This is a genomic window from Streptomyces sp. NPDC021224 (assembly GCF_044332905.1).
GTDB lineage: Bacteria > Actinomycetota > Actinomycetes > Streptomycetales > Streptomycetaceae > Actinacidiphila.
Map to the genome: position 1 here is coordinate 332466 of NZ_JBIRPW010000008.1, position 55753 is coordinate 388218.

A 55753-nucleotide genomic window follows, 5' to 3' on the forward strand; every position below is an offset into this window, starting at 1 on the left:
CGCGGGCGACGTGTCCGACGGCTGGGGTCCGGCGCCGGGCCCGCCGTGCAGCGGGGGTTCGGCGAGGGCGGTGAGCCGGTCGATGTCGGAGCTGCCGCGGTGCCGGAAGACCAGCAGCACGATGGCCAGGCCCAGGCCGATCTCGGCGGCGGCGATGGTGATGGTGAAGAGGGTGAGCGCCTGGCCGGAGTGCAGGGTGTCGCCGAGCCAGGCGTCGAAGGCGACGAGGTTGAGGTTGACGGCGTTGAGCATGAGCTCGACGGACATCAGGACGAGGATCGCGTTGCGCCGGGCGAGCACCCCGTACAGGCCGACGCAGAAGAGGAGGACGGCGAGGACGGCGGGGTAGGCGACGTGCATCAGCGCTGCTCCTCGGGCTGGGGCGCGGCCTCGCGGGCGGGCGGGTCGGTCCTGCCGCGGCGGGAGAGCACGATCGCGCCGACCAGCGCGGCCAGCAGCAGCACCGACAGCGCCTCGAAGGGCAGCACCCAGGAGCGGAAGAGGCTCTCGCCGGTCAGGCGGGTGGAGCCCTTGGTGACCGTGACGGTGACGGGCTCGCCCTCGCTGTCCGTGCCCTGCTGGGTGTGCGGGGTGATCCAGCTGCTGCGGAAGCCGTCCAGCACGACCCACACCAGGGTGGCGGCGGAGGCGAGCGCGACGCCGAGGGCGACGAGCCGGTTCTCGGAGTCGGCGTCGGGCGAGCGGCCGATCGGCGCCTTGGTGAGCATCAGGCCGAAGAGCAGCAGGACGACGACGGAGCCGACGTAGATGAGGACCTGCACCCAGGCGATGAACTCCGCGGTGAGCAGCAGGTACTCGACGGCCGTGCCGCCGAGCGCGACGACCAGCCACAGCGCGGCGTGCACGAGCTGCCGGGTGGTGACGGTCAGCACGGCCGCGCCCAGGGTGGCCAGGCCGACCAGGACGAAGGTGATCTCGACGCCGGTCGGGGAGAGGAAGCCGGGGTGGGAGGCGGCGACCGCGAAGGAGGGGTACGAGTGGTTCACGCGGTGCCGCCTCCGGGGGCGGTGCCGTCGCCGGGGCCGGCGGCGTCACGCGCCGCCGCGGCCTTGTCCGCGGCCTTGCGGGCGGCGGCGATCTCCTTGGGCTCCTCGGCGGCCGGGTCGAGCGCGGGCGGCTCGGGCACCGTCCACATCCACGCGCGCAGCTTGTCGCGTTCGTGGGTGAGGTCCCGGATGTCGGTTTCCGCGTACTCGAACTCCGGTGACCAGAACAGCGCGTCGAAGGGGCACACCTCGATACAGATACCGCAGTACATGCACAGAGAGAAGTCGATCGCGAAACGGTCCAGGACGTTCCGGCTGCGCTCGCGCCCGCCGGGGGCCGCGGGCGGGGCGGTCTCCTTGTGCGAGTCGATGTAGATGCACCAGTCCGGGCACTCGCGCGCGCACAGCATGCACACCGTGCAGTTCTCCTCGAACAGCGCGATGACACCGCGGCTGCGCGGCGGCAGGTCGGGCAGCGCGTCGGGGTACTGGTCGGTGACGGTGCGCCGGGTCAGGGTGCGCAGGGTGACGGCCAGGCCCTTGGCGAGGCCGGATCCGGGGATACGGGACGCGGGCGCCATGGCTTACGCGGTCACCACCTTCACGACGCCGGTGAGGGCGATCTGGGCGAGGGCCAGCGGGATGAGCACGGTCCACGCGAGCTTCTGCAGCTGGTCCTCGCGCAGCCGCGGGTAGCTCACCCGCAGCCAGATGACGACGAAGGACAGCAGCGCGGTCTTGAGCAGCGTCCACAGCCAGCCGATGCCGTCCGGGCCCGGCCCGTGCCAGCCGCCGAGGAAGAGCACCGTGGTCAGGGCGCACAGCACCACGATCCCGGCGTACTCGGCGAGCAGGAACAGCGCGAAGCGCAGCCCGGTGTACTCGGTGTAGGCGCCGAAGATGATCTCGGAGTCCGCGACCGGCATGTCGAACGGCGGGCGCTGCAGCTCGGCGAGGCCCGCGGTGAAGAAGACGACGGCGCCGACGAGCTGCCAGGGCGTCCACCACCAGTGGTAGCCGTCCAGGATCGCGGGCAGCGACAGGGTGCCGGCCGCCATCGCCACGGAGGCCGCGGCCAGCAGCATCGGCAGCTCGTACGCCAGCAGCTGGGCCGCCGTGCGCAGGCCGCCGAGCAGCGAGAACTTGTTGGCCGACGCCCAGCCCGCCATGAGCGAGCCGAGCACGCCGACGCCCATGACGGCCAGGACGAAGATCAGCCCGGCGTCCACGGCCTCGCCGACGAAGCCGTCCGGGCCCACCGGGATGGCGATCAGGACCAGCAGGTAGGGCAGCAGCGCGACCGCGGGCGCGAGCTGGAAGACCCGGCGGTCGGCATCGGCCGGGACGATGTCCTCCTTCTGGGCGAACTTCACGCCGTCCGCGACGAGCTGCGCCCAGCCGTGGAAGCCGCCCGCGTACATCGGACCGAGCCGGCCCTGCATGTGCGCCATGACCTTGTGCTCGGTCTGCCCGACCAGCAGCGGGAAGACCAGGAAGACGACGAGGACGGCGACGAGCCGCAGGACGACGTCGAGCGGGTCGCTCATGCGCTGTCGCCTCCTTCGGCGGGCGGCTCGTTCGGGGCGGGTCGTTCGTTCGGGGCGGATGCCGGTCCGGCGGGCGGTTCACCCGGGCCGGGCCCGGGCTTCTCCGGGGCGGCTTCGGGCTTTTCCGGAGCCGGGCGGGCCGGGCGTTCCGGGCGGGCGGGGCGCTGCCAGGGGGCGTCCGGGGTCGGGGCCGCGGGTGTGGCCGGGGACGCGGGGGCGGCCGGGGGCTGCGGGCGGGTCTGGCTCGCGGAACCGTCGCTCGCACTGCGGTTGCGCCGCGGCGGACGCTCGGCCGCGCCCGTAGTACCCGCCCCGGTGCCCGCACCCGTACCGCCGGGTCCCGCCGCTCCGGTGCGCGGGGTGCGGGCGGTGCGGGCCGGGCGCGCCGGGGCGTCGGGCAACTGGCCCTTGAGCGGGCCCCACTCGTTCGGGTCCGGCACGCCCGGCGGCTGCATCTGCCGCCGCCTGGGCCCGCCGTCGTGCGACTCCCCCGGCTCCTTCGCGCCCGGCCACGCCTTGGCGACGCGGGCGGCGAGCACGAAGTCCTTGCGCAGCGGGTGCCCCTCGAACTCCTCGGGCAGCAGCAGCGGGGCGAGCCCCGGGTGGCCGGTGAAGGCGACCCCGAACATCTCGTGCGTCTCCCGCTCGTGCCAGTCCGCGCCCGCATAGACGCCGGTCGCGCTGGCGAGCGCGGGCGCCTCGTGCCCGACCGCCGTGCGCAGCAGCAGCCGCCGTACGGGGCCGGGTCCGTCGCTCAGCGCGGCGACGTGCGCGCACACCAGGAAGCCGGTGCCCGGCTCGTCCACCGCGCTCAGCCAGTCGAAGAAGGTGCAGCCCAGCTCGTCGCGGGCGGCGGTCAGCGCCGCGACCCAGCCGGCCGCGGGCACGTCCACCGTGAGCAGGTCGTACGCCTCCTCGGCGACGGCGTCCGGCCCGAAGATCTCCGCGGCCTCCCGCGGCAGCCACCCCGTCACGCCGGGCCCCCGCTCTGCCCGGGGGCGGGCGCGGGCGGCGGGGTGACCAGGCCGGAGGACAGTGCGGCCGCGGAGGGGCGGGGGGCGGCGTAGCGCTCGCCCGTCGACTCGCGGGCGATCTTCTCCTGGAGCTTGAGGATGCCCTGGAGCAGCGCCTCGGGCCGCGGCGGGCAGCCGGGCACGTAGACGTCCACGGGGATGATCTGGTCGACGCCCTTGGTCACGGAGTACGAGTCCCAGTAGGGCCCGCCGCAGTTGGAGCAGGCGCCGAAGGAGATGACGTACTTCGGCTCGGGCATCTGCTCGTACAGCCGCTTGACGGCCGGGGCCATCTTGTCGGTCACGGTGCCGGACACGACCATCAGGTCGGCCTGCCGGGGACCGGGCGCGAACGGGATGACACCGAGCCGGATGAAGTCGTGCTTGGCCATCGAGGCCGCGATGAACTCGATCGCGCAGCAGGCCAGGCCGAAGTTGAAGACCCACAGGCTGTAGCGGCGGCCCCAGTTCAGGACCACCTTGAGCGGTTCGGGTGCGAGCCGGGCGAGCGGGCCCAGCCGGCGCGGCTCGGGCAGCAGCTCGGGTTCGGGCGCGGGCACGGGGTGCGCGCCTCCGGCCGGGGTGCTCTCCGCCGGGGTCAGGTCCATTCCAGCACGCCCTTCTTCCACGCGTAGAGCAGCCCGACCGCCAGGAAGCCCAGGAAGACGAACATCTCCGCCAGCGTCGCCGTGCCGAAGCCGGGCGCGGCGAAGACCGTCGCCCACGGGAAGAGGAAGATGGCGTCGACCGCGAAGATCACGTAGAGGTAGGCGTAGACGTAGTAGCGGACCTGGGTGTGGGCCCAGTCGCCGCCGACCGGATCGACCCCGCACTCGTACGTGAGCATCTTCTCCGGCGTCGGCACGACCGGCCGCAGCAGGCGGCCGGACGCGAAGGCGACGGACACGAAGAGCACACCGACGACCGCGACCAGGCCGACGACCGCGTAGCCGTGGAAGTAGTCCACGTCCGTCCGCCCCTCGTTGACTCGTACGCTCGTTCACCGATCGGCCGCGACGCCGCCGCGACCGCAGTCGCCGCCACCGCCGCTGTCCAGCATTCCGCTGGGATCTTTAGCCGATCTATACGGAGGGAGTCTAGGCCCTGGCCTCCGCGCCGCTCCCCGCCGCGTCCCGGCCCGCGTCCCGGCCCGCGGCGCCGCCCGGCGCGGCGAACTGGGGATAACCCCACCCCGGCCCACCCACCCACCCCATGGCGCGACACCGCCTCCGCCCGGCAGGCTGGGGTCATGAACGCCTCGCCACCCACCGCGACCGGCGCGAGCAGAGCCGGCCGCACCGACCCGCACGGCCGCCCCGCCGCGGCCGACACCCCCCTTCCGCCGCCGCGCTTCGCCTTCGACGCGGTGACGTGGAAGGAGATCCTCAGCCTGCTGCTCAACCTCCCCATGGGGATCATCAGCTTCGTCTACGTCGTGACGACGCTGTCGATCGGCGCGGGCCTGTCCGTCACGGTCGTCGGCCTGCCGCTGCTCGCCTTCGGGCTGGTCGGCTGCCGCTTCCTGGGCTCCGTCGAACGGGCACTCGCCCGCTCGCTGCTGGGCGTGCACGTCGAATCGCCGCGCCCGCTGCGGCCCAGCACCTTCGGCTTCCTCCAGTGGCTGTGGATGGTACTCAAGGACCCGGTGGCCTGGCGCACCGCGATCTACCTGGCGATCCGGCTGCCGTGGGGCATCTTCACCTTCTGCGTGACGCTGACCTCGCTGTTCGTGGCGTGGCCGATCCTGCCCTTCCTCGCCCGCGGCATGGCCTCGGTCGACCGGGCCCTCGTCCGCGGGCTGCTCCAGCCCTCCGACGAGCTGGAGCGGCGCATCGCCGAACTGGAGTCCGACCGCGGGGTCGTCGTCGACACCGCGGCGGCGGACCTGCGGCGTATCGAACGCGACCTGCACGACGGGGCGCAGGCCCGGCTCGTCGCCCTCGCGATGGACCTCGGCCTGGCCCGGGAGAAGCTGCTCGAAGACCCCGAGGCGGCGGCGCGCATGGTGGGCGAGGCGCACGGCGAGGTCAAGGTCGCGCTCCAGGAGCTGCGCGACCTCGCCCGCGGCATCCACCCCGCGATCCTCACCGACCGCGGGCTCGACGCGGCGCTCTCGTCGGTCGCCGGACGCTGCACGGTGCCCGTCGCGGTGACGGTGGACCTGGCGGCGCGGCCCGCCGAGGCGATCGAGGGCATCGCCTACTTCACGGTGTCGGAGCTGCTGCAGAACGTCAGCAAGCACAGCGGCGCCGCGCGCGCTTCGGTGGACGTGTGGCGGGCGGACGACCGGCTCATGATCCAGGTCCGCGACGACGGCCACGGCGGGGCGGATCTCGCGGGGGGCTCGGGGCTCGCCGGGTTGACGGAGCGGCTCGACTCCGTCGACGGGCTGTTCGTGGTCGACTCCCCCGTCGGCGGGCCCACCGTCGTGACGGCGGAACTCCCCTGGCGGGGCCGCCCGGTGTGACGGCTGCCGTCTGCCCGGCGCGGCGGCCTCCGCGACCGTCCACCGGTGGTGGGCCGGTCGCGGAGGCCGCCGCATTCGGCTGCCCGGGGCGCGGCCCGGGTGGGGGGGATAGCCCCACCCCGGAGAGGGCGGGCCGCCGCATGGGCGGGGGGCCGCGGAAAGGCCAAGGTGGAGGTATGAGCATGAGCCCCGAGAGGACGGTACCGATCATGGCGTACGGCCAGCCGCCGCAGTCGTCATCCCCCGAAGGGGAACCGCACCGCCTCCCCCTCGCCCTGCGCGCACCGTTCGAGGCGCGCACCTGGCGCGAGTTCGGGTACGCGCTGCTGAACCTCCCGATCGGGATCGTCGGCTTCGTGTGGACGGTCACGATGCTCGCGGTGAGCGCGGGCCTGCTGGTGACGTTCGTGGGACTGCCGCTGCTCGTGGTGTCGCTGCTGGGGTGCCGGGCGATCGGGCGGATGGAGCGGGCGCGGGCGCGGAACCTGCTGTGGCTGGAGGTGGACGAGCCGGGCCCGGTCCGTACCAAGGACAAGGGCTTCCTCGCCCGGGTGGGCGCCCAGCTCGGCAGCGGCGTGAACTGGCGGCACGTGGTCTACACGCTGCTCCACTTCCCGTGGGGCATCGTCACCTTCGTCGCGTCGGTCACCTTCATGACGTACGGCTGGGGCCTGCTGACGTACCCGCTGTGGCAGTGGGTCTTCCCGACCTACACCGACCAGCAGGGGCTGGAGATCTACGACAACGGCTCGCACGGCTGGTGGCTGCACACCCCGGCGGACCTCGCGCTGTGCGTGGTGGTCGGCGCTCTGCTGGTGCTGGCCACGCCGTGGGTGATCCGTGGGATGGCGCACGTGGACCGGCTGCTGGTGCACGGGCTGCTGGGGCCGTCGCGGCTGGACGACCGGGTCACGGAGCTGGAGGCGGACCGCGGGACGGTCGTGGACACCGCGTCGGCGGACCTGCGGCGTATCGAGCGCGATCTGCACGACGGCGCGCAGGCGCGGCTCGTGGCGCTCGCGATGGAGCTGGGCCTGGCGAAGGAGAAGCTGCTGGAGGACCCGGAGGCGGGCGCGGTGATGGTCGAGGAGGCGCACGGCGAGGTCAAGATCGCCCTTCAGGAGCTGCGGGACCTGGCGCGCGGCATCCACCCGGCGATCCTCACCGACCGCGGCCTGGGCCCGGCGCTGTCCGCGGTGGCGACGCGCTGCACGGTGCCGGTGGCGGTGACGGTGGACCTGCCGGCGCGGCCGGTGCCGGCGATCGAGGGCATCGCGTACTTCACGGTGTCGGAGCTGCTGCAGAACGTCAGCAAGCACAGCGGGGCGTCGCGGGCGACGGTCGACGTGTGGCAGGTCGAGGACCGGCTGATGGTGAACGTCACGGACAACGGGCGCGGCGGCGTCGATCTGTCGGCCGGTTCGGGCCTGGCGGGGCTGGCCGAGCGGCTGGACTCGGTGGACGGCGTCCTCGCGGTCGACTCCCCCGCGGGCGGCCCGACCCGGATCAGCGCCGAGCTTCCCTGGCGCGCCTGACCCGGGCCCCGCGTCCGCACGGACCGCGCCGCACAGACCGCACCCTCCGCCCATCCCCCTGGGCGGAGGGTGCTCCGCGTCGCGGCCGGGGTCAGCCCAGCCGCGGGTTCACCGCGAGCAGGGTCTTGCCGACGTTGCGGCCCGCGCGCATCGCCTCGTGCGCCTCGGCGGCGCGGTCCAGCGGCAGCTCGGCGGAGATGTCGAGCCGGATCGTGCCGGCCGCGAGCAGCGCGAACGCGGACAGCGCGTGGCCGCGGACGGTGCGCGGGGCGCGGCGGGCGAGGTCGCCGATGTTGTAGCCGGTCAGCGAGCGGTTGCTCTTCCAGAACGGCAGCACCGGCAGCGTCAGGTCGGGTTCGCGAGCGGCCTCCCCGTAGACGGTCAGGCGGCCGAAGGGGGCGAGCAGGGCGAGGCTGCGCAGCCGGGTCGGGCCGCCGACGGGGTCGAGGACGACGTCGAGGTCGCGCAGCCGGTCGGCGAACTCGGAGCGCAGGTGGATCGCGTCGTAGCCGAAGCGCTTGGCGTACTCCGCCTTCTCCGGCGAGCCGACGGTGCCGTGCACGGCGGCGGCGCCCAGTGCCCGGGAGATCTGCGCGGCGGCCGAGCCGACCCCGCCCGCGGCGGCGTGGATGAGGACGCTCTCCCCGGCGCGCAGCCGGGCCGCGCCGGTGAGCACGCCGTACGCGGTGGTCAGGACGAGGGCCGCGCCGCCGCCCTCGCGCAGCGGGATGCCGTCGAGCGGGAAGACGAACTCCGCGGGCGCGACCGCGAACTCCGCGTAGCCGCCGCCTTCCGGTAGGTACGCGGCGACCGGGTCGCCGACCGCGAGCCCGCTGACGCCCGAGCCGAGCGCGGCGACCTCGCCGGAGACCTCCAGGCCGGGCACGTCGACGCCGCGGGGCCCCTGGGGCGGCCCGAAGTCGCCGAGGGTGTGCTGCAGCTCGCCGTAGTTGACGCCCGCCCAGGCGACCTCGATCAGCACCTGGCCGGGCCCCGGTACCGGGGTCGGCAGCTCTCTCGGCCGCAGGACCTCGGGGCCGCCGTTGACGTCGAATCCCACCGCGTGCACACGCACTCCTCTCCCCGGCCGCCGGCGACGTCGGTCGCGGCGGCCACCCGGCATTCGGGGGCGCAACCTTGCCCTGGAGAAACCGTATTCCCCATCCGGGCGCGGATGCTGGGATGCTGGGCGGGTCAGACGGACACGGGGGAACGCAAGGGTGGAGGACAGGGTGCGAGTGGTCATCGCCGAGGATTCGGTTCTGCTGCGGGAGGGCCTGACGCGGCTGCTAACCGACCGGGGCCACGACGTGGTGGCCGGGGTCGGCGACGCGGTGGGCCTGATCAAGGCGGTCGACGAGCTGGCGGCGACGGGCGCGGCACCGGACGTGGTGGTCGCCGACGTGCGGATGCCGCCGACCCACACGGACGAAGGTGTCCGGGCGGCCGTGCAGCTGCGCCGGGACCACCCGCAGGTCGGGGTGCTGGTTCTGTCTCAGTATGTGGAAGAGCAGTATGCGACGGAGCTGATCGCGGGCAGCAGCCGGGGCGTCGGCTACCTCCTGAAGGACCGCGTCGCCGACGTCCGCGAATTCGTGGATGCCGTGGTCAGAGTGGCCGAGGGGGGTACGGCACTGGACCCCGAGGTGGTGGCCCAGCTGCTCGGCCGCAGCCGTAAGCAGGACGTCCTGGTCCGTCTCACTCCGCGAGAACGCGAGGTGCTGGGCCTCATGGCCGAGGGACGTACCAATTCAGCCATCGCCAAGCAGCTCGTGGTAAGCGATGGAGCGGTGGAGAAGCACGTCAGCAACATCTTCCTGAAACTGGGGCTGGCCCCTAGTGACGGGGATCACCGTCGGGTGCTTGCTGTACTCACGTATCTCAACTCCTGAGGTACGCGGCCTCCCGCCACCCGCACGTACCGTATCGCGAGACACCGTCTCACGATGCGGAAGAATCGGCGATACATGGCCCTTCCAGATAGCGGGACGTCCCGGGAAGGGCACCCTAACGCCCGTACGATGACGGTGAGCCGCAGCCTGAAGGAGGGCCCAACCCGTGACCAGCCAGGTCAGCAGCCCCATTGCCGCGGCCACCGCGGACGAGTCGCCCGCGGTGGTCGACGTACTCGGCGAACAGCGCAGCCCGGCCAAGGAGACCAAGCGGCTCGACCGCGTGATCATCCGCTTCGCCGGGGACTCGGGCGACGGCATGCAGTTGACGGGTGACCGTTTCACGTCGGAGACGGCGTCGTTCGGCAACGACCTGTCCACACTGCCGAACTTCCCCGCCGAGATCCGGGCCCCCGCAGGCACCCTGCCCGGCGTCTCGTCCTTCCAGCTGCACTTCGCCGACCACGACATCCTCACTCCCGGCGACGCGCCGGACGTGCTGGTGGCGATGAACCCGGCGGCACTGAAGGCGAACCTGGGCGATCTGCCGCGCGGCGCGGAGATCATCGTGGACACCGACGAGTTCACCAAGCGCGCGCTCGCGAAGGTGGGCTGGAGCGCCAGCCCGCTGGACGACGACACCCTCGCCGCGTACGCGGTGCACCGGGTGCCGCTGACGTCGCTGACGCTGGAGGCGCTCAAGGACAGCGGCCTGGCGCGCAAGGACGCCGAACGGGCGAAGAACATGTTCGCCCTCGGCCTGCTGTCGTGGATGTACCACCGGCCGACGGAGAACACCGAGGCCTTCCTGCTCAAGAAGTTCGCCAAGAAGCCGGACATCGCGCAGGCGAACATCACCGCCTTCCGCGCCGGCTGGAACTTCGGCGAGACCACCGAGGACTTCGCGGTCTCCTACGAGGTCGCGCCCGCCTCGGCGGCCTTCCCGCAGGGCACCTACCGCAACATCTCCGGCAACCTCGCGCTCGCCTACGGCCTCGTCGCCGCCTCCCAGCGCTCCGGACTGCCGCTCTACCTCGGCTCGTACCCGATCACCCCGGCCTCCGACATCCTGCACGAGCTGTCGCGGCACAAGAACTTCGGTGTGCGCACCTTCCAGGCCGAGGACGAGATCGCGGCCATCGGCGCGGCCCTGGGCGCGGCCTTCGGCGGCTCGCTCGCCGTCACCACCACCTCCGGGCCCGGCGTGGCGCTGAAGTCCGAGACGATCGGCCTGGCCGTCTCCCTCGAACTGCCGCTGCTGGTCGTCGACATCCAGCGCGGCGGCCCCTCCACCGGCCTGCCCACCAAGACCGAGCAGGCCGACCTGCTCCAGGCGATGTACGGCCGCAACGGCGAGGCGCCCGTCCCGGTCGTCGCCCCCGCCACCGCGGCCGACTGCTTCACCGCCGCCCTGGAGGCCGCGCGGATCGCGCTCACCTACCGCACCCCGGTCTTCCTGCTCTCCGACGGCTACCTGGCCAACGGCTCCGAGCCCTGGCGCATCCCGTCCGTCGACGAACTGCCCGACCTGCGCGTGGAGTTCGCGACCGAGCCGAACCACACGACCGCCGACGGCTCGCGCGTCTTCTGGCCGTACGTCCGCGACGAGGAGACGCTCGCCCGCCCCTGGGCCGTCCCCGGCACCGCGGGCCTGGAGCACCGCATCGGCGGCATCGAGAAGCAGAACGGCTCCGGCAACATCTCGTACGACCCCGCCAACCACGAGCTGATGGTCCGCACCCGGCAGGCCAAGATCGACGGCATCGAGGTGCCGGACATCGAGGTCGACGACCCGTCGGGCAGCGCCCGCACCCTGGTCATCGGCTGGGGCTCCACCTACGGCCCGATCACCGCCGCCGTCCGCCGGATCCGCACCGCGGGACTGTCGGTGGCCCAGGCCCACCTGCGCCACCTGAACCCCTTCCCCGCCAACCTCGGCACCCTGCTGGCCCGCTACGACAAGGTCGTCGTGCCCGAGATGAACCTCGGCCAGCTCGCCCACCTGCTGCGGGCGAAGTACCTGGTGGACGCACGGTCCCTGACCCAGGTGACCGGCCTGCCCTTCAAGGCCGAACAGCTCGCGCAGGCGATCATCGCGAAGGCAGAGGAGAACACGGATGTCTGAGGCGCTGACGCTGGTCCCCAAGGCCACCGCGAAGCAGACGATGAAGGACTTCAAGTCCGACCAGGAAGTGCGCTGGTGCCCCGGCTGCGGCGACTACGCCGTGCTGGCCGCCGTCCAGTCCTTCATGCCCGAACTCGAACTCGCCCGCGAGAACGTGGTGTTCATCTCCGGGATCGGCTGCTCCTCGCGCTTCCCGTACTACATGAACACCTACGGCATGCACTCCATCCACGGACGTGCCCCGGCCATCGCCACGGGCCTGGCGACCTCCCGCCGCGACCTGTCGGTCTGGGTCGTCACCGGCGACGGCGACGCCCTCTCCATCGGCGGCAACCACCTCATCCACGCGCTGCGCCGCAACGTCAACCTGAAGATCCTGCTGTTCAACAACCGGATCTACGGTCTGACGAAGGGCCAGTACAGCCCGACCTCCGAGACCGGCAAGATCACCAAGTCCACGCCGATGGGCTCGCTGGACGCGCCCTTCAACCCGGTCTCCCTCGCGATCGGCGCGGAGGCCACGTTCGTGGCGCGCACCATCGACTCCGACCGCAAGCACCTCCAGTCCGTGCTGCGGGCGGCCGCCCAGCACCACGGCACGGCGCTCGTGGAGATCTACCAGAACTGCCCCATCTTCAACGACGGGGCGTTCGACGCGATCAAGGACTCCGCCGACGCGGTGATCCGGCTGGAGCACGGTCAGCCCATCACGCTGGGCGACGGGCACGGGGTCGTCCGCGACCCCGCGACGGGTGAGCTGGCCTTCACCGAGCTGGCCGACCCCGCGGGCCAGGCCCTCGTCCACGACACGCACGCGGCGGGCCCGTCCACCGCGTTCGCGCTGTCGCGCCTGGACCAGCCGACGCCGATCGGCATCTTCCGCGATGTGGCTCGGCCCGTTTACGACACGCAGATGGCCGAGCAGCTCGACTCGGCCGTCGCAGCGACGGGTGAGGGTGATCTCGCGACCCTCCTCGCCGGCTCCGACACCTGGACGGTGTCCTGACGCAGGGCGTCGCGCTCCCCAGCGCATGGGGCACCCGTTTTCAGGGACGCCCCCAGCACTGGGGGGCACCCGTTTTGAGGGGCGCGTGGGGGTACCTCCACGCGCCCCTGATGGTTGCCCGGCGGGCGAAGGGGGCCGCCCCCCGTGGGCGGGCTGCGGGCGGCGGGCCCGGATACGGTGAGGGCGAGCCACCTCGTGCGTACCCCCCGGAGGGAAAACGTGAGTATCGCCGTCACCGGAGCCACCGGCCACCTCGGCCGCCTCGTCATCGCGGACCTGCTGGCCCGGGGCGTGGCCCCGGACGCCGTCGCCGCGGTCGTCCGCGACAGCGCCAAGGCGGCGGACCTCGCCGCCCAGGGCGTCGAGGTGCGGGTCGCCGACTACGACGCCCCCGACTCCCTCACGGAAGCGTTCGCCCCGGGCGACCGCGTACTGCTGATCTCGGGGAACGAGGTCGGCCGCCGGATGCCGCAGCACACCGCGGTGATCGACGCGGCGGCGAAGGCCGGCGCGGCCCTGCTGGCGTACACCAGCGTGCTGGGCGGACCGGCGGCGGACTTCACGCTCGCCGACGAGCACCGGGAGACGGAGGAGCTGGTCACGGCGTCGGGTGTGCCGTACGTGCTGCTGCGCAACGGCTGGTACACCGAGGTCTACACCGCGAACCTGCCCGCGGTGCTGGAGCACGGCGTGGTGATCGGCAACGCCGGTGAGGGCCGGGTCGCGTCGGCGGCGCGCGCGGACTACGCGGCGGCGGCCGCCGTCGTGCTGGCGACCGACGGGCACGAGAACCGGGCGTACGAGCTGAGCGGCGACACCGCGTGGAGCTTCCCGGAGTACGCGGCCGTGGTGGCGGAGCTGTCGGGGCGGCCGGTGGCGTACCAGGACATCAGCGGTGAGCAGCGGCTGGAGATCCTGACGGGTGTCGGGGTGCCGACGGAGTTCGCGGAGGTGCTGGTGGACGTCGACGACGCCATCGCGCGCGGGCGGCTCGCGGGGACGAGCGGCGACATGGCGCGGCTGCTGGGCCGTCCGACGACGACGCTGCGGGAGACCGTCGCGACGGAGCTGCGCGGGCTCGGGGCGCTCGCCTGAGCGACTCCGGGGTGTCAGGACCAACCCGCGAATAGCCCCTGGCGTGAGCATGCCGCCGACCGCTACCGTGGTAAGGGCCGCACCTGAAGAGGGGCCCGTACCGCATCCGTTCGCCGGGGAGCACGTACGACGGCGGCACGGCGCGCACCCAGGGTGCGGGGAGGACGGGTCGGGGCGATGGGCGACAAGCGCGCAGGGCTGGTCTACGGCTTCGCGGCGTACGGCATGTGGGGGCTCTTCCCGCTGTACTGGCCGCTGCTGGAACCGGCCGGGGCCGGGGAGATCCTGGCCCACCGGATGGTGTGGTCGCTGGTGGTCGTCGCGGTGCTGCTGCTGGTGCTGCGCCGCTGGGCGTGGATCGGTGAGCTGATACGGCAGCCGCGGCGGCTCACGCTGGTCGCGGTCGCCGCGGCGACGGTGTCGGTCAACTGGGGCACGTACATCTGGGCCGTCAACGCCGGGCATGTCGTGGAGACCTCGCTCGGCTACTTCATCAACCCGCTGGTCACGATCGCCCTCGCGGTGCTGGTGCTGCACGAGCGGCTGCGGGCGGTGCAGTGGGCGGCGGTCGGCATCGGCTGCCTCGCGGTGGGGGTGCTCGCGGTCGGCTACGGGCGGCCGCCGTGGATCGCGCTCGTGCTCGCCTTCAGCTTCGGCAGCTACGGGCTGGTCAAGAAGAAGATCGCGATGGGCGGTCTGGAGTCGCTGGCCGCCGAGACGTCCGTGCAGTTCCTGCCCGCGCTGGTCTTCCTGCTGGTGCTCGGCGGACGCGGCGACGCGACCTTCGCCTCGCACGGCGCCGGCCACGCGAGCCTGCTGGCGCTCGCCGGGCTCGTCACGGCGGTGCCGCTGGTGTGCTTCGGCATGTCGGCGAACCGGCTGCCGCTGTCCACCCTGGGGCTGCTCCAGTACCTGGCGCCGGTCTTCCAGTTCCTCATCGGCATCCTGCACTTCCACGAGACAATGTCCACCGAGCAGTGGATGGGCTTCCTGCTGGTGTGGGCCGCGCTCGTACTGCTGACCGCCGACGCGCTGCGCACCGCCCGCCGTTCGCGCACGCAGCTGGCGCAGGCCAAGGCCGCGGCGGCGCAGATCTCACCGGCGGACCTCCCCGGGGAGACCGCCGGAACGGCGTGACCGGAGGGCCGGAATCCCGGCCCTCACCCCGCTCGACAGCTACGACTCGCGCGGCGACCACCCCTTCGACGGCACCGACGAGGGCGGCTGCACCAGCGCCTCCTACGCCGGGTGGGACCTCTACGGCTGTCGGGCGTGCGCGCCCGGCCGGCCGCCGGCCTCCCGGGAGACGGCGTCGGGGATCAGCACGTCGGCCGCGTCACGGCAGACGCAGACGGGCGGCCGCCGGCTGTCCGACTCCCTGACGCCGGGCAGCCCGATGCGGTCCGCGACGGCGACCGTCGCGCCCCCGCTGTTCCTTCCGTTTTCCGGCAGGGGCGCCGCCACTTTCCCACGAGGTAGGCCGCCTCCCCCGGGAAGCTGCCGAGCAACCTCGCGCCCGCGCTGGGCGACATCAAGAAGGTACGGTCCGCCGTGTACCGGGACGGCTGCCACGTGGGCTACGCGAGCACGAAGGCGCCGGACTGCGTCTACGGCGACCCGCGCTCCGACACCGAGGTCGTCCTCTTCGGCGACTCCCACGCGGCGCAGTGGTTCCCGGCGCTGGAACGGCTCGCGGGCGAGCGGCACTGGAAGCTGATCTCCCTCACGAAGGCCTCCTGCAAGGTCCCCGCGGTCTCCATCGTCAACGGCGGCGGGCCGTACGCGAGCTGCGACACCTGCCCGACGCGGTGCACGACCCGGCGCGGCACCGCGAGCCGGCGGCGGCCGCCCGTGCCACCGGGGCGACGGTGATCGCCCCGGCGCCGTGGCTGTGCGCGCCGGACGGGACCTGCCCGGTGCTGGCCGGGAACACGCTGGTCTACCGGGACGACAGTCACATCGCGGAGGGCTTCGCGTCGGCGCTGGCCCCGGTGCTGGGCGCGCGTCTGGCGGAGCTGCTGCCCGCGTGAGCCGTGTCTGTGTGAGCAGTGTCTGTGTGAGCCGTCAGCGCGTGAGCCGTATCCGTGTGAGCAGTGTCTGTGTGAGCCGTCACACCGTGCGGACGGCGGTGCCCGCGGCTTCGAGGGCGGCCAGTTCGTCGTCCGGGGCGGTGCCGTCGGTGACGAGGGTGTGCAGGAGGCTCGTCGGGCCGACGTACGCGTAGGCGGTGCGGCCGAACTTGCTGCCGTCCGTGGCGAGGACGACGCGGCGGCTGGAGGTGATGGCCGCCTTCTTCACCGCGGCCTCGTCCAGGTCGTAGGCGGTCAGGCCCTCGGCGGCGCTGAGGCCGCAGCAGCCCAGGACGGCGGTGTCGAAGCGCAGGGCGGCGAGCGAGGCGAGGGTGAGCGGGCCGGTGAGGGCGCCCTCGGCGGCGCGCGGCTTGCCGCCGGGCACCATCAGCGTGGTGGGGCCGGGCGCGTCGCTGAGCAGGTGGACGGCCTGGAGGGACAGCGGCATCACGGTGACGGGCCGTCCGCGCAGCAGCCGGGCGACCTCCAGGCAGGTGGTGCCGCTGTCGAGCAGGACGCTCTCGCCGTCCGCGATCAGCGCGTCCACGGCGGCGGCGATCCGCTGCTTGGACTCCACCGCCTCGTGCGCGCGCAGCGCGAAGGGCGGTTCGTCGCCCCTGAGCAGCAGGGTGCGGGCGCCGCCGCGGACGCGTTCGAGGACACCCTGCGCGGCGAGCGCGTCGAGGTCGCGCCGGATGGTCATCTCCGAGGCGCCGGTCAGGGCGGCGAGCGCCTGCACCGTGGCGCTGCCCGCGTCCCGTACGGCCTGGGCGATCAGCCCGTGACGGTCGGTGTTGCTCATACGGTGATTGAACACCAGCGGCGAGTGAACAGGCAAGGTGTTCGATAGCGACTGTTTCGCACATGTGGGATGTTCGTTATGGTGGCGGGCATGGACCGCGCTCTCCGGGCCGCCCGCGTGGCGACCTTCGTCTACTTCGTGCTCGACGGCACCCTCATGGGCATCTGGGTCGTGCACATCCCCGCCGTCGAGGACCGCGTGGGCATCAGCCACGCCACCCTCGGCGGGCTGCTGGTGCTGCTGGGCCTCGGCGCGTTCCTCGGCATGCGGGTGGCCGGGCCGCTCGCCGACCGGCTCGGCACGCGCGTCGTCGTCCCCGCCTCGGGCGTGCTGTGCGGCGCGGCGCTCGCCCTGCCGGGACTGTCGCACAGCCCGTGGACGCTCGCCGGGGCGCTGCTGGTCTTCGGCTTCTGCAACGGATGCCTGGACGTGAGCATGAACGCGCACGCGGTGCACGTGGAGAAGGCGTACGCGCGGCCGGTCATGTCGGCCTTCCACGCGACCTTCTCGGTGGGCGGCGTGCTGGCCTCGCTCGTCGCCGCGGGCGCGTCGGCCGCGGGCCTGGGTACGGCCTGGGTGCTCTCGGTGTCGGGCGCGGTGGGCGTGCTGATCGCACTGGCCGCGGCGCCCCTGCTGCTGCCTTCGGGGGCCGTCGCGGCGGAGGAGGCCGCGGCGCCGCAGGCGAAGCGGAAGGGCGGCTCGCGGTACATCCGCATTCTCGCCGGGCTCGCCTTCATGACGATGCTGTGCGAGGGCGCCGCGAACGACTGGAGCGCGCTGCACCTCAAGGACGTCCTCGGCGCCCCGACCAGCACCGCGGCCTTCGGCTACGGCACCTTCGCCGCGGCGATGACGGTGGGCCGGCTGCTCGCCGACCGCGTCTCCGCCCGCTTCGGCTCCCTGGCGATCCTGCGGTACGGCTCCGTGCTGGCCGCGGTCGGGATCACCGTCGTCGCCCTCACCCCGTGGACGTGGGCGGCCTTCGTGGGCTGGGCGCTGTTCGGCCTGGGCCTGTCGGGGTGCGTCCCGCAGCTCTTCAGCGCCGCCGGGCACGCCGACCCCGCCGCGGCGGGCGCCAACGTCTCGCGCGTCGCGGGCCTGGGCTACCTCGGCATGCTCGCGGGCCCCGCCGTCATCGGCTGGCTGACCCACCTGACCGCGCTGAACCACACGTTCCTGCTGCTCACGCTGCTGTGCGCGGTGACGGCGGCAACAGCGGGGGTGCTGCGCACCGGACAGCCGGACCACACCGCTCAGGAGCTGGAGCCCTCCCGCTCCTGAGCCCGCCCAGCGGCTCCCCCGACCACCCGTGCGGCTCGGTCCTGACCCCGGGCCGCACGGGTATCCGCCGCCGAGGGATGTGACGCGTATCCCGAGCGGTCCGATTGACGCCAGTAATGCGCGGACGCAATATATGCATATGCATGACTCTACGGGCCGACGCTTCCTCTTCCTCCTCGGCAGCACCCGCGCGGGCGGCAACACCGAAGCACTCGCGCAGCAGGCGGCGGCCGCGCTGCCCTCCGACGTCGAGCAGCACTGGGTACGGCTGGCGGAGCTGCCGCTCCCGTCGTTCACCGACGTCCGCCACTCCGGCGACGGCTCCTACCCCGAGCCCACCGGCAACGCCCGCACCCTGCTGGACGCGACCCTCGACGCGACGGACCTGGTCATCGCCTCCCCCCTGTACTGGTACTCCCTCTCGACGCCGACGAAGCAGTACCTGGACCACTGGTCCGGCTGGCTCCGCGTCCCCGGCCTCGACTTCCGCTCCCGCATGGCCGGCCGCCACCTCTGGGGCATCACCGCCCTCGCCGGCACCGACCACTCCGACGCCGACCCGCTGGTCGGCACCCTGCAGAAGACCGCCGCCTACATGCGCATGCCCTTCCACGGCACCCTCCTGGCCAGCGCCACCCGCCCCGGCCAGGTCACCACGGACGAGGCCGCGGCCCTGCGAGCGAAGAGGTTCTTCACGGGGTGAGGCCGCGGCTGTCCCGGCGGATCCCGTAGCCGAGCCACCCGTCCGGCCCCCCGTCCGCGGGACTGCGGACGAAGCCCGCCTTGAGCAGCACCCGGCCGGAGGCGGGGTTGTCGGGGTGGTGCCGCGCGGACAGCCGGACCAGAGGGGTGTGTGCGAAGGCGTACGCGACGAGCCGCCGGACGGCTTCGGTCCCGTATCCGCAGCCCCAGACGTCCTCGCGCAGGATGTAGCTCACGGTGGCGTGCCCGGTGTCACGCTCCCGCAGACCGATCAGCCCGACCAGGTCGCCACGGGCCGCCTCGATGCCGAAGCGCCAGCGTTCGCGGGGAACCGTGCGGGCCTGAGCGGCGGCGTCGGCGACATAGGCGGCGGACTCCTGCTCGGTCAGAGGACGTCCCCGGGTGTAGGTGAGCGACGCGCCGCTGTAGATCCGCAGGACCGCAGGGGCGTCGGCGTCGACCAACTCGCGAAGGGTGATCATCGGACGGCGTCCAGGGCCCGGGCCACCTCGGCCGCTCCGGGCCTTTCGGCGGCGGACGGTGTCAGGCACGCCGCGATGACCTCCTCGAAGGCCGGGAAGGGCCACGGCCGGACGGCCGCGAGGTCGGCGCGTTCTCCGGCGGCAATGGCGCACAGCTTGTCCGGCCGCGAAGCCTCGTCGGCGTACGGGACGGGGCGGCACCCGGTCCAGCACCAGAAGAGGGACGCGCCCAGGCCCCAGACGTCCGCCGGGGGCCGGACCTGGACGTGCGTGTCGGCGGACGTGGTGAGCAGCGCGTCGGCAATCTCCGGGGCCGTCGTGTGGGTGAGCGCGCCCCGGTACGGAAGCCGGTCCGCCGTGTCCGGCCCGCAGGAGAGGGCGAAGTCGAAAAAGGCGGCGCGGCCCTCCGGGGTGACGACGGTGTTCGTGGGCTGCACGTCGGCGTGCGTCCAGCCGGCAGCGTGCATGCGTGCTAGCCGCGCCGCCCAGGTCCGGGTAACGGTCAGCAGCCACCGACGCGCCGCGGGCCGGTCGCCCTCCGGGCCGCGCGCCTGCGCGAACGCGTGCCACAGCGGCTCACCGGCGAGCCAGTCGACCGCCAGCCAGTGGCCGCCGTCCCACCCACCGGCGTCCACCCGGTAGCCGGGATCGATCGCCTCGGCAGCGGTGAGGGCCCGGAGGTGCCGGTCCTCCTGGTCGATCTCCGCGGCCTTGTCCCGCTCCTGCCCGGCCTCGGGGCTGTTGGCCTTCAGTACGACGGTGGCCCACTCGCCGGTGACCTTCCACGCGCGCGAACCCCGCCGGTCGCTGAGCAGAACGCACTCGGCCCCCGGTCCCACCCGCGGCTCCAGAGCGGCTACCGCCTCGGGAGGAGCTGTTGCGCCCATGCCTTGACGTCCTTCCAGTCGTGCCCGATCTCGCCGAGAACGTCATGCCCGTCGTCGACGGCCGCCTCCACGGCAGCCGCCAACTCCGGCGTGGCACGCAGAAACCGCCCGTCACGTGACCTGACGGCAACCCGCACCGGCAGAAACGACAACGGCGGAGGCGGAACGGAGCGTCCGCTGCGGTTGGCACGCTCCTCACCTGCAGCGAACTTGCCGACCATGAGCCCCACAGGAGCGTAGAGGTGTTTCAGGGCCCAGTGCGGCCACTGCAGCGCCTCCCCTCCCGCGTGCAGGACCGCACCGTTCTCGCACACGAAGGCGCCGCGCCTTCGGGGCATTGACGACCGCACTCGCTCGGCGGCCTGGACCGCAGCGTAAAAGATCTCGGCCTCGACGTCCTCGACACCGCAGACGGCCTCGTACAGGGTCCAACTGGTGTGGCCCCGTTCGAGGGACGGTCCCAGGTAGGGGCAGTGGGCGGTCACGTCACGCAGATACGTGGCGAGGTACGGCGCAGGGGTGCTGGTGCGGGGAGCGAGGAGGCGGAGCGCCCCAGCACTGGGCCGGGTCGCTCCGCCGACAGGCCTGGACGGGGTCACGATGCGGCCGGTTCCCGCTGCGGCACCGGTACCGCGTCGTCACCGCCGTCCCCGGGAACCGGCGAGCAGTCCCACTCGGCGACCACCACCCCGGTCTCCCGGTAACGGGCCACGCCTTCGCGGTCCACGCGGCCTTCTCGGTCGGTGAACCAGAGCTCGGGGAGTACGCCGAACAGGGCCTCGTAGTCACGAACCCAGGAGACGGGACCAGCACCCGAGCCAGGTGCGTGCCCGATACTGCGTCCGGCGTGCTCCGCGCAGAATGCCGGGTAACCGGGCGAATCCAGAAGCTCGTGCCAAGCGGCGTCGACCGCCGGGGAGAACATCTCCGGGGCGGGTTGACCGGCCGCGAACCTGCGGCCCGCGATCGTCAGGAACCGGCCGAGTTCGGCCTGCTCCGTGCTGGTGGTGCTCATGTCGGTGATCCTCTCGTAGAAGCCGATGGTGCAAACCCGCTGGGCTCCCAGCGGGAGTTCAGGCGGCGAGCGGCAAGCGGCGGATGGTCACAAGGCGACCGTCGCCCACACGAGCTTGCCGACGCCGTTGCGGTCGGTGACGCCCCAGCCGTCGGGGCCGGTGAGGGCGGCGACGAGGGCGAGGCCGCGGCCGCGTTCGTCGTCGGTGGTGGCCGCGCGAGGTTCCGGGCGGCGGTCCGCGTCGGCGTCGTGGACCTCGATGCGGACGCCGTCGGCGGTGCGGGCGTAGCGGGTCTGGACGCCGCGACCGGCGATGCGGGTGTGGACGACGGCGTTCGTGAGCAGTTCCGAGAGCACCAGGCCGGCCGTCTCGGTCAGCTCCGACAGACCCCATTCGTCCAGCACACCCGTGAGTTCCCGCCGCGCGCGGCCGACGCTGCGCGGGGTCCGGGGCCAGAACGTCGTCACGCTCGGCGGGACGTCGTCGGCCTTCGGGTCGCCTTCGGACTGCTCGTGCATGTGCGTGCCCTTCCTCGGCTGGGGTGACGAGCGGACGTCAGGGGCCCCGGCGGTCGCCCCGCGGGGACCCCTGACGGAGGGCTCGACCGGCACGGGCGCCTCGGGGCGGCGCGATCGGGCCGGGAGTCCTCTGCACCCGTGCCCTGCCGACTGGGACGGCGGTGCCGACACGGCACGGGAGTTGAGGGAATGACTGAAGGATCGTCAGGAACGACACATTCGCTGACTGACTGTCATGAGCGTAGGCCGCCTTTCGAGACTGGCGCAACCCATCTCTCCGAATCCACCACATCGCATATATGCGGTCACTCATACGTTCTAGTGAGTGCCGTACGGTGACATCTGACGTACACTCACGTGGCGTAACCGGAGAAAGGAGGGGGCATGCCCGCTGGAGGACGTCCCACCGTGCGCAGCAGGCGGCTCGGCGCGGCGCTCAGGGAGTACCGTCTCGCTGCCAAGCTCGAACAGCTTCAGGTCGCCGAGGTCATCGCCGCATCGCAGACGCGGGTCAGCCGGATAGAGACCGGGCACGTCACCGCCCGGCCGATCGAGATCCGCGCGATGCTCGACGCCTTCGGCGTCACCGACCTGGACATCCGCAAGAAGCTGGAGGACATGTCCCGGGCCTCGTACCGGCGGGGCTGGTGGCTTGAGCACGCAGCGCATCTGCGTCCGGACTACCTGGACTACATCTCGCTGGAGGACGACGCGACGTACATCCGCGAGTGGCAGCCGGTCCTCGTCCCGGGTCTGCTGCAGACTCCCGCCTACGCCGAAGCCGTCATCACCGCGGGTCCGAACTTCGTCACCCCGGAGCGGGTGGGGCAGTTGGGTGCGGTGCGTGAGACGCGGCAGGCCAAGATCGCGCCCGGCGCCGCGAACTACACCGCCATCGTCTGGGAGCCGGTCTTCGTGCACCCACTGGTCACGCCGGAAATCCACGTCCGGCAACTGGCGCACATCCTCGCCGTGCTGGAGCGGCAGAACGTCACCTTGCAGGTGCTGCCCTTCGCGGCGGGCATCCTCGCCGGGACGACCTCCGCCTTCTCCAGTTTTAGTTTCGATGACGAGCCCATCGTCGAAGCCGTGACCATGGAGAACGTCCGCGGTACCTCCGTGCTGGAAGCGCCTGCCGATCTTGCCGCCTACACCAACGTTTTCGACCAACTACGATCGGCTGCACTATCACCCGACGACAGCGCGCAATTCCTCCGGAGCGCGCTGCGGGATGGCGAGAAAGGCGCGCAGTGGACGACGTTGAAGGCCGTTACCGCAAGTCCTCCTACTCCGGGCAAGAAGGAAACTGTGTAGAGGTCGCCGCCACGGCGGGCGGGGGCCGGGCTGTTCGGGACAGCAAGGACCAGGCCGGGCCGAGTCTGCGGTTCAGTGCCGAGGCGTGGGGTGCGTTCCTCGCCGGGGCGCGGGGCGGGGAGTTCGACCGCTGAGGTCGGACGTCCGAGTAAGGGCAAGGGGAAGGTCCCTGGAAACCGCCTGGTGGGCGGGGTCCGGGGGCCTTTTCGTGGTGCGCTCGAAGACCAGCACGCGGCGGCCGCGGGCGCTGACGTCCGCCACCTTCGTGAAGTGGGAGTGGAGGACGGACATCTTCGTACGGTCGCGGGCCGTCGCGTTCGCCTCCGCGGTGAAGTCGGCGTCCGTCACCAGGAGAATGCGGTGCTGGCCGAGCATCGCGGTGCGGATGCGGGCCGAGGGCGCCTCCACGCCCTCCAGGGTCGCGGACTCCAGGGGGCCCTCGGACAGGGCGATGTCGTGCAGACCTGCGAAGGCGTCCGGGGAGACGTAGGCGGTGTCGCGGCGCCAGGACGGGACGAAGAGGACCGCGGAGTCGGGGGACTTCAGGCGCTGCACGTGGGCCGCGACCGCGAGGACGTCGTCCACCCGGCTGGACGGGGAGCGCTCGGCCACGCACTGCGGGAGGAGGGCCAGCGCCAGGGCGGTGACGGCCGCCGGGACCAGCCAGCCGCGCGCGGTCGCGAGGGCCGCCGTGTCCAGGCCCGCGCCGATCAGCAGGGCCAGGCCCAGCAGGCTGAAGACGACATAGCGGTCGAGGTAGAGGGGGTGGACCAGGGAGACCGTCAGGAGGGCGAGCTGCGGGGCCGCCAGCAGCGGGAGACCGACCGTCACCGCCGACAGCCGCCGCCCGGTGCGCGGGCGGACCACGGCCGCCGCGAGGGCGCCGAGCGTCAGCAGCACCGCCGGGGCGACCAGCTTCGACCAGGTCAGCGGGGCTATCCAGGCGACCTGGTGCTGCTGGGTGCGGCTGTAGAGGATGAGCGGCAGCACGGCGGCGGTGGCGGCCGCGGAGGCTGCCGCCCAGCGTGTCGCGGGGCCGCGTCCAGCCCGCGTCCACAGCAGGGTCGCCGCGTGGGCGGCCAGCATCAGCAGGGAGAGCCAGTTCAGCAAACCGCAGAGCGCGACCGTCGCCGCGTACGCCACCCAGCGGGCCGGGCCGCCGCGCCCCTGGAGGAGCGTCACCAGCAGCAGCGTCGCGGCCGCCGCCCCGGCGGTGACCAGCGCGTAGGGGCGGCCCTCCTGGAGGTAGAACTGCACGGTCGGGAGCAGCCCGAACACCGTCCCGGCCGCGAGGCCGGCCCGCGGGCCCGCCAGCCGCCGCCCGAGGACGGCCACGCATCCGGCCGCGACCGCCATGGCCAGTACCGAGGGCAGCCGCAGGGTCACGATGTTCGCCCCGAAGCATGCGAACAGCTCGTGCATCAGCAGGTAGTAGAGGCCGTGCACGACGTCGATGGAGCGCAGCATCCGGCACAGGTCGGCGGGTGAGCGCTGGGCCGCCTGCCACGTCGCCGCCTCGTCCCGCCACATGCTGTGCTGCCGGGAGAGCCCCCACGTCCCGAGGGCGAGCGTCACCGCCGCGGGGATCAGCCAGACGGGCGGGCGGACACGGGCGAGGGCGGTCGGTGAAAGGTGCACGTATGGCAGATGCAGGAATCCGGCGGAGCGTTGAGCACCCGCCGGATTCCGTATGTGAAGATCTGCCGCCTTCGTCCCCCGGGTCCGCCTGGGGACGGGAGAAGGGGGCGGCCCCCGGGACGTGGGTCCCGGGGGCCGCCGTGGGTGCGCCGATCAGGAGAAGGAGCAGGTGATGGAGCCGTTCGGGGTGTTGATGCCCTGCGAGGACGTCGCCGTGAAGCCGAACGTCGTATTGCCGTCGGCCGGAATCGAGCCGTTGTAACCGGCGTCCTTGACCGTCACCTTCGTGCCGCTGGTGGTCACGGTGCCGTTCCACAACTGGCTGATCGTGGTGCCGTCACCCGTTGTCCAGTTCACCGTCCAGTGACTGGAGGGTGAGGTGCCGTGGTTCATGACCTCGACCGAGCCCTGGAAACCGCCGCTCCAGGAGTTCGTCACCGAGTACATCGCCATGCAGTTGCCGTCCACCGGCGGCATCGAGGTCGGCGGCGTGGTCGGCGGGGTGGTGGGAGGCGTCGTCGGCGGGGTGGTCGGCGGCGTGGTGGGCGGGGTCGTGCTGCCGCCCGTCGTACCACCGGTGGTGCCACTGCCGTTGTGGATGCCCGTCACCTCACCGTTGCCACCGTCGAAGACGATGTCGGAGCAGGAGAAGAAGTTCTCGTTGCTGTCCGAGCGGACCCACTGGATGAACAGCATGGCGTTGCCGGAGCGACCCGCGGGCAGCGCCTGGTCCCAGTAGTAGTGGCCCCCGTCCGTGCCGGGCGAGCCGACGGCGGGCGGGTTGGTGCTGGTGCTGATCTCGGTCATGTCCGCCCACGCCAGCGGGGTGGTCGGGGACCAGCCCTGCTTGGTGAGGTAGACGTGGAAGGTGCCCGGGTGCTGCGCCCAGTTGCTGTACTGGAGCTGGATCGTCGACCCGGACGTCAGGTGCGTCTTGGGCCAGTCGTCACGGGCGGCGCTGTAGGCGGAGAAGTCGTACGGCGACTTGTTGCCCGCGCTGCAGATCGTGCCGTCCGGCACGTAGCCCACGTTCTTGCCGCCCGCGTTGGAGTCCAGGACGGCGAACCAGTTGTAGAGCGGTGTCGTGCCGCTCTGCGCGACCGCCGCGGCACAGGCCGGGTTGGTCGGCTGGAGCGCGCCCGAAGCCGTCTTCGCGTCCTGGTAGCACAGGTACGTTCTCGAACCGGGCATCATCGCGACGCCGTGCGCCTGGGCCTGGCCCTGCGCCAGGAAGACGATGCCGAGGGCCGAGAGCAGCGTCGCCAGGACGGCGAGTAAAGAGAGCTGCCTCTTCTTGTTCACAGTGGTGACCTTTCCGGCGACGTCCCCGAGGCCGTGGTCCACCGCAGCCGGGTCCTCAGGGGCGGAGTGGGGGGAGAACTGTGATGTGGAGCACCCATGGGAGCGCTCCCACTGCGTGAAGCTAACAGCAGATCAGGGGCATGTAAACAGCCCGATCCGCGGAAGGGGTGAGTTTGTTGCCCGTTGGACGAGCCGGGGCGGGCGGGCGGACGCCGGTGATCACGGCCCGGCGGGGCGGAATCTGCGGGCCGCGGGGCGGTCGCGGCCCGGTCGCCGCCGCCCGGTCGAGGACGCCCGGTCACGGACGCCCGGTCATGGACGCCCGGTCATGGACGCCCGAAGGACGGTCTCACGGGCGATGCGCCAGCCGAACGAATTCGGGCCGCGCCCGGCGCCCACGGGTCCCCCCGTGGGAAGTGACCCTTCACCGGCAGGGGCGTCAGGCCCCCGCCCGCCTGGACGCGACGTCGAGGCGCGGCCGCTCGTGGCCGCGAGATCCGCAACGAAAGGGCACCCCCATGTCGGAAGGACAGTTGGCGAAGACCGGGGTGGGGCTCGGCACGGTCACCGTCTTCGGGCTGGCAGTGGGTGAGGTGTGGATGCTCGTCGGCGCCGCGGCCGTCGTCGTGGTCGGTGTGGTGCTGCTGCGGCTCGCCTGGCGGCGCGGACGCCCCGCCGGATCCTGACCTCCCCGAAGGCCCGAAGGAAGCCGACATGATCCGTACCAGCGCCGCCTCAACGCTGCGCCGCCGGCTGCTGGCCACCGCGACCGTCACGGCGGCCCTGATCGGCTACCTGCTGCTGCGCCGGGTGGACGCGCTCGTCGCCCTGGGCGGCGACGGGCGCCCGCCCTTCGTCGTCCTGTACACGCTGACCTGCCTGTGGCTGCTGTGGCAGACGCTGCTCGCCTACGCCGAGCGCCCGCACCGGGCCTCCCCGCAGCAGCAGCGCGTCCTGGACGCGGCGCACCTCGCTGTCCTCGTCCCGCTGTTCAACGAGGACCCGGATCTGCTGCGCCGCTCCCTCCGGTCGCTGCTGGAGCAGTCCCGGCTGCCGGACTCGGTGAGCGTGACCGACGACGGGAGCAGCGTCGACTACAGCGCGGAACGGGACTGGTTCGAGCAGGCCGCCGAACGGGCGGGTGTCCGGCTGTCCTGGCAGCGCACCACGAACCTCGGCAAGCGGCACGCCCAGCTCATCGCCGCCGCGGCGGCCCCCGACGCCGACTACTTCGTCACCATCGACTCGGACGTCGAACTCGATCCGCACGCGCTCCACGAGATCCAGCAGCCCTTCAAGAACCCGGACGTCCAGTCGGTCGCCGCCGTCGTCCTGTCCGCCAACGCCCACACCAACTGGCTGACCCGGCTGTTCGACCTGTACGCCGTCAGCTGGCAGCTCAACGAACGCTCGGCGCAGTCGGTCCTCGGGTCGGTCGTCGTCAACACCGGAGCGTGCGCCGCCTACCGGGCCGGCATCCTGCGCGACAACGCCGACGCCTACCGCGACGAGACGTTCATGGGCCGCCCGGTCACCTTCTCCGACGACTCCATGCTCACCCTGCTGGCCAAGCTCCGCGGCAGGACCGTCCAGCAGCCCACCGCGTTCGCGCGGGCCACGATGCCGCAGAACCTCAGCCACCACGTACGCCAGCAGGTCCGCTGGATGCGCGGCTCGGCGATCCGCTCGTTCTGGCGGATCCGCTACCTGCCGCTGAGCAGCTACGCCTTCTGGAACCAGGCGTCCAACTGGTTCCTCACCCTGGCCACCACCGCCACCTTCGTCTGGTTCGTCCTGCTCCAGCCCGTCAGCGACTCGGGCCCGCTGTGGATCCTGCTGGCCGTCCCGATCGCCCTGGGCTACCTCCACACGCTGCGCTACCTCACCATCCAGCCCGGCAACGAGCGCACACGCACACGGCTGCTGGCCTTCGCCTGCTCGCCGCTGGCGACCGTCTGGGGCCTCACCGTCCTGCGCTCCCTGCGCTGGTACGGCCTCGCCACCTGCGCCCGCACCGGGTGGGGGACCCGGGCGAAGGTCGAGGTGTACGCGCAGGGCCCCGGGCCTACGCCGTGATGTCGCGGGTGGTGAAGCGGGCCCAGGCCGCCGAGCCGAAGACCGCCGCGTAGACGGCTTGGAGGGCCAGGTTCTTCAGGATGCCGCTCCATATGACGGGGGCGCGCATCACGTCGGCGAAGCTCAGCCAGTAGTGCGGGAAGAGGTAGGGCTGGACGGCGTGCAGCTGGGGGATGCTGTTGACGATCTGGACGGTGATGAGCAGGCCGACCGTCGCGGCCATCGCGCCGATGCCGCTGTCGGTGAGGGTGGAGATGAACAGGCCCAGCGCGGCCAGGCCGACCAGGGAGGCCGCCACCAGCAGGGCGATCAGCAGGCCGCGCAGGACGCCGTCGGTCAGGGAGACGGTGTTGCCGGACAGCAGCGTCACGTCGCCGACGGGGAAGAGGCTGAAGCCGACGATCACGGCGGACAGCACGACCGTGAGCGTCGCGGCCACGCAGAAGACCAGCACCGAGGCGTATTTGGCCAGCAGCAGGCGGGTACGCCCGGCCGGGGCGACCAGCAGATAGCGCAGGGTGCCGGTGGCGGCCTCGCCCGCGACGGCGTCGCCGCCGACCACGCCGATGGCCATCGGGAGGAAGAAGGGGAGCGTCGCGGCGAGGGAGGCGAAGGCGAGGAAGAGGCCGTTGTTGCTGACCTGCTCCAGGAAGGCGGGCCCGCCGCCGTCGCTGCCCCCGACGGAGCTGCCGTCGCGGGTCTCGATCCGGATGGCGATGCCCACCAGGAGGGGGACCCCGGCGAGCACGCCCAGCAGCGCCATGGTCCGTGCCCGGCGGAAGACGGTGAGCAGCTCGGACCGGAAGAGGCCCAGCGACCAGACCGCGCGCGGGGCCCGCCCGGCGGGGGCTTTGGCCTCGACCGCGGGGGCCGGGGCCGCGGCCTCCGGGGCCGGGTCCAAGTCCTCCGTACCGGCCGGCTCCGTCGATGTCTCAGCCTGCGACATTGAAACCCTCCCCCGTCAGTGCCACGAACGCGTCCTCCAGCGACGCACGGCGCTGGCCGAAGCCGCGGACCCGGACGCCGGCCGCCACCAGCGCGGCGTTCAGCTCGGCCAGGTCGGGCGGATCGGCGGGCAGCTCGCCCGTCACCTCGCCGGTGTGCGGATCGGCCACGACGTCGGTGACCCCGTGCGCGGCCAGGACCCGTACCGTCTCGGCCGGGTCGGGTGTGGTGACGGCGAGGCGGCCGCGGGTCCCGGCGGACAGCTCGGCGACCGGGCCCTGGGTGATGAGCCGACCACGGGCCATGACCGCGGCGTGCGTGCAGACCTGCTCGATCTCGTCCAGCAGGTGGGAGGACAGGAAGACCGTCGTACCGTCGTCGGCCAGCTCGCGGACCAGGCCGCGGATCTCGCGCATGCCCTGCGGGTCGAGGCCGTTGGTCGGCTCGTCCAGCACCAGCAGCTCGCGCGGCTGGAGCAGGGCGGACGCGAGGCCGAGCCGCTGCTTCATGCCCAGCGAGTAGGCCTTGGCCTTCTTGCCCGCGGCCGCGATCAGGCCCACCCGCTCCAGCGCGGAGGCGACGCGGGCCTTGCGGGTGCGCGGGTCGGCGGTCGGGTCGGCCGCGTCGAGCCGCAGCAGGTTGTCCTGGCCGGACAGGAAGCCGTAGAGCGCGGGGCCCTCGATGAGGGCTCCGACCTTGGGCAGCACGCTGCGGGTGGACTGCGGCATCGGCCGCCCCAGCACACGCGCGCTGCCCGCGGTCGGCTCGATGAGGCCCATGAGCATGCGGATCGTGGTCGTCTTCCCCGAGCCGTTGGGCCCGAGGAATCCGAAGACGCTGCCGCGCGGCACCCGCAGATCCAGGCCGTCCACGGCGAGGGTGCCGCGGTACTGCTTGGCCAGACCGCGGGTCTCGATCACGACGTCCGCGGCTTGCGCCGCCGGGGGCTGCGCAGGTCCCGCGAGGTGGCCCGCCGTCTCCTCGTCGCCCGCCGTCTCCTCGTCGCCGGCCGGCCCGCCGACCGCGGGTTCACCCTGCGGCGGCACCTTCGCGGTGGGCGGGTCTTCCATCGCACTCCTCGCTTCGCTTCGTTGTCGCTCGGCCGACCCCGCACGACGGTGCCGGCCCGGACGAGCCGATGCCGTCGTGGTGGCCGGACCAGCCGCCTGACCCCCGCCCCGGCACCGGCCCGGACGAGCCATTCCTGTCGTGCCCGGACCAGCCGCCGGTGGGGATTACCCGCGCCCCCGGCCGGAGACGCGCGGCTCAGCCCGTGGACGTGTTCGCCGCCGCCTCCAGGGCGGACTGGGTGACCGCTCCCGCGTAGATGGTGCCGTCCTGGGTGATCAGCACATTGACCAGGCGGGTGTGGAAGAGCGTGCCGGAGCCGAAGGAGCCCGTCACGTGCTTGCCGAAGCCGCCCAGTATCGAGCCGACGTCGGCCGGGCCGCCGGGCCTGCCGCCGTGCGTGCCGTTCTTGGCCTGCGCGTCCTTCCACGCCTTGGCGGAGTCGTTGTGCGCGGACCCGGGCGCGAGGGCGTCCTTGGCCTTGAAGACGGCCACCGTGTCCCAGCCCGAGCCCACGAACGTCGGGGCGCCGGAGCCGGGGGCGAACGCGGGTGCCTGCTCCTTGCCCTTGTCGGCGCCGCCCTCCGTGACCTTGACGCCCTTGCCCGGTGTGAAGTCGAAGGTGCTCGCGGCGGGTTTGGCGAAGCTCACCCGGGTGTAGCCGATCTCGACGATCGGCTTGCCGCCCGATGCCGCGTCCAGCGTGAACCGCAGCGGCACGCCCGTCTTCGCGTCGACCGCGATGCGCACGGCGCCGATCGTGGTGTCGGACGCGTGCTGCGGGCGGACGACGAGGACGTAGGCGTTGTGGCCGGCGACGCGTGCCGTGCCGTCCGTCGTGATCGAGGCCTGGCCGTCGGCGGCCTGGATGATCTGCCGTGCGGCCGCCTGCGGGGTGGCCGGGAAGTCCTCGGGGAGCTGGTGGTCCTTCGCGGCGGGCGCCGAGGACGCGTCGTGGGCGGGCAGCGTCGCGTGGTACGCCTCGTTGGACGAGCTGTCGTACGCCCACACCTGCGTGCCGTTGTGGATCACGCTGTACTCGGCGGCGGGCTGGATGATGGAGACCTTCTGGCGGTCCGGGCCGTCGGCCGAGACGTGCAGGGTGTGGCTGCCGACCAGCAGCTGCACGAACTGGCGCTGCGGCTCCGCGCGCGAGGCGTCGGGCGAGCCCAGCGACGGCGGCGCGACGGCCCCGCCGAACAGGCTGCTGCCCGTCGTGGCGGACAGCGCCGAGGGCAGGCCCAGGTCGGTGGTGAACTTCACCGTCCCGTCCACCGTCCGGGTGTCGGACGCGGCGATCTTGGTGAGTATCTGCTCCGCCGAGAGCTTGGGCAGCGACGGGTCACCGCTGTCGGCGAGGGCGGGGACCAGGCTCACCGTCGCCGCCGTCACCCCCACGAGCGCGGCCGGTACGGCGTAGCGCAGTGCCTTGCGGCCGCGCCGCCCTCCCCCGTGCCCGTACTCTTCCGGCTGCTCGGGCCGAGCCGGCTGGATCAGTGCCATGACGTCTCTACCTCCGTTGTCAGCGGCGGTTTTGCAGGTCGCACTCGTCCACTCCCCCGGCCATTGTCGCCCGGTCCGCCCCGAAGTGGTGTGTATCCATTCCACCAATTCGGCCGTCCCGCCACATCAGCCCCCGGGGCCAACTCCGCGTACATCGGCGGGATGACGCAAGCCCTCCCGCGTACGCGTCCAGGAGTACCGGACCGCGCGTCGGCCCTGAGGCCCCGTCAGCGAGGCCGCGGCTCAGCTCGCGCGGTCGACCGCCGCGTCGCACAGCCCGGCCAGCGCCTGCTTCGCCGGGCCCTCCGCCAGCGGGGCGAGCGCGGCGAGCGCCTCGGCGGCGTACCGCCGGGAGTCGGCGCGGGCCTGGTCGAGGGCGGGGTGGGCGCGCAGCAGGGCGAGGGCCTCGGCGTGCGGGGCGTCGGCGGACAGGTCGCCGTCGAGCAGTTCGTTGAGCCGCCGGTCCTCGGCGGAGATGTGCTGGCCGGTGGCGAGCGCCTGCGCGTACATCTTGCGGACGTGCAGCACGGGCAGCGTCGGGACGCCCTCGCGCAGGTCGGTGCCCGGGGTCTTGCCGGACTCGTGGTGGTCGCTGGTGATGTCGAGGACGTCGTCGGCGAGCTGGAAGGCGATACCGATGCGCTCGCCGAACTGGGTCAGCGTGTGCACCACCGACTCGTCGGCGCCGGACATCATCGCGCCGAAGCGCCCGGACACCGCCATGAGGGAGCTGGTCTTGCCCGCCAGCACCTCCATGTAGTGGTCCAGCGGGTCGCGGCCGTCGCGCGGGCCGACGGTCTCCAGGATCTGGCCGGTCACGAGCCGTTCGAAGGCCTCGGCCTGCACCCGGACCGCCTCGGGGCCGAGGTCGGCGAGGATGTGGGAGGCGCGGGAGAAGAGGAAGTCGCCGGTCAGGACGGCCACCGAGTTGCCCCAGCGGGCGTTGGCGCTGCGCACCCCGCGGCGCGCGTCGGCCTCGTCCATGACGTCGTCGTGGTAGAGCGTGGCCAGGTGCGTCAGCTCGACGACGACGGCGGCGGGCACGACGCCGGGCGAGTGCGGGTCGCCGAACTGGGCGCCGAGCATCACCAGGAGTGGCCGGAAGCGCTTACCACCCGCCTGGAGCAGATGCCGGGCGGCGTCCGTGATGAAGGGGACGTCGCTCTTGGTGGCGTCGAGCAGTCCCTCCTCGACCGCCGCGAGTCCGGCCCTGAGGTCGGCATCGAGAGCGGCGTCCCACACGCTCAGCCCGAAGGGTGGCCCGACGACGTTCACGAGGGGTGCTCCTGTCGCTGATCTGGCTTGCGGCCCGGTCCTGAGGGGCGCTTCGCGGGCGGCTCCGCTGGCGCTGACGTGGTGCTCGGCTGGTCTTCCTTACACGGGCAGCCTAGCCGGTCGGCTGTGGATCACCGCCGGGGCATGGCGTTATCCGGGCACCGCGCGGGTCCGGGCCGGGCCGCGCACCGTACACCCGTACGCCCGCCTGCCCGAACCCCCGTCCGAACCCCCGTACGGGCGGGGCCCGCTCGCCCCGCGCCCGGGCCCCGGCCCCGCCGTACCGCCCGCGCCCGCCTCGCCGCACAGGGGGTCGTACGCCCGCGCGACGCGGCCGGCGTACACCCGGACGGCGGTACACAGCGCGGCCCGCGGGGAACGGCGCGGCATATCATCACGATGACGGCGTTCACCCGTAAATGTCCGAGCCGTCTCGGCGGGTGCGGCACAGGGCGCCGGAATCACTCACCCCGTGGCGAACGTTCACTGTCCCGTAAGACCGGCTCGTCACACAACGACCACACAACGACCTAAAATCACGGCAGCACCATGTGACATGTCCTCGCATCTGGGTAGACCCCAACGGGAAAAATCCCGGCGGCCCCCGCCGGGATCCGATCCCACCGGAACCACCCACGAATCGCCGATGAGGAGGTGGATCGATGGCAGCCGAAGTGCTGGATCTGCTCGAAGAAGAAGCGGAAGCGCACGTCCAGGGCGTCTGCTTCAAGACCGGGCCGCCCGCGCGGACCGGGGTGGAGCTGGAGTGGCTCGTCCATGACGGCTCCGATCCGCACATGCTGATAACCCCCGACCGGCTGCGGGACGCGCTCGCCCCGGTCGACGTGCCCGGCGGTATGCCGCGGGGCAGCAGGATCACCCGCGAACCGGGCGGACAGGTGGAGCTCAGCTCCCGGCCCGCCGACTCGCTCAGCGCCTGTGTCGAGGCGATGGCCGCCGATGTCGCGGCCCTCCGCCGGGCGATGGACCGTGCCGGACTGGTCCTCGTCGGCCGCGGCCTCGACCCCTACCGCGACCCGCCCAGGATCCTGGACGAGCCGCGCTACGCGGCGATGGAGCGCTTCTTCGACCGCGACGGCCCGCACGGCCGGGCCATGATGCGCCGCACGGCGTCGCTCCAGGTCAACCTGGACGGCGGCGAGGACAACCATGGCATCACCGGCTACCGGCGGCGCTGGGAGCTGGCGCACCGGATCGGTCCGGTCATGGTCGCCGCCTTCGCCAACTCGCCGCTGCGCGACGGGCGTCCCACCGGCTGGGTCTCCGCCCGGCAGGCGAACTGGGCCGCGATGGACCCGGGCCGCACCCGGCAGCCCGCCCACCACGCCGACCCCAGGGCCGCCTGGTCCCGCTACGCGCTGGACGCACGCCTGCTGTGCGTACGCGACACGGGCGCCCCCGACCCGGCGGGCGGCACCGCCGACTGGACCGCTCCCCCGGGGCTGACCTTCCGCGGCTGGCTGCGCGGCGGGGCCCCGTGGCTGCGCCGGCCGACGCTCGCCGACCTCGACTACCACCTCAGCACCCTCTTCCCCCCGGTCAGACCGCGCGGCTGGCTGGAACTGCGGATGACCGACGCCCAGGACGGCGACGACTGGATCGTCGCCACCGCGCTCGCGGCGACCCTGCTGGACGACCCCGTCGCCGCCGACGCCGCCTTCGCGGCCACCGAAGCGCTGTGCCAGGACCCCGCACAGCCGCTCCCCTCCGACGAGATCTGGCGGCGCGCCGCCCGGATCGGCCCCGCCGACCCGGAGATCGGCAAAGCCGTCCGCGCCTGCTTCTCGGCAGCGGAGAGCGCCCTCGTGCGCTCCGCCGCGCCCACGGCGCTGCGCACGGCGGTGACCGCCTTCGCCGAGCGCTACGCCGAGCGCGGCCGATGTCCCGCACACGACCAGTTGGACGCGCTGTCCCGCGTCTGACCTTCCGGAAGGTATGTCGTGACAAACCCTCGCACCACCGGCACGGCCTCGACCGAGGCAACTCCTGCCACTTTCGGCACTTCCCGCACTCACACTCCTGCTGCCGCACAGGCCCCGGCCGCACGGGCCCTCGACGCCCTGGAGACGGCCCGCCGCCGCACCCGGCTGCTGACCGACAGCGTCGACGAGGCGGACCTGGCCGCCCAGCACTCCCCGCTGATGTCCCCCCTGGTGTGGGACCTCGCGCACATCGGCAACCAGGAGGACCTCTGGCTGGTCCGCGAGGCCGGCGGGCGCCCCGGGCTGCGCCCCGACCTCGACCACGTCTACGACGCGTTCAGGACACCGCGCGCCGACCGCCCCGCGCTGCCGCTGCTGGGTCCCGACGCGGCGCGCGCGTACATCGCGGCCGTGCGCGAGCAGACCGCGGACGTCCTCGCGACCGTCGACACCTCGCCCGACCAGGGTGAACGGCTGCTCGCGGACGCGTTCGTCTTCGGCATGCTCGCGCAGCACGAGCAGCAGCACGACGAGACCATGCTCGCCACCCACCAGCTGCGCAGCGGACCGCCGGTGCTGGACGCGCCCGCGCCGCCGCCCGCGCCCGCCGACGCCGCGCTGCTGCCGCGCGAGGTGCACATACCCGGCGGCCCCTTCACCATGGGCACCAGCACCGAACCGTGGGCCCTGGACAACGAACTGCCCGCGCACCAGGTCGAGGTGCCGGGCTTCTGGCTCGACACGGTGCCGGTCACGAACGGCGCGTACGCCGAGTTCATCGCCGCGGGCGGCTACGACGACCCGGTGTGGTGGACGCCCGAGGGCTGGCGGCACGTGCGCGAGGCGAATCTGGTCGCGCCGCTGTTCTGGGAGCGCGACGGCGAGGGCTGGACGCGCGGGGTCTTCGGCCGCACCGAACCGGTCGTCGCCGACGAGCCCGTGGTGCACGTCTGCTGGTACGAGGCCGACGCCTACGCCCGCTGGGCCGGGCGGCGGCTGCCGACCGAGGCGGAGTGGGAGAAGGCGGCCCGGCACGATCCGGCCACCGGCCGCTCCCGCCGCTACCCGTGGGGCGACGCCGACCCCGGCCCGGACCACGCCAACCTCGGCCAGCGGCACCTGCGCCCCGCCCCCGCGGGCAGCTACCCCGGGGGTGCGGCGCCCAGCGGCGCCCGGCAGCTCATGGGCGACGTGTGGGAGTGGACGTCCTCGGACTTCGCCCCCTACCCCGGCTTCGCGGCCTTCCCCTACAAGGAATACTCCGAGGTGTTCTTCGGCCCCGACTACAAGGTGCTGCGCGGCGGCGCGTTCGGCGTCTCGCCGGTCGTGGCGCGCGGCACCTTCCGCAACTGGGACTACCCGATCCGCCGGCAGATCTTCTCCGGCTTCCGCACGGCGCGCGACGAATCCGCGACGACGTCCACCGGGCAGGCCTGATGTGCCGTCATCTGGCCTACGCCGGGCCGCCGTTGCCGCTGGCGCGGCTGCTGGTACGGCCCACGGGCGGGCTGTACGAGCAGTCGTGGCGGCCGCGCCGGCAGCGGCACGGCACCGTCAACGCCGACGGCTTCGGCGTGGGTTGGTACCCCCTCGACGCGGAGGACGGCGACGGCTTCGTGCGGCCCGCCCGCTACCGGCGGGCGCTGCCCGTGTGGGCGGACGCCAACTTCGCCGAACTGGCGGACGCGATCCGCAGCGGGACCGTCCTGGCCGCGGTGCGCTCCGCGACGGAGGGCACGACGCAGGAGGAGACGGCGGCCGCGCCCTTCCGCGACCGGCACTGGCTCTTCAGCCACAACGGGGCCGTCCCGGACTGGACCCGGCTGCCGACCGGGCTGAGCGAGGCCGAACTCCTCGGCCTGGAGACCCGCAGCGACTCGGGGGTGCTGTGGGCGATGGTCGCCGCCCGGCTGCGCCAGGGCCAGCCGCCGGGCGGCGCGCTCGTGTCCGTCGTCCGGGAGGTCGCCGCCGCCCGGCCCGGCGCGCGGCTCAACTTCCTGGCCACGGACGGCCGCACCATCGCGGCCACCGCGTGGGGCGACACCCTCTGGTACCGCACGGGGGCGGGCGCGGTGCTCGTCGCCTCCGAGCCCGACGACGAGCCCGCCGGGCCGCACGCCGACGCGTACGGCTCGGGCGCCGGGTTCGGCGAATGGCGGGAAGTCCCCGACCGTTCGCTGCTGCTGGCCACCACCGCAGGAGTACGGATCATCCCGCTGCGCCCCCCGGGGACCGCCGCCGACCGCAAGGAGCGTGACCACATGCCCGCGCAGAAGAGCCGCTTCACCCTCGACGACCGGCTGCCCGCCGACTACTTCACCGAATCGCTGCACGCCGACGTCCGCAAGGGCCTCACCGACGCGCCGCGCACGCTGCCGCCCAAGTGGTTCTACGACAAGCGCGGCAGCGACCTGTTCGAGGAGATCACCCGGCTGCCCGAGTACTACCCGACGCGCGCCGAGCAGGAGATCCTCGTCCGCCGCGCCCCCGAGATCGCCGCGATCACCCGCGCGGCCACCCTCGTCGAACTGGGCTCCGGCTCCTCCCGCAAGACCCGGCTGCTGCTCGACGCGCTCACCGCAGGTGGCACGCTGCAGCGTTACGCCCCGCTCGACGTCAGCTCGGCAGCCCTCGCCGAGGCGGGCGAGGCCATCTGCCGCGACTACCCCGGCCTCACCGTGAGCGCGACCGTCGCCGACTTCGAGGGCGGCCTGCCGCTGTCGGACGAGCCCGGCCCGCGCCTGCTGGCCTTCCTCGGCAGCACCATCGGCAACTTCGACGCCGCCCAGCGCCAGGCCTTCTACCGCACCCTCGCGCACTCCCTCACCAGCGACGACGTACTGCTGCTCGGCGCCGACCTGGTCAAGGACCCGAAGGTGCTCGTCCGGGCGTACGACGACGCGCAGGGCGTCACCGCGGAGTTCAACAAGAACGTCCTGCACGTGCTCAACCGGGAGCTGGGGGCCGACTTCGACCCCGACGCCTTCGAGCACGTCGCGCTCTGGAACGCCGACGAGGAGCGCATCGAGATGCGGTTGCGCTCGCGCGCGGCGCAGTCCGTGAAGATCCCGGGCGTGGACCTGGGCCTCTCGCTGGCCGCGGGCGAGGAGGTGCGCACGGAGCTGTCCTGCAAGTTCCGCCGCGAGTCCCTCACGGAGGAGCTGCACGCCGGGGGCTTCACCGTACGGCAGTGGTGGACCGACCCGGACGAGCGGTTCGCGCTGCTGCTGGCGGTGCCCAACTAGATTCTGCGGGGCACGCGTTCGGGAGAGCGCGTGCCCCGCACCTGCTCAGATCCCCTTGCCGCCGAACCGGGTCACCGCGGACTCGACCGCCCGGGTCAGCGGGTCGGAGGGGCCGAGAGCGGCGACGGCCCGGCTCAGGGCCTCGCGCAACGCCGGGAGGGCGAGGGCAGGGCTGTCGTGGAACCTCTCGAAGGCGGCGGCCAGTTCCCGGTGGACGTGGACCAGCTCGTTGGCGACCGGCGGTGAGAGATCGCGATAGGCGGCGACGGTCTCCCGGGACAAAGCCAGGAACGCGGACAGGCCCGACTCCACCGCCAGACGCGCCAGTTCGGTACGGGTCGGCACCGCGAGCGCGCGTCCCGTACCGGTCAGGGGCCGGGTCTCGACGTGGGAGAGCGCTCGCTCGGCGAGGAGCACGGCGGTGCGCGGGTCGCCGTACTGGAGCAGATGGCGGGCGGCGCGGGAGAAGAGCCGCACGGTGTGCTCGCCGTCCTCCTGGGGCGGCACCGCGGCGGACAGCGCCACGACGTGCCCGGCCAGTTCCGTCGCACCCGGCGCGTGGCGCGGGCGGTGCGGGGGCAGCACCTCCTCGTAGGCGCCCAGCAGCATCACCTCGGCGAGCTTCCTGCCGCGGGTGTCCCGGATCCCCTGCTGCCCCGGCGCCAGGAACACCTCGCGGCGGCCCCAGCTGACGCCGAGCGAACGGCTCTCGCTCAGCGAGCCCAGCGCCGCGCTCAACCGGCCTGCGGGCCACAGCACTTCGAGCAGGTCGAAGGAGACCACGCGGGCCAGCCACGGCAGCATCCGGAGCAGGTCGTCGAGGACCTCCCCGGGCAGGCTCCCCGACACGCGCTCGTACGGATCCGGCACCTGCCGGGGCGCGGGCGGTGCGGACGGTGCGGGCGTTCTCGGCGGCCGGGGCGGACGGAACGGCGCGGGGGTGATGTCGAGCGGACGCGTGACCGGGCCGGGAGCCGGGCCCGGGCCGATCCGGATCTCCGGGAAGCCGTGGCCCGCGAGCTGGTCGCCCAGGGCCAGCACCAGCAGGCCGCGGCCGGAGGGCGGCAGCAGTTCGTCCTCGCAGTCCTCCAGGACGACCAGCACGGGGGCCTCGTCCCGGTGGGCGGAGACGGCGGGAGACGGGTGAACGACGCGGCGGTACCAGAACACGCTGGAGAAGTCCGCACGGTGCTCGACCGCGAAGGCGGCGGCGACGGCCCGCAGCCCGCCCGCCGCCCCGCGCAGCACGAGCGTGCCCGAGGCGTACGCCCGGTCGGGCAGCGCGGCCCGCTCCACCTCCCGCAGGGCGTCCGTCTCGTCGAGCGTCATCCAGGCGGGTGCCTCGGGCGGGGTGAGGTCGCGTTCGGTGTTCGGGAGCTCATGCCGCAGGTACACGGGCTCGGTGGAGAGCGGGGGGATGCTGTCGGGGGACACAGGGGCGGGGGGCTCCGTGGTGCCCAAGGGCCTGACGGGCCGCCCCGGGCGGTTCAGGTCCGTCTCCGGGGAGCCGAGGGCGGCGAAGAAGGCGTCCTCGAGGAGGAGCCCGGGAACGGTGAGCATGGTGAGACGGGCGGTCCCGCCGGGGGCCGCGGGGGACCGCAGAACGATGCCGCACAGCGCGGGCCCGTCGAAGACCGCGGCTCCGTTCAGCGTTCCGTACGCGTCAAGTGTGACGTGGTAGGTAATCGGCCCTCCGGGTCGGTCCTCCAGCGGGCGCACCGTCGTCGGATCCAGGAGGGGGTAGAAGTACCTCGCACCCGGCGCCAGCGGCCCTGTCACCCTGCGCGGCGGGTGTCCGGCGAACGCCGCGTAGGCCACGCGGACCGCGAAGGGCGTGAAGGGATGCGCCGCGTTCCTCACATGGCCGAACAGCAGCGGCGGGACACGGTAGCGCGCCGCGATCGGCGCACTGATCCGGTACAGCAGCGCCTGTCCGCTCACGGCCACCAGGCGCGCGGGAGTCCTGTCGTCGTCGTGATTGATCGTGGTGACGATGACCGTGGGGCGCGGAGCGGTGTCGGCGGACCCCCCCTCACGCGCGGTGAGGATCATGCCGTCGGCGACCAAATAGCCCGACGTGCACGCGACGCCGTCCTCATCCCACACCGCCACCACGTACCGCTCCGCCGGGTGCGACGGCAGCCCTGCGTGCGGGTCCAACTCCTGTACCGGGGCGGGCAGTTCCGCGAACGGTGCGGCCTCGCGCGGTAGCGCCAGCGTGCCCGTGCGCGTCGCGATCAGCGCCGGGAAGTCGGGTGCGCGGCCCAGGCGCGGGGTCAGGAAGGCGGTGACCGCGTCAACCGTGCGGCGGGCGTCGGTGGCCCGGACGGCCGTCCGCAGCAGGCCGCGGACCTCGGGGTCGAAGGTGTAGGTGTCGAAGCCCGCGAGCGGCGCGTCCACTCGCAGGAGGCCGCCCAGCATCACCTCGGCCAGGCACGACGGGCTCGTGCCCGGCAGCGCGGCGGATTGGACGACGCGCATGACGGGGAGGGTGAGCGGGTCGACGGAGGCGAGGTGGGCGGCGAGTTCGTACGCCTCGGGGCTGACCGTCTCCTGGAAGGCGCGCAGGCGTTCGGCGGGGTCAACGGCGCCCGTGGGGGCGGGTGTCGGGGAGGCCGGGGCGGCCGCGTCCACGACGTGGAGGTACGCGCTGCCGCCGTGCGACGCGATCAGGGACGCCCACGGGCCGAGGGACCAGTCGCCCAGTTCCAGGACGGGGACAGGCAGTTCGAGGGGTTGGGCGAGGTGCGCGGGGAGCCACGGGTCGTACGCGCGCAGCAGGTGGTTGGCGGGGGCGGGGCGGCCGCTGCGGACGCGGAGGCGTTCGGCGGGGAGGGCCGTGCCCTGCCAGAGGCGCAGCGGCAGCGGCTGCAGGACGGCGGTGGGGGCCTTGCGGGCCCAGGCGGCGAGAGTGCGGTGGGCGGCGCCCGAACGCCACGCGGGGCCGACGCCGTCGGTGACGGCGAGCACGGCGGTGCGATTGCCGTCCACGACAGCGGAGTTGACGGGGGTGGTCGCGAAGCCGACGCGGCGGACCGTGCGGAAGATGCCGGACGTGCCGAGCACGCGGGCGAGTTCGGCGAGGGTGTCCCGCCACACGCTGAGGGCGATCCCGTCGTCCACGGCGAGGACGAGATCGAGCCAGCGGGCCCGCTCCGGGCGCAGGACGACATCGGGCCCGCCGCTCTCGGCGATGGCCTCGGCGGTCGCGGACTCGTCGAGCTCGAAGCGGTGGAGGGAGGAGACCCGGCGCTTGAGCGGGCGCAACGCCCGTACGACGTGCAGGGGGTTGGGCAGGCCGGGCACGCCGGGTACGCGGACGGGCGCGGCCCCGTGGCCGGGGCGGGCGTCGGCGAGGGCGTAGACGGGGCGGGGGCGCGGGGCGGCGGGGCCGGTGGCCGGTGCGGGCAACGGCCTACGCGGGGGCTCGGGGGTGGGGGCGGGCCGGGCCGGCGGGGGCAGGATCCGGGCGTTCTCCGGCGGGGGCGGGGGCGGGGGCGGGGTCCCGGAGCCGGAGTGGGCGGGCCCGGCATACCCGGGCTCGGGCGGCCGCTCCGTCCACGGGGGCGGTGCGGGGAGCGGGGTCGGCGCCACCGGCTCCGGCACACCCTGCGCGAGGGCCAGCCACAGCACGTCGGCCAACTCGCCCGGCGTCAGGTCGATTCCGGCACCGCCGAGGATGTCGTGGAGCTGCTGGACGGAGCCGCTCCCCCCGGTGCCGGGCGGCGGTTCCACCCGTGCGGACCTGCCCGCGCGGGAGTTCCCCGTGACACCGACGCGGACGGCTCCCCCGGGCGGCGGTCCCAGCCGCCCCTCCGCGACGGGCGTCCTGTCGTAGTCGGCGAACGGCGGGCCGGGCAGGCGCCGCCCCGGGTCACCGCCCTCCCCGGTCGTGGAGTTCACGCAGCACCGCCTCCCGCAGGTGGCGCTCGTCGGGCCGGACGCCCTGCCGCAACAGGTGCACGGCGTGCAGGAGTTGGTCGGTGGCGAGGCCCCCGAGGTCGCGGCGGGCAACGAAGTTCTCGATCAGCAGCTCGATCGCGGGCCAGTGCGCCGCGAGCGCGTCGGGCCCGGCCTCGGCGAAGTGCGCGCGGACGATGTCCTGGAGCCGGCGCGGGCCCGGGTCGGGCAGTTCCAGCCGGACGCAGCGGCGCAGGAAGGCGGGCGGGAACTCGCGCTCGCCGTTGCTGGTCATGACCACGAGCGGGAAGTCGGCGCAGCGCACACTGCCGCGGTGGACGGTGACCCGTTCGTGCGAGCCCTCGGTGAGGACGGGGACACCCTGCGGGCTCTCGGGCAGCCGGGCCAGCTCCGGGACGGTGAACTCGCCTTCCTCCAGGACGTGGAGAAGGTCGTTGGGCAGATCGACGTCGCTCTTGTCCAGCTCGTCGATGAGCAGGAGCCGGGGGCGGCCCTCGTGGCGGGTGGCGAGCGCGGTGCCGAGCGGGCCGAGCCTTACGTAACTGCCCACGCCGGTCGTCGCGTCGGCGCCGTCCACGGGCTCGGCCCGGCCGCCGTCGCCGCGCAGCCGGCCGATCGCGTCGTAGCGGTAGAGCGCGTCGGTGAGCGTGGAGCGGGTGTTGACCGGCCACACCAGGACGGGCCCGAGGCCCAGTTCGTCGGCGACGGCGTAGGCGAGCGAGGACTTGCCCGTGCCCGGGTTGCCCGTCACCAGCAGTGGCCGGCGCAGCCGCAGTGCCGCGTTGACGACCTCGACCTGCTCGGGCCCGATCAGATACGGCCGCCTGGCGCGGGCGGTGCCGTCCCCCCGGACCTGCCGCCACGGCGGCGGCTCGGGCAGCGGCACGCCGTCGGCGTAGCGCTCGCCGGTGCCGCGGAAGAGGCGTTCACGGGCGGGAGCGGCGTCGGCGGGGCCGCCACCGGGGGTGGGCGCGGCGGGCTCGTCGGGTACTGCGGGGGTGCCGGTCACGGAGCACCGCCTTTCGGGGCGTCGTCGGGTCGGAACGGGGCTGTGCGGGTGCTTAGTTGAGCGGGACGGGTTCGGTCAGGCCCGCCCCGCGGGGGTCCCAGCGGGGGTCCTCCCAGAGCAGGGCGAGGTGGGCGCCGAGTTTGCGGTCGTCGTTGCGGGCCTTGACGCGGCGGCGCCGCACCTCCTCGCGCAGGGAGCGCCGCCAGTCGTGGCCGACGAGTTCGAGCAGCGGGCCCGCGTCGCCGTCGCCCTGCCGGTGCCACAGCACGACCGGCACACCGTGGTGCCGGCACAGCCGCACGACCTGGTCGATGTGGGCGGGTGCGCAGGCGGCGAGGACGAGGGCGGCGTCGAGGTCCTCGCCCAGCAGTTCGTCGGCGTCGTCCGCGTCGCCGACGACGCTCGCGGCCGAACCGAGGCTGCCCCAGCGGCGTTCCCACGGGCCGCGCGTGGGCCGCCGCTGACCGCGCAGCACCACCACGTGGTCCAGGCCGAGCATGCGCGGGCCCACCTCCGGCACGGGGATGGGCCAGCGGTCGAAGGGCACCCCGAAGGAGCCGTGCTCCAGCAGGAACTCCACGCCCGCGTTCTGGCCCTGGTCGGCCAGGGTCCGTACCGCGTCGGCGAGTTCGGCGCACATGTCGGTGTGGCGGCGCGGGGTGTCCTGCGCGGACCAGGTGTTCAGCAGCCGGTCGTCGCCGCCGTAGAGACGGATGACGTAGCTGAAGGCGTCCCGGCCGCGCTCCCACAGCCACACCCGCAGCACCGGCAGCGCGCGGCCGCGCGTCCGGGCGCGGGCCCGCGCGTCGGCCCTGACCTGCTCCAGCGCCCCCGGCCGCACCCGCAGCCGGGCGGCGACCCGGCTGCTCCACTCGTGCAGCTCCGCCCGCAGGTCGGCCCGCAGCGCCGCCGTCTCCTCCACCACCTGGAGCAGCGGCGGCATCACCCCGGGGTCGGCGGCGCGGTCCTCCAACTGGTCCAGCAGCGCGGCCGTGTCCGGCAACCGGTCGGCGTACAGCGGCAGATACGGTACGGCCGCGCGCGCCGCGGCGAGGACGTCCGGCAGCGGTACGGCGGCGAGCAGCGCGCCGAGCCGGGTGTGGTCGTCGGGGCCGAGCAGCCGCACGGGAGTGCCGCTCGCCACCGCGTCCGCCAACACCCGCTCCAACGGCCCCGCTTCGGGCGCGGCCGGATCGGCGAACGCGTCCCGCAGGGCAGGCAGCCCGCGCGGGTGGGCCAGTGCGGCATCGGCGGCGGCGTGCGCGGTGCGCGGCGGCCCGCCGGGCAGGCGCAGCGCCCACCCCAGCAACTCCGCGCCGCGGGTGTGGCGTTCGGGCGACAGGGCGCCCAGGGCCCCGGTCAGCCGGGTGTGCAGCCACGCGTCGTGCGGGGTACGCGGGGCCGCCGGTCCAAGACCCGCACCGGCCAGCAGCGCGCGCACGGCGCCGGGCCCGATCGCGTAGTAGCGGCGGAACTCGTTCTCGACGCTCACCATGACGCCGACGAGCGCGCCCGCCGCGGAATCCCACAGGGGTCCGCCGCTGTAGCCGCGCCGGACGGCGAGCTGGGCGCTGCCCGGGTCGAGCAGCAGCCAGGGGCCGAGGGCCTTCTGCACGTGCACGTCGACGGCGGTGCGCCCGTCACCGCTCGCGTACCAGGCCCACGCCTTGCCGCCGAAGGGCGCCTCGCCGAGCCGTACCGGGGCGGCGGCGGGGGCGTCCGCGGGGAGCCGCAGCAGCGCGAGGTCGCCGTCCCACACCCCCGTGCGGGCCGCCGCGCGCGGCGCGTCCCACCGGACGAGCGTGGGCCGGTGGCGGCCCGGCCCGGCCGAGGGCAGGACGAGCGCGACGCCCGCGAGGTCGGCGTCCGCGGGTTCCGCGGCGGCCAGCCGGTCCCGGCCGAGGGCGGCGTTGACGACGTGCGCGCAGGTGAGGACGACCCCCTCGGCCACGACCACTCCGGCGCCCACGGCCACCCCGTCGGCGGCCGAGCACACCGCGACCCAGGCGGCGCGCAGGGGGGCGTCGGGGTCGTCAAGCTCGGTGTCGTAGACGGCCGTTGAGCCCGCACGACCGTCCTCCACCCCCGTCGAGGACCCGGCCGCGACGGGCGCGGGCCACCCCGCGAGAGCGGGCCTCGCGGGCGGCACGGGCCCGGGGGCGTACCGGCCCGAAGCCTGCGGTGTCCCGGGGGCCGGGGGCGGTCCCGGAGGGGGCGCGGTGGCGTCCGCGGGCGGTTCCGGCGGCCGGGGAGGCGGTGCGGGGTCCGGCCGGGCGGGCAGCTCGTGCGCGGCGGGGAGGGTGCGGGCTTCTCCGGCCGGCTCGCTGGCGGGGCGCTCCGGCGGCGCCGTGGGGGCGGGGCCCTGGGTGGGGGCCGGGTGGGCGTACGGGTGGCGGTCGTGCTCACCGTGGCTCCGGGCCGGGTACTCCCCCATACGCCCACTGTGCCAGAAGTCCCCAGCCCAGGGCCGGGGTTCGCGGCAAGGGCCGCACGCGGCGGCCCGCCCTGCCCTCCGCCGGGGCACCGTACCTCCCGTGCGCCGCACGTCGCGGTGCCCGCGCGTGCCCCCGGTTCTGCCCTCCGGTCCCTGGCGGCGCGGACAACGGGTGCGTAAAGAAAGAGGTGTTGCTGTTCCATCCGGGGAAAGGGGCCCCTTGTGCACGCCCGAGACGACGACAGGTCCCAGGTTGCCGAACGTGCCGCCCGGACGGAGGCGCGGGCCGCGCGCGGCAGCGTCGGCGCGGCCCTGACCGGGCTGAAGGCGATGCAGGCGGGGAGCGGCAACCGGGCCGTCGTCCAGATGCTGCGGCGGGCCGCGGCGGGCGGGCAGAGCAGCGGCGGCGGCACGGTGCAGCGCTCCGGCGTGCGGGACGTGCTGCGCAGGCCCGGTCGCCCGCTGGACGCGGGTCTCCGCTCGGACATGGAGGGCAGGATGGGGGCGGACTTCTCGGACGTCCGCATCCACGACGACAGTGCCGCGGCGGCCTCGGCCGCCGAGGTCGGCGCCCGGGCGTACACCTCGGGCAGCCATGTGGTGATCGGCAAGGGCGGCGCCGACCGGCGCACGCTCGCGCACGAGTTGACGCATGTGCTCCAGCAGCGGCAGGGCCCGGTCGCGGGCACCGACAACGGCGCGGGGCTCAAGGTCTCCGATCCCTCCGACCGCTTCGAGCGCGCGGCGGAGGCCAACGCGGTCCGGGTGATGCGGCGTCCGGCCCCCGGCGGCGACGGCGGGCACCCCCGGCACGAAGGCCACGCCGACCACGGCGGGCAGCACGCCGAGGAGGGGGAGCACGCCGCCGCACGTCCTGGCGCGGGCGGCGGCATGCTGCAACGCGCCGCCGTGTTCGAGCCGTTCACGAACATGACGCCCAGCCCGGCCACCCTCGGCGGCCTCACGACGGACACCCTCGCCGGGTCGGGCTACGTCTACCCGGGCGGCGGCACCCTCGGCAATTCCCTCTACCTGGAGAAGATGCTCAGCAACACCGGTGGCGGCTCGTCGCCGGGCGAGCCCGCGGACATCACGACGATGAAGCTCGCGGACGTCAACCTGGTCCGTGCCAGGGGCCAGCAGAACGTCGCCACGGCGATGCACGCGATCAACGGCGACTTCGTCGCGGGCGCCAACGACACGGCCTGGAACATCTTCATGGGCTCGGCGAAGTCCAACACCCAGGAGCACTTCCACAAGGTGGAGCGCCCCATCCGCGCCTCGATGCAGAGCGGCACCAACGGGCTCGTCGCGGCCTACGAGCAGTGGATCGCGGCCAATCCGCCGACAGCCCTCGGGGACGGGAAGGTCGGCTGGGCCGCGCCCGGCCAGACCGTGCAGGGCGCAGAGTCGAGCGCGAAGGCCCTCAAGCCGTACGAGACGTCGCACCCGGCCGTCACCCATGTCCTGGATCCGGCGGCGCCGCTGAGCAAGCCGCACGCCAAGTGGCCCAAGCTGGTCCACTACCGGGTGACGCCGAACTACACGTACAGCAGCGATCCGGCACAATGGCCGCAGTTCCTGAAGGACAACCTCCAGGCGGCCCAGAAGCTGGTGGACGACGAGCAGGCCAAGCCTGCCAACCAGCAGGACAAGGACGGGCTGAAGAACGAACTCGCGGCCATGGCGATCCTGAAGAAGCGGGCGCACCAGCTCTTCCCGGAGACCTACAGCTGCGCGGCGGACTACTACCTCGCGTCCTACAACCCGGCAGCCCCCTGGTACCACAGCAGCGAGTCGGACTCGTACGACGCGGAGGCCTGAGACGCCCATGCCCGAAGAGACCAGCACCCCCAAGCCCCCCGGCGTCTTCCTCGCGTACGCGCCCGCGGACGCCGAGCCCGCCGGTGCGCTCGACGCCCTGCTGCGTGCCGGGGGCGCCCGCACCGCAGTGGACGAAGCCCGCGACCTGTCGGACGAGTTGCCGGCCGAACCGGTGCTCCAGGACCTCGGGGCGTGCGACGTGCTCCTCGTCGTCTGGTCGAAGGCCGCGGCGCAGGACGCACACGTAAGCCAACAGCGCACGCACGCGGCCGACTTCGACAAGCCGTGCCTGGTGTGGCCCCTCGACGGCACCGACGTCCCGGACGGGGCCGATTCGGTGCCGCAGGGCGGTGACGCCTCCGAGGCCGCGGCCGCGGTCTACCGCCTGCTGGACCGGCAGCCCCCGCAGGCGGATCCGGCGCCGGGCGGCGTGGCCGTCGGGCCGGGCCGCTGGACGATCGCGAGCGACGCGCAGGACGGCGAGGTGCTGGAGGTCGAACTGACCGCCGACGGCTCCCCGGACGCGGAGCAGAGCGGCCACCTCACCGGCACGCACCGCCGGGCGGGCCTGGAGGGCAAGCTCACCGGCCGCTGGTGGTCCGCCCCCGCCGACTCCCGGCTCGACCTGGAACTGGAGTCCGCGTTCGGGCTGCGCCCGGTGCACGAGGAACGCCACCTCCAGCTCCGGGCCGACGGCCCCGACGCCCTCACCGCGCAGGACGTGCACGGCATCGCCGACCCCCGCGGCTACCACCTCACCCGGGGCGACGGCTCCTGAGCCGTGCTAAGCATGCTCCGTGACGTCCCACGGAGCAGCCCCGGCCTGGCCGTTCGACGCGGTCCTGTGCGACCTCGACAACGTGATCCGCTTCTTCGACACGTCCGCGCTCGCCGCCCTGGAACGCGCCGCGGGCCTGCCCGCGGGCACCACCGCCGCGGTCGCCTTCGCCCCCGAGGTGGACGGCCCGCTGCTGCTGGGCCGGATCACCAGGCGGGAGTGGGCCGCCACCATCGCCGCGGGCCTCGCCGATCGGGTATCGCCCGCGCAGGCAACGGAGTTGGCCGCCGCGATGGCCCACTCCCCGTTCCGCGCCGACCCGGCGGTGGTCGCCCTGCTGCGCCGTCTGCGCCCGCACATGCCGCTGGTCCTCGTCACCAACGCGGATCTCGATCTCGAAGCCGACCTCGACGCCCTGGGCCTGTCCGACCTCCCCCACCACGTCGTGAGCAGCGCCCGCGTCGGCGTGGCCAAACCCGCCCGGGAGATCTACGAGATCGCCGCCACCCGCGCCGGGGTCCCGCCCCACCGCTGCCTCTTCGTCGACGACCGCGAGGAGAACGTGACGGCGGCCGCCGCGCTCGGCATGACGGGCCTGCACTACCGCACCCTCGCCGACCTGGAACGCGCCCTGAGCGCGGTGCTCGGCGGGTAGCAGCAGTGTTCGGGTCGGCGCGGGTCAGGCGCACGTTCCGCAGGTGTGGGCGCCGATCGTGGTCAGCAGCTCCCGCGCCGCCGCGCGGACGGCGGGCCCGGGACCTCCTCCGCGGTGCCGTAGGCGTGGGTCAGCTCGTGCCAGCGCACACGGTGCACGCCCTTGAGGATCGCCCCCATCGCGGATCGCCTCCTCAGCGGGCCGTCAGGCGGCGGACGAGGGCCACGAGGGCGTCGCGTTCGGCGGCCGGGCCCGCGGCGGTGACCTCGGGCAGCAGCATGCGGGCGAGCTGGGGGAGGGTGAACCAGGACGCCGTCAGGGCGATCACCGCGTGCATGAGCTGGCCCGCGGTGAGGTCGGGGGCCAGGGCGCCGGACTGCCGGGCCGAGGCCACCGAGGCGACCTTCTGCGCGTAGTGCGCGGCGCGGGCGGGCTCGGCGGGGACGTGCGGGCCGCCCTGGAGGCCCTCCCACGCCAGGAGGCGGACGAAGTGCGGGTGGGCGCGGTGGTAGTCGTACACGCGGCCCGCGTAGTCGCCGAGGTCGGCCGCGTGGTCGGGGGTCAGCGGGACGGCCGCGGCGATCTTCTCCAGCTCCGCGGCGAGCACGGCCTCGAAGAGCTTCTGCTTGTCGCCGAAGTAGGGGTAGATGCGCTCCTTGTTGACGCCCGCGCGCTCGGCGATCCGCGCGACCCGCGCGCCCTCGGGGCCGTGCTCGGCGAACTCGGTCACGGCGGCGTCGAGCAGCAGCTGCTTGGTGCGTGCGGTGTCCCAGGCCATACGGCGAGTCTAGCCCAGATCTCCAACCAAGTAGTTGGAGATCTGGGCACAGGTGTGCCACACTTCCAACCGTCCGGTTGGAGATGGGCTCCGATCACGACCGCGAGGAGAGACCGCCATGTCCGCGAACGCCGCCGTGAACACCCCTGCGACCGCCACCGCCACCGCCCCGGCCGCCTCGCCCGCGCCCTCCGCGCACCGGCGCGCGGTCATCACCTGGCTCGCCGTCTACCCCGTGATCACCCTCGTCCTGGGCGTGCTCGGGCCGCGGATCGCGACGCTGCCGCTGCTGCTGCGCACGCTGATCCTGACCGGCATCGTCGTGCCCGTCGCCGCGTACGTCCTCGTCCCCGCACTGACGAAGGCACACGCCCGCCTCTCCGCCCGGGCACCCCGCCCGTAGCCCGCCGCCGACCGCGACGCCTCCCCCTCCGGGGCGCCGTGCTCGGCGGCGGGTCGGACCCGCCGGGGCCGGTCAGACGCGGGGGCCCAGGAAGAGGCCGCCGCTGGCGTCGATCACCTGGCCGGTCACCCAGCGGGCGGCGTCGGAGACGAGGAACGCGACGACGTCGGCCACGTCGTCGGGGCCGCCCAGGCGGCCGAGCGCCGTCATGTCCGCGATGGTCTCGGCCAGGCCCGGCACCGCGTCGAAGACGACGCCGTTCGTCGCGGTGCGGGTGGCTCCGGGCGCGACCGCGTTCACCGTGATGCCCCGGGGTCCGAGTTGGGCGGCGAGCGTCCTGCTCATCGTCTCGACGGCGCCCTTCGTCATGGCGAAGGACGTCTGCGTCGGGTTGGCCATCCGGGTCGCGACCGACGAGAGCGTGACGATCCGGCCGCCGTCGCGCATCAGCGGCAGCGCGCGCTCGACGATGAAGTACGGCGCCCGGACGTTGACCGCGAAGAGGCGGTCGAACTGCGTGCGGGTCGTCGCGCCGAGCGGGCCCGCGGGCGCGGCGGCCGCGTTGTTGACGAGGATGTCCAGCGGGCGCCCGTCGAGCCCCGCCTCGACACCGTCGAAAAGCCTCTCCACGTCGCCGTCCAGGCCCAGTTCGGACTGGACGGCGAAGCCGGTCCCGCCGTCGCGCTCGATCGCCTCGACCGTCGCCGCCGCCCCTCCCACGTCGGCGCCGTAGTGCACGGCGACCACGGCCCCTTCAGCGGCCAGCCGGGTCGCGACCGCCTGCCCGATGCCGCGCGACGCGCCTGTCACCAGAGCCGTTCTGCCCATCAGTTCACCCACGTCGCCACCCCGTCCACATGTGAGTCACTAACATGATGGTAGTGTCTACCACATGAGCGAGCGGCACCCAACTCTGCGGGAAAGACGGCGACTTGAGACACGCGGCCTCATCCAGGCGCACGCGGTACGGCTGTTCACCGACCGCGGCTACGACGCCGTGACGGTGGCGGACGTCGCCGAGGCCGCGGGGATCTCGGCCATGACCGTCTACCGGCACTTCCCCACCAAGGAGGACCTCGTCCTCATCGACCAGCCCGCCCGGCTGATCGCCGAACGCGTCGCCGCCTCCCCCGCCGACCAGCCGCTGGTACGCCGGGTCGGCGGCGCGCTCGTCGCCGCGGCCGCCGCCCTCACCGAGGGGAACGGCCCCGGCGCGGACGAACGGTTCCTCCTGGACTGCCTGCGGCTCATGGTCGCGACCCCCGCCCTGCGGGCCCGGCACCTGGACAGCCAGTACGCGCTCCAGCAGGCGATCGTCGACGCCCTGGGCGACACCGGCGTCCACGCCGACGGCACCGACCCCGACGCCGCCTTCCGGGCCCGCGCCGCGACCAGCGCCTGCCTGGCCGCGATGCACACCGCGCTGACCCGCTGGACCGAGGACGACGGGCGAAGCTCCCTGCCCGACCTCATCGCGCGCGCACTCACCGCGTCGTTCGGCCCCGGCGCCCTCGCCCCGCGCGGGGCGGGCTGAGGCGGCCGGGCACGACAACCGGGCGGGCTTCCCTCAGCCCAGCGTCGCCGTGAACCTCCCGGCCTCGGCGTCCGCTTCCGTGACCGCGATCCTGCCCCGGTGGGCGATCTCCACCGCGTAGAACGTGCGGCCCGCCGGGACGCCCAGCACCGTCACCGGGAACTCGCACGCCGCGCTGCTGTAACCGGCCTGCCCTCGCAGCCCCTCGCCCAGCGAGCCCGTGGCGACCACCGTGCCCGTGGCGTCGTACACCGTCACCGCGGCGCCCTGCACGATGTCGTCGTAGCCGCCGGAGCCCGCGCACGAAGCCGCCTCCTCGTCGAGGTCCACGGCGTGGGAGAGGGAGAGCGTCCCCAGCAGGGTGAACGGCGTGGGCGCGGGCGGCGAGGACCCCGCGGTGGACAGGGCCCAGGCCGCGCCCACACCACCGCCGCCGAGCACCAGTCCCGCCACCGCGCCCAGGGCGACCGGCCGCCACCGCCCCGCGCGCGGGACGGGCGGGGTCGCGTCGGCGGCCAGGGCACGCGCGGCGGGCGGTTCGTCGGACATGTGCGGCAGCATCCCACCCCCGCCGGCCACGCGCGGCCGCGGACCCGAATCGTGACCCGGGGACGAACACCGGGAAGGACGCCGCCCCGTCAGCACGTCACCCGGCGTCGGGGACGGGGTCGGGGTCGGGGTCCGGGTCGGGCGGCGGCACCGGAAGTGCCGCCCGGAAGCGCCCCGGCGTCGTACCGAACTCGCGGCTGAACGCGTGCGAGAGGGCGTACGGCGTGCCGTAGCCGACCCGGCGCGCGACCGCGGCGAGCGGGTCGGCGGTGTCGCGGAGGAGGGTGGCGGCGAGGGTGAGGCGCCACCAGGTGAGGTAGGCCATCGGGGGGCGGCCCACCAGACCGGTGAACCGGCGCGCCAGGGTGGCGCGGGAGACCCCGATCTCGGCGGCGAGGCGGTCGTTGGTCCACCCGGCGGCCGGGTCCGAGTGCAGGGCGCGGAGCGCGGCGGCGGCCACCGGGTCGCCGAGCACGGCGGGCCAGACGCCCTGCGTGTCCTCGGCCAGCCACGCGCGGATCATGTACACGAGCAGCAGGTCGAGCAGGCTGGGGACGGCGACGCACGCCCCGGGGAGGCGCTCCCCCAACTCCCTTCCGAGCAGGTCGATGGCGGCCCTGAGCGCGGGATGGCCGCCGACCTCGTGCCGGAGGTGCACGACCTGCGGCAGCTCGGCCATGAGCGGGTGCATCCGGCTGCGGTCGAGCCGGTACTTCCCGCACAGCATCTGCACCTCCCCGGTGCCCGGGGCGCCCTGGTGGCCCGTCTCCCGCCATCGCTCGAAGGGCACGGCCTCTTCCGGCGCGACGGCCTCGCCGCCAGCATGGGCGAGCACGTGCCCCGCACCGTGCGGCAGCAGCACCACGTCACCCGTGCCGAGCAGCTGCGGGGGCCCGCCGCCCTCGGGCACGAGCCGGCAGGCCCCCTTGAGCACGATGTGGAAGCCCGCGCCGCCGTACGGGGCGAACCGGGTGGCCCACCTCCCGCCTGCCTCCACGCGGGTCGAGGACGTACGCCCGAGGCGTACGGCGGCGATCGCGTCGCTCACGACATCCATCGCGCCAGCGTACCGAGGCACGGCAAGCGTGAGCCGTACGCGTATCCGCATGAGCCGGATAGGCATTGAGCACCTCACCTCGCGCTTTCTAGGCTCGCTCGCATGGACACCGAGAACGCGCAGCGCCTCCAGCTGGGGGACGTCGAGATCATCCGGCTCGTGGAGTGGCAGGGGCCGTACGCGCCCGCCCGCACGCTGGTCCCGGACGCCCCGGCGCGGCTGTGGGAGGAGTACGAGGACCAACTCGCCCCGGATCACTGGCGGCCCGACGGCGACCAGGCCGTGGTCGCCCTCCAGACGTGGGTCCTGCGCAGCGGCGGCGCGACGATCGTGGTGGACCCGGGGACGGGGGACGACCGCGAGCGGCCGGGCTCGCCGATGTTCCACCGCCGCCACAGCGACCTCCTCGACCGGCTGACCCGGCTGGCGGGCATCCGCCCCGAGGACGTCGACCTCGTCGTCAACACCCACCTGCACGCCGACCACGTCGGCGGCAACACCACCGGCCCCGCGGGCGCGTGGACCCCCGCCTTCCCCCATGCCCGCTATCTGCTGCCCGCCGCCGACGACTTCCACTTCGGCCCGTCGAACGGCTACGGGGGCGGGCGGCGGCGCGACGACCAACTCCTCTACCAGGACAGCATCGCCCCGCTCCACCGGGCCGGACAGGCCGAGGTGTGGCACGGCACCCACCGCATCGACGCCCACCTCACCCTGGAGTCCGCCCCCGGCCACACCCCCGGTTCGGCCGTCCTCCACATCGACTCCTCGGGCGAACGCGCGGTTTTCGCGGGCGACTTGCTGCACTCCCCCGTCCAGGTCCTCGCCCCGGCGTGCAGCAGTTGCCTCTGCCTGGATCCCGCCCAGGCCGCGATCTCTCGCCGCCGCGTCCTCGAACGGGCTGCCGACGAGCGCGCGTTGCTCATCCCCGCGCACTTCGCCGGGGCGGGGGCGGTGGAAGTCCGCCGCGCGGGCGGCGCGTTCACCTTCGGGGAGTGGGCTGCCTACCGGACGCGGTAGCCCGCAGGACCCGAGCCGGACGTTTCGGGCGCGGCGGGCGGCCGTACGGCGCTACGGTTCACCTCGTCCGCATGTTGCAGGTGTTGGGGGGCCGGGGTGGCCGGAACCGATGTGGTGGTGGCGTTGCTGCACGCGTGGTCGGCGCGCAGGAGCTTGCCTCGGAGGAGGGACCGGCGCGAGGCGGAGCTGGACGCCGCCCTGGACGCGGGCCTGGAGCGGGTGCACCGGATCGTGGCCGAACACCTCAGCGGCGAGGGCGCGTTGACCGCCGTCGAGGAGGAGGCGGCCGCGGGTGCCGCGCAGCCCTCCCCGCAGGCGAGTCGGACCCTGGAAGCAGCCCTGGAGGGCGCGGTCGGCCACGATCCCGCCTTCGCCCAGGCCCTCAAGGAGGCGGTGGCCGCGGCGCTGGCGGAATACCGCGGCTCCGCCGTCGCGTCCGGCGACGGAATCGCCATCGTCGGCAACGTCACGATCCGTGTGGAGGGCGCGGGCTCCGTCGCCGCGCTGAAGACGGGTGACGTGACCGTCGAAAACCCTCCCCCGCCGGGCTCGCCGTCTACCCCGTGATCACCCTCGTCCTGGGCGTGCTCGGGCCGCGGATCGCGACGCTGCCGCTGCTGCTGCGCACGCTGATCCTGACCGGCATCGTCGTGCCCGTGGCCGCGTACGTCCTCGTCCCCGCACTGACGAAGGCCCACGCCCGCCTCTCCGCCCGGACCCGCCGCCCGTAGGTCCACGCCGGACGACGGGTCCGGCACGCGGATCGACCGCCGAGGCCACCGCGTCCGCGGACCGCCGGAAGCCGCACTCCACGCCCCGCACACCAGGGCGCGAGGCGACGGTCCCGGAGCGCACCCCGGCCGACCCGGTTCGTCGGGCAGTCCGCATTCCGGAGGCACCGGGGTCTCAGTCCGACAGCGGGGCGCAGGACACGACGATCTTGCCGTGCGCCTGCTGCCCGCCCGCGAGGTAGCGGTGGGCCTCGGCGATGTCCTCCAGCGCGAACACCCGGTCGACGGCCGGGTCCAGTTCGCCGGTGCGCAGGCCCGCGAAGAGGAAGGCCGCGATACGGCCTACGGCCGCGGGGTCGAGGGTGTGCTCGAAGCTCATGTAACGGTGGGTGGTGACGGGATGCGCGGGGTAAGGCGCCGGGCGCGGGTCGAGCCAGCCGACGGTAACGAGGGTGCCGGTGAAACGCCTGGCGGCGCGGGCCAGATCGGCGAGGCCGGGGCCCATGACGGAGTCGAGGACGACATCGGCTCCCCGGCCGTCCGTGAGCCGGGTTGTGGCCTCGACGACGTCCTCCCGGTCCGTGGCGACGACGGCGGAGGCTCCCGCGGCGAGCAGGGCGTCCTCCTTCGCCGCGTGCCGGGTCACAGCGACGGGCACGGCGCCGATCCGGCGCGCGATCTGGATCGCGGCGAGGCCGACGGTGCCGGAGGCGGCGGTGATCAGGACGGTGTCGCCCGGCCGCGTCCCGGCCTTCTCCACGAGCGCCCCGTAGGCGGTGGAGTAGGCGACCCACAGCGCGGCGGCCCGCACCGGGTCGAGACCCGCGGGGCGCCGGACGACCCGGGCGGCCGGCAGCACCGTGCTGTCGGCGTAGGTGCCGCGGGACGTCATCTCGGGCACCGCGGTGATCAGGACGGCATCGCCGACCGCGAGCCCCTCGACTCCCGCGCCCACAGCGTCGACGACGCCCGTCCCCTCGCAGCCCAGCCGGGCACGCGGGAGCCGTACCGGGACCGGGGAGGTACCGGAACGCGTCATCTCGTCCAGCCGGTTGACCGCGGCCGCCTCGATCCTGATCCGTACCTCGCCGGGCCCCGGGTCCGCGACCGGTTCGTCGACGAGGCGCAGAACCTCCGGACCGCCGGTCTCGTCGAACAGGACAACGCGCGCCATGACATGACTCCCCTCGGGCACAACGGCGACCTCCCGGCCGGGAGCGCCGCTTGCCGACTCCCCCCATTCTTTGTACGGTCGTTCTAGGAAGTCAACCGAGACCCTCGACGACCCTCAGGAGGCGGCGATGACG

At 73.8% G+C, this 55753-nt stretch carries 55 protein-coding genes and 1 pseudogene (2 of these 56 only partly in view); 28 read left to right on the forward strand and 28 right to left on the reverse strand.

Translation table 11 applies throughout. From position 1 onward, the window contains the following. The 7 genes in view from nuoK to ACH4PY_RS22575 are tightly spaced (at most 3 nt apart) and all read right to left on the reverse strand, a layout consistent with a single transcriptional unit that may run on beyond the window. Positions 1-360, reverse strand: the 5' portion of a protein-coding gene (gene nuoK, locus ACH4PY_RS22545; protein WP_398185574.1) for an NADH-quinone oxidoreductase subunit NuoK. 42 nt of this gene lie to the left of the window's left edge; only the first 360 of its 402 coding nucleotides appear in the window; it begins with the start codon at positions 358-360; its stop codon lies beyond the left edge, outside the window. Beyond that, positions 360-1007, reverse strand: coding sequence for an NADH-quinone oxidoreductase subunit J (locus ACH4PY_RS22550; RefSeq protein ID WP_398185577.1), 648 nt, complete (start codon positions 1005-1007; stop codon positions 360-362). The genes nuoK and ACH4PY_RS22550 overlap by 1 nt, the downstream gene beginning before the upstream one ends. Next, positions 1004-1588, reverse strand: coding sequence for a NuoI/complex I 23 kDa subunit family protein (locus ACH4PY_RS22555; RefSeq protein WP_398185580.1), 585 nt, complete (start codon positions 1586-1588; stop codon positions 1004-1006). The genes ACH4PY_RS22550 and ACH4PY_RS22555 overlap by 4 nt, the downstream gene beginning before the upstream one ends. Before the next feature lie 3 nt (positions 1589-1591). Continuing rightward, entirely contained in the window at positions 1592-2554 is a 963-nt protein-coding gene (locus ACH4PY_RS22560) for an NADH-quinone oxidoreductase subunit H (protein ID WP_398185583.1), read from the reverse strand. Next, positions 2551-3528 carry an NADH-quinone oxidoreductase subunit C gene (locus ACH4PY_RS22565; RefSeq protein WP_398185586.1) on the reverse strand — a complete coding sequence of 326 codons (978 nt, stop codon included), beginning with the start codon at positions 3526-3528 and terminating at the stop codon, positions 2551-2553. The genes ACH4PY_RS22560 and ACH4PY_RS22565 overlap by 4 nt, the downstream gene beginning before the upstream one ends. Further along, positions 3525-4175: an NADH-quinone oxidoreductase subunit B gene (locus ACH4PY_RS22570; RefSeq protein WP_398185589.1), complete on the reverse strand. Its 651-nt coding sequence runs from the start codon at positions 4173-4175 to the stop codon at positions 3525-3527. Before ACH4PY_RS22570 ends, ACH4PY_RS22565 begins: the two co-directional genes overlap by 4 nt. Beyond that, a complete protein-coding gene (locus tag ACH4PY_RS22575; protein ID WP_398185592.1) occupies positions 4166-4534 on the reverse strand; it encodes an NADH-quinone oxidoreductase subunit A in 369 nt (122 codons plus the stop codon). The genes ACH4PY_RS22570 and ACH4PY_RS22575 overlap by 10 nt, the downstream gene beginning before the upstream one ends. A 282-nt stretch (positions 4535-4816) precedes the next feature. Between ACH4PY_RS22575 and ACH4PY_RS22580 the strand changes: the two genes are divergently transcribed. Together ACH4PY_RS22580 and ACH4PY_RS22585 are read left to right on the forward strand one after the other, a co-directional pair. After that, positions 4817-6034: a sensor histidine kinase gene (locus tag ACH4PY_RS22580; protein ID WP_398185594.1), complete on the forward strand. Its 1218-nt coding sequence runs from the start codon at positions 4817-4819 to the stop codon at positions 6032-6034. A 182-nt stretch (positions 6035-6216) separates the two neighbouring features. Further along, positions 6217-7569 (forward strand): sensor histidine kinase, encoded by a 1353-nt coding sequence (locus ACH4PY_RS22585; protein WP_398185864.1) that lies wholly within the window; start codon positions 6217-6219, stop codon positions 7567-7569. A 91-nt stretch (positions 7570-7660) separates the two neighbouring features. Here ACH4PY_RS22585 and ACH4PY_RS22590 read toward each other — a convergent pair whose 3' ends face one another. After that, positions 7661-8638 (reverse strand): zinc-binding alcohol dehydrogenase family protein, encoded by a 978-nt coding sequence (locus ACH4PY_RS22590; RefSeq protein WP_398185597.1) that lies wholly within the window; start codon positions 8636-8638, stop codon positions 7661-7663. A gap of 163 nt (positions 8639-8801) precedes the next feature. On the opposite strand from ACH4PY_RS22590, the gene ACH4PY_RS22595 reads away from it, so the two are divergent. The 7 genes from ACH4PY_RS22595 to ACH4PY_RS22625 all read left to right on the forward strand — a co-directional run bounded on the left by ACH4PY_RS22595 (position 8802) and on the right by ACH4PY_RS22625 (position 15717). Continuing rightward, positions 8802-9461, forward strand: coding sequence for a LuxR C-terminal-related transcriptional regulator (locus ACH4PY_RS22595; RefSeq protein ID WP_398185600.1), 660 nt, complete (start codon positions 8802-8804; stop codon positions 9459-9461). 166 nt (positions 9462-9627) lie between these two features. Then, on the forward strand, positions 9628-11586 hold the full coding sequence (locus tag ACH4PY_RS22600) for a 2-oxoacid:acceptor oxidoreductase subunit alpha (protein WP_398185603.1): 1959 nt from the start codon (positions 9628-9630) through the stop codon (positions 11584-11586). Continuing rightward, the gene (locus ACH4PY_RS22605) at positions 11579-12592 is read left to right on the forward strand and encodes a 2-oxoacid:ferredoxin oxidoreductase subunit beta (RefSeq protein WP_398185605.1); all 1014 of its coding nucleotides are present in this window, start codon (positions 11579-11581) and stop codon (positions 12590-12592) included. The genes ACH4PY_RS22600 and ACH4PY_RS22605 overlap by 8 nt, the downstream gene beginning before the upstream one ends. A gap of 219 nt (positions 12593-12811) precedes the next feature. Beyond that, positions 12812-13687: an SDR family oxidoreductase gene (locus tag ACH4PY_RS22610; protein WP_398185608.1), complete on the forward strand. Its 876-nt coding sequence runs from the start codon at positions 12812-12814 to the stop codon at positions 13685-13687. A gap of 177 nt (positions 13688-13864) precedes the next feature. Beyond that, on the forward strand, positions 13865-14824 hold the full coding sequence (rarD, locus tag ACH4PY_RS22615) for an EamA family transporter RarD (protein WP_398185611.1): 960 nt from the start codon (positions 13865-13867) through the stop codon (positions 14822-14824). Positions 14825-15238: 414 nt separating this feature from the next. Continuing rightward, positions 15239-15559, forward strand: coding sequence for an SGNH hydrolase domain-containing protein (locus ACH4PY_RS22620; protein ID WP_398185614.1), 321 nt, complete (start codon positions 15239-15241; stop codon positions 15557-15559). After that, positions 15496-15717, forward strand: a complete 222-nt coding sequence (locus ACH4PY_RS22625; protein ID WP_398185617.1) for an SGNH hydrolase domain-containing protein — start codon at positions 15496-15498, stop codon at positions 15715-15717. Before ACH4PY_RS22620 ends, ACH4PY_RS22625 begins: the two co-directional genes overlap by 64 nt. 79 nt (positions 15718-15796) lie before the next feature. Here the strand turns inward: ACH4PY_RS22625 and ACH4PY_RS22630 are convergent, their stop codons facing one another. Continuing rightward, on the reverse strand, positions 15797-16558 hold the full coding sequence (locus ACH4PY_RS22630; protein ID WP_398185620.1) for a DeoR/GlpR family DNA-binding transcription regulator: 762 nt from the start codon (positions 16556-16558) through the stop codon (positions 15797-15799). Between the two features lie 90 nt (positions 16559-16648). Here ACH4PY_RS22630 and ACH4PY_RS22635 point away from each other — a divergent pair, with 90 nt between their 5' ends. Beyond that, entirely contained in the window at positions 16649-17839 is a 1191-nt protein-coding gene (locus tag ACH4PY_RS22635; RefSeq protein WP_398185622.1) for an MFS transporter, read from the forward strand. 139 nt (positions 17840-17978) lie between these two features. Beyond that, positions 17979-18542, forward strand: a complete 564-nt coding sequence (locus ACH4PY_RS22640; RefSeq protein WP_398185625.1) for a flavodoxin family protein — start codon at positions 17979-17981, stop codon at positions 18540-18542. On the opposite strand, the gene ACH4PY_RS22645 is transcribed toward ACH4PY_RS22640, so the two are convergent. From ACH4PY_RS22645 to ACH4PY_RS22665, 5 genes are all read right to left on the reverse strand, one after another. Continuing rightward, positions 18532-19023, reverse strand: coding sequence for a GNAT family N-acetyltransferase (locus ACH4PY_RS22645; protein ID WP_398185628.1), 492 nt, complete (start codon positions 19021-19023; stop codon positions 18532-18534). The two genes, ACH4PY_RS22640 and ACH4PY_RS22645, sit on opposite strands and share 11 nt — an antisense overlap. Then, entirely contained in the window at positions 19020-19910 is an 891-nt protein-coding gene (locus tag ACH4PY_RS22650) for a hypothetical protein (protein ID WP_398185631.1), read from the reverse strand. Before ACH4PY_RS22650 ends, ACH4PY_RS22645 begins: the two co-directional genes overlap by 4 nt. Then, positions 19880-20395 (reverse strand): hypothetical protein, encoded by a 516-nt coding sequence (locus ACH4PY_RS22655; RefSeq protein ID WP_398185634.1) that lies wholly within the window; start codon positions 20393-20395, stop codon positions 19880-19882. Before ACH4PY_RS22655 ends, ACH4PY_RS22650 begins: the two co-directional genes overlap by 31 nt. A gap of 110 nt (positions 20396-20505) precedes the next feature. Next, positions 20506-20925 carry a hypothetical protein gene (locus ACH4PY_RS22660; protein ID WP_398185637.1) on the reverse strand — a complete coding sequence of 140 codons (420 nt, stop codon included), beginning with the start codon at positions 20923-20925 and terminating at the stop codon, positions 20506-20508. A gap of 87 nt (positions 20926-21012) precedes the next feature. After that, a complete protein-coding gene (locus tag ACH4PY_RS22665) occupies positions 21013-21444 on the reverse strand; it encodes an ATP-binding protein (protein WP_398185640.1) in 432 nt (143 codons plus the stop codon). Between the two features lie 384 nt (positions 21445-21828). Between ACH4PY_RS22665 and ACH4PY_RS22670 the strand changes: the two genes are divergently transcribed. Next, a complete protein-coding gene (locus ACH4PY_RS22670; RefSeq protein WP_398185643.1) occupies positions 21829-22758 on the forward strand; it encodes a helix-turn-helix domain-containing protein in 930 nt (309 codons plus the stop codon). Next, on the forward strand, positions 22695-22892 hold the full coding sequence (locus ACH4PY_RS22675) for a DUF397 domain-containing protein (protein WP_398185646.1): 198 nt from the start codon (positions 22695-22697) through the stop codon (positions 22890-22892). The genes ACH4PY_RS22670 and ACH4PY_RS22675 overlap by 64 nt, the downstream gene beginning before the upstream one ends. On the opposite strand, the gene ACH4PY_RS22680 is transcribed toward ACH4PY_RS22675, so the two are convergent. Then, positions 22831-24288 (reverse strand): glycosyltransferase family 39 protein, encoded by a 1458-nt coding sequence (locus ACH4PY_RS22680; RefSeq protein ID WP_398185866.1) that lies wholly within the window; start codon positions 24286-24288, stop codon positions 22831-22833. The genes ACH4PY_RS22675 and ACH4PY_RS22680 overlap by 62 nt on opposite strands. A 261-nt stretch (positions 24289-24549) precedes the next feature. Continuing rightward, entirely contained in the window at positions 24550-25698 is a 1149-nt protein-coding gene (locus ACH4PY_RS22685) for a lytic polysaccharide monooxygenase (protein WP_398185649.1), read from the reverse strand. Positions 25699-26216: 518 nt separating this feature from the next. Between ACH4PY_RS22685 and ACH4PY_RS22690 the strand changes: the two genes are divergently transcribed. Beyond that, positions 26217-26384, forward strand: coding sequence for a hypothetical protein (locus ACH4PY_RS22690; RefSeq protein WP_398185653.1), 168 nt, complete (start codon positions 26217-26219; stop codon positions 26382-26384). 28 nt (positions 26385-26412) lie between these two features. After that, complete coding sequence (locus tag ACH4PY_RS22695; protein WP_398185656.1) at positions 26413-27774, forward strand: glycosyltransferase; 1362 nt, start codon at positions 26413-26415, stop codon at positions 27772-27774. Here ACH4PY_RS22695 and ACH4PY_RS22700 read toward each other — a convergent pair. From ACH4PY_RS22700 to ACH4PY_RS22715, 4 genes are all read right to left on the reverse strand, one after another. Continuing rightward, positions 27764-28720 (reverse strand): ABC transporter permease, encoded by a 957-nt coding sequence (locus ACH4PY_RS22700; RefSeq protein WP_398185659.1) that lies wholly within the window; start codon positions 28718-28720, stop codon positions 27764-27766. The genes ACH4PY_RS22695 and ACH4PY_RS22700 overlap by 11 nt on opposite strands. Then, complete coding sequence (locus tag ACH4PY_RS22705) at positions 28707-29789, reverse strand: ABC transporter ATP-binding protein (protein ID WP_398185662.1); 1083 nt, start codon at positions 29787-29789, stop codon at positions 28707-28709. Before ACH4PY_RS22705 ends, ACH4PY_RS22700 begins: the two co-directional genes overlap by 14 nt. Positions 29790-29985: 196 nt before the next feature. Beyond that, on the reverse strand, positions 29986-31290 hold the full coding sequence (locus ACH4PY_RS22710; protein ID WP_398185664.1) for an outer membrane lipoprotein carrier protein LolA: 1305 nt from the start codon (positions 31288-31290) through the stop codon (positions 29986-29988). Positions 31291-31533: 243 nt separating this feature from the next. Next, positions 31534-32565, reverse strand: coding sequence for a polyprenyl synthetase family protein (locus tag ACH4PY_RS22715; RefSeq protein ID WP_398185667.1), 1032 nt, complete (start codon positions 32563-32565; stop codon positions 31534-31536). 662 nt (positions 32566-33227) lie between these two features. Here ACH4PY_RS22715 and egtA point away from each other — a divergent pair. From egtA to egtD, 4 genes and pseudogenes are all read left to right on the forward strand, one after another. Next, complete coding sequence (gene egtA, locus ACH4PY_RS22720) at positions 33228-34508, forward strand: ergothioneine biosynthesis glutamate--cysteine ligase EgtA (protein ID WP_398185670.1); 1281 nt, start codon at positions 33228-33230, stop codon at positions 34506-34508. Positions 34509-34526: 18 nt separating this feature from the next. Continuing rightward, on the forward strand, positions 34527-35945 hold the full coding sequence (gene egtB / locus ACH4PY_RS22725; protein ID WP_398185673.1) for an ergothioneine biosynthesis protein EgtB: 1419 nt from the start codon (positions 34527-34529) through the stop codon (positions 35943-35945). Further along, a pseudogene (egtC, locus tag ACH4PY_RS22730) lies at positions 35945-36667 on the forward strand (ergothioneine biosynthesis protein EgtC); the annotation flags it as partial. The gene egtB and the pseudogene egtC, both read left to right, overlap by 1 nt. 102 nt (positions 36668-36769) lie before the next feature. After that, positions 36770-37753: an L-histidine N(alpha)-methyltransferase gene (gene egtD, locus ACH4PY_RS22735; RefSeq protein WP_398185869.1), complete on the forward strand. Its 984-nt coding sequence runs from the start codon at positions 36770-36772 to the stop codon at positions 37751-37753. A 45-nt stretch (positions 37754-37798) separates the two neighbouring features. On the opposite strand, the gene ACH4PY_RS22740 is transcribed toward egtD, so the two are convergent. The 3 genes from ACH4PY_RS22740 to ACH4PY_RS22750 are packed head-to-tail and all read right to left on the reverse strand — an operon-like array spanning position 37799 to position 45117. Beyond that, positions 37799-41656: an SAV_2336 N-terminal domain-related protein gene (locus ACH4PY_RS22740; protein ID WP_398185676.1), complete on the reverse strand. Its 3858-nt coding sequence runs from the start codon at positions 41654-41656 to the stop codon at positions 37799-37801. Then, positions 41628-42683 carry an AAA family ATPase gene (locus ACH4PY_RS22745; protein ID WP_398185679.1) on the reverse strand — a complete coding sequence of 352 codons (1056 nt, stop codon included), beginning with the start codon at positions 42681-42683 and terminating at the stop codon, positions 41628-41630. Before ACH4PY_RS22745 ends, ACH4PY_RS22740 begins: the two co-directional genes overlap by 29 nt. 52 nt (positions 42684-42735) lie before the next feature. Continuing rightward, positions 42736-45117 carry a trypsin-like peptidase domain-containing protein gene (locus tag ACH4PY_RS22750; RefSeq protein WP_398185682.1) on the reverse strand — a complete coding sequence of 794 codons (2382 nt, stop codon included), beginning with the start codon at positions 45115-45117 and terminating at the stop codon, positions 42736-42738. A 222-nt stretch (positions 45118-45339) separates the two neighbouring features. On the opposite strand from ACH4PY_RS22750, the gene ACH4PY_RS22755 reads away from it, so the two are divergent. From ACH4PY_RS22755 to ACH4PY_RS22765, 3 genes are read left to right on the forward strand one after another with little or no spacing between them, the layout of a single operon-like run. Then, on the forward strand, positions 45340-46941 hold the full coding sequence (locus tag ACH4PY_RS22755) for a DUF4157 domain-containing protein (protein ID WP_398185685.1): 1602 nt from the start codon (positions 45340-45342) through the stop codon (positions 46939-46941). Positions 46942-46948: 7 nt separating this feature from the next. After that, the gene (locus ACH4PY_RS22760; protein ID WP_398185688.1) at positions 46949-47719 is read left to right on the forward strand and encodes a hypothetical protein; all 771 of its coding nucleotides are present in this window, start codon (positions 46949-46951) and stop codon (positions 47717-47719) included. A gap of 19 nt (positions 47720-47738) precedes the next feature. Next, positions 47739-48374, forward strand: coding sequence for an HAD family hydrolase (locus ACH4PY_RS22765; protein WP_398185691.1), 636 nt, complete (start codon positions 47739-47741; stop codon positions 48372-48374). 193 nt (positions 48375-48567) lie between these two features. On the opposite strand, the gene ACH4PY_RS22770 is transcribed toward ACH4PY_RS22765, so the two are convergent. Beyond that, positions 48568-49152 (reverse strand): TetR family transcriptional regulator, encoded by a 585-nt coding sequence (locus tag ACH4PY_RS22770; protein WP_398185694.1) that lies wholly within the window; start codon positions 49150-49152, stop codon positions 48568-48570. Positions 49153-49270: 118 nt separating this feature from the next. On the opposite strand from ACH4PY_RS22770, the gene ACH4PY_RS22775 reads away from it, so the two are divergent. Then, positions 49271-49555: a hypothetical protein gene (locus tag ACH4PY_RS22775; protein ID WP_398185697.1), complete on the forward strand. Its 285-nt coding sequence runs from the start codon at positions 49271-49273 to the stop codon at positions 49553-49555. A gap of 72 nt (positions 49556-49627) precedes the next feature. Here the strand turns inward: ACH4PY_RS22775 and ACH4PY_RS22780 are convergent, their stop codons facing one another. Continuing rightward, positions 49628-50383 carry an SDR family oxidoreductase gene (locus tag ACH4PY_RS22780; protein WP_398185700.1) on the reverse strand — a complete coding sequence of 252 codons (756 nt, stop codon included), beginning with the start codon at positions 50381-50383 and terminating at the stop codon, positions 49628-49630. 64 nt (positions 50384-50447) lie between these two features. Here ACH4PY_RS22780 and ACH4PY_RS22785 point away from each other — a divergent pair, with 64 nt between their 5' ends. Next, complete coding sequence (locus tag ACH4PY_RS22785; RefSeq protein ID WP_398185703.1) at positions 50448-51089, forward strand: helix-turn-helix domain-containing protein; 642 nt, start codon at positions 50448-50450, stop codon at positions 51087-51089. A 33-nt stretch (positions 51090-51122) separates the two neighbouring features. On the opposite strand, the gene ACH4PY_RS22790 is transcribed toward ACH4PY_RS22785, so the two are convergent. Together ACH4PY_RS22790 and ACH4PY_RS22795 are read right to left on the reverse strand one after the other, a co-directional pair. Further along, the gene (locus ACH4PY_RS22790) at positions 51123-51638 is read right to left on the reverse strand and encodes a hypothetical protein (protein ID WP_398185706.1); all 516 of its coding nucleotides are present in this window, start codon (positions 51636-51638) and stop codon (positions 51123-51125) included. Positions 51639-51735: 97 nt separating this feature from the next. Next, complete coding sequence (locus ACH4PY_RS22795; protein WP_398185708.1) at positions 51736-52695, reverse strand: AraC family transcriptional regulator; 960 nt, start codon at positions 52693-52695, stop codon at positions 51736-51738. A gap of 102 nt (positions 52696-52797) precedes the next feature. Here ACH4PY_RS22795 and ACH4PY_RS22800 point away from each other — a divergent pair, with 102 nt between their 5' ends. From ACH4PY_RS22800 to ACH4PY_RS22810, 3 genes are all read left to right on the forward strand, one after another. Further along, on the forward strand, positions 52798-53715 hold the full coding sequence (locus tag ACH4PY_RS22800; protein ID WP_398185711.1) for an MBL fold metallo-hydrolase: 918 nt from the start codon (positions 52798-52800) through the stop codon (positions 53713-53715). A 96-nt stretch (positions 53716-53811) separates the two neighbouring features. Next, the gene (locus tag ACH4PY_RS22805) at positions 53812-54282 is read left to right on the forward strand and encodes a hypothetical protein (RefSeq protein WP_398185714.1); all 471 of its coding nucleotides are present in this window, start codon (positions 53812-53814) and stop codon (positions 54280-54282) included. After that, a complete protein-coding gene (locus tag ACH4PY_RS22810) occupies positions 54279-54446 on the forward strand; it encodes a hypothetical protein (protein ID WP_398185717.1) in 168 nt (55 codons plus the stop codon). The genes ACH4PY_RS22805 and ACH4PY_RS22810 overlap by 4 nt, the downstream gene beginning before the upstream one ends. A gap of 175 nt (positions 54447-54621) precedes the next feature. Here ACH4PY_RS22810 and ACH4PY_RS22815 read toward each other — a convergent pair whose 3' ends face one another. Then, positions 54622-55620, reverse strand: coding sequence for a zinc-dependent alcohol dehydrogenase family protein (locus ACH4PY_RS22815; RefSeq protein WP_398185720.1), 999 nt, complete (start codon positions 55618-55620; stop codon positions 54622-54624). 127 nt (positions 55621-55747) lie between these two features. Between ACH4PY_RS22815 and ACH4PY_RS22820 the strand changes: the two genes are divergently transcribed. Beyond that, positions 55748-55753, forward strand: the 5' end (the start) of a protein-coding gene (locus tag ACH4PY_RS22820) for a TetR/AcrR family transcriptional regulator (protein WP_398185723.1). 576 nt of this gene lie beyond the right edge of the window; 6 of the gene's 582 nt are visible here — the first part of the coding sequence; it begins with the start codon at positions 55748-55750; its stop codon lies off the right edge, out of view.

Coding starts and splice junctions, on each gene's coding strand:
- ACH4PY_RS22555 (WP_398185580.1), bottom strand. CDS start 1,588: ATGGCGCCCGCGTCCCGTATCCCCGGATCCGGCCTCGCCAAGGGCCTG.
- ACH4PY_RS22560 (WP_398185583.1), bottom strand. CDS start 2,554: ATGAGCGACCCGCTCGACGTCGTCCTGCGGCTCGTCGCCGTCCTCGTC.
- ACH4PY_RS22570 (WP_398185589.1), bottom strand. CDS start 4,175: ATGGACCTGACCCCGGCGGAGAGCACCCCGGCCGGAGGCGCGCACCCC.
- ACH4PY_RS22580 (WP_398185594.1), top strand. CDS start 4,817: ATGAACGCCTCGCCACCCACCGCGACCGGCGCGAGCAGAGCCGGCCGC.
- ACH4PY_RS22585 (WP_398185864.1), top strand. CDS start 6,217: ATGAGCCCCGAGAGGACGGTACCGATCATGGCGTACGGCCAGCCGCCG.
- ACH4PY_RS22605 (WP_398185605.1), top strand. CDS start 11,579: ATGTCTGAGGCGCTGACGCTGGTCCCCAAGGCCACCGCGAAGCAGACG.
- rarD (WP_398185611.1), top strand. CDS start 13,865: ATGGGCGACAAGCGCGCAGGGCTGGTCTACGGCTTCGCGGCGTACGGC.
- ACH4PY_RS22630 (WP_398185620.1), bottom strand. CDS start 16,558: ATGAGCAACACCGACCGTCACGGGCTGATCGCCCAGGCCGTACGGGAC.
- ACH4PY_RS22635 (WP_398185622.1), top strand. CDS start 16,649: ATGGACCGCGCTCTCCGGGCCGCCCGCGTGGCGACCTTCGTCTACTTC.
- ACH4PY_RS22640 (WP_398185625.1), top strand. CDS start 17,979: ATGCATGACTCTACGGGCCGACGCTTCCTCTTCCTCCTCGGCAGCACC.
- ACH4PY_RS22645 (WP_398185628.1), bottom strand. CDS start 19,023: ATGATCACCCTTCGCGAGTTGGTCGACGCCGACGCCCCTGCGGTCCTG.
- ACH4PY_RS22650 (WP_398185631.1), bottom strand. CDS start 19,910: ATGGGCGCAACAGCTCCTCCCGAGGCGGTAGCCGCTCTGGAGCCGCGG.
- ACH4PY_RS22660 (WP_398185637.1), bottom strand. CDS start 20,925: ATGAGCACCACCAGCACGGAGCAGGCCGAACTCGGCCGGTTCCTGACG.
- ACH4PY_RS22665 (WP_398185640.1), bottom strand. CDS start 21,444: ATGCACGAGCAGTCCGAAGGCGACCCGAAGGCCGACGACGTCCCGCCG.
- ACH4PY_RS22670 (WP_398185643.1), top strand. CDS start 21,829: ATGCCCGCTGGAGGACGTCCCACCGTGCGCAGCAGGCGGCTCGGCGCG.
- ACH4PY_RS22680 (WP_398185866.1), bottom strand. CDS start 24,288: ATGTGGCGGGACGAGGCGGCGACGTGGCAGGCGGCCCAGCGCTCACCC.
- ACH4PY_RS22690 (WP_398185653.1), top strand. CDS start 26,217: ATGTCGGAAGGACAGTTGGCGAAGACCGGGGTGGGGCTCGGCACGGTC.
- ACH4PY_RS22695 (WP_398185656.1), top strand. CDS start 26,413: ATGATCCGTACCAGCGCCGCCTCAACGCTGCGCCGCCGGCTGCTGGCC.
- ACH4PY_RS22700 (WP_398185659.1), bottom strand. CDS start 28,720: ATGTCGCAGGCTGAGACATCGACGGAGCCGGCCGGTACGGAGGACTTG.
- ACH4PY_RS22705 (WP_398185662.1), bottom strand. CDS start 29,789: ATGGAAGACCCGCCCACCGCGAAGGTGCCGCCGCAGGGTGAACCCGCG.
- ACH4PY_RS22710 (WP_398185664.1), bottom strand. CDS start 31,290: ATGGCACTGATCCAGCCGGCTCGGCCCGAGCAGCCGGAAGAGTACGGG.
- egtA (WP_398185670.1), top strand. CDS start 33,228: ATGGCAGCCGAAGTGCTGGATCTGCTCGAAGAAGAAGCGGAAGCGCAC.
- egtD (WP_398185869.1), top strand. CDS start 36,770: ATGCCCGCGCAGAAGAGCCGCTTCACCCTCGACGACCGGCTGCCCGCC.
- ACH4PY_RS22750 (WP_398185682.1), bottom strand. CDS start 45,117: ATGGGGGAGTACCCGGCCCGGAGCCACGGTGAGCACGACCGCCACCCG.
- ACH4PY_RS22760 (WP_398185688.1), top strand. CDS start 46,949: ATGCCCGAAGAGACCAGCACCCCCAAGCCCCCCGGCGTCTTCCTCGCG.
- ACH4PY_RS22770 (WP_398185694.1), bottom strand. CDS start 49,152: ATGGCCTGGGACACCGCACGCACCAAGCAGCTGCTGCTCGACGCCGCC.
- ACH4PY_RS22775 (WP_398185697.1), top strand. CDS start 49,271: ATGTCCGCGAACGCCGCCGTGAACACCCCTGCGACCGCCACCGCCACC.
- ACH4PY_RS22780 (WP_398185700.1), bottom strand. CDS start 50,383: ATGGGCAGAACGGCTCTGGTGACAGGCGCGTCGCGCGGCATCGGGCAG.
- ACH4PY_RS22785 (WP_398185703.1), top strand. CDS start 50,448: ATGAGCGAGCGGCACCCAACTCTGCGGGAAAGACGGCGACTTGAGACA.
- ACH4PY_RS22790 (WP_398185706.1), bottom strand. CDS start 51,638: ATGTCCGACGAACCGCCCGCCGCGCGTGCCCTGGCCGCCGACGCGACC.
- ACH4PY_RS22795 (WP_398185708.1), bottom strand. CDS start 52,695: ATGGATGTCGTGAGCGACGCGATCGCCGCCGTACGCCTCGGGCGTACG.
- ACH4PY_RS22800 (WP_398185711.1), top strand. CDS start 52,798: ATGGACACCGAGAACGCGCAGCGCCTCCAGCTGGGGGACGTCGAGATC.
- ACH4PY_RS22815 (WP_398185720.1), bottom strand. CDS start 55,620: ATGGCGCGCGTTGTCCTGTTCGACGAGACCGGCGGTCCGGAGGTTCTG.